Source organism: Pedobacter jaeyakensis, assembly GCF_054461315.1.
Map to the genome: position 1 here is coordinate 633,723 of NZ_CM136921.1, position 57,671 is coordinate 691,393.

Below are 57,671 nucleotides of genomic sequence, written 5' to 3' on the forward strand. Positions count from 1 at the left end.
CAGCAGTAGCATTAATTCTATCATCCGATAAATCTGGTGATGTAAAAGATAAAGTGGCAGATTGGTTCTGCGATTTATTAGATTCTTCAAAAGACAAGTTGGCTGATGTAACTGATAGAGTTAAAGACAGTATTTCAAACATTAGGGCATAACTTACTGAATGAAAATTGCATTTCATGGTGCAGCACGTGCTGTAACGGGAAGTAAACACCTGATTACTTTAAAAAACAACGACCAAATATTATTAGACTGCGGAATGTTCCAGGGCATGGGCGAAGTAACCGATAAATTAAACGGTTACTTCGGCTTTAAGCCTTCGGAAATTACTTATGTGATCTTGTCTCATGCACACATAGATCACTGTGGACTGTTGCCGAAATTAGTAGCAAACGGCTTCAACGGCAATATTTATGCTACTCCTCCTACAATGGATTTAGCCAGAATTCTTTTAATGGATTCTGCAAAGATCCAGACGCAGGATGCAGAATTTATGAATAAGCATAAAAAGGAGCATGAGGAAATAGAAGAGCCACTTTACACTGAGGATGATGTGATTAAAACGCTCAGCCAATTTAAATTAGTGGAATACAACGAAGATTTTAAAATTGATGATCAGATTACCCTTTATTTTACCGATGCAGGGCACATTATCGGTAGTGCGGCTGTTCACTTAACCATTACTGAAGAAAGTGAGACAGCAAAGATTACTTTTAGTGGTGATGTAGGCCGGTACGGCGACTTACTCCTTAAGAGTCCGCAGCGATTTGAGCAGGCAGACTATATTTTAATGGAGTCCACCTATGGAGATTCTTTGCATAAGGATCTCGACCCAATAGAGGACATGTTACTTGAAATCATTCGTAAAACTTGTGAAGTCAAAAAAGGCAAAGTGATTATCCCTGCTTTTAGTGTTGGTCGTACACAGGAACTTCTTTATGCACTAAATGGTCTTGAGTTAAAGAACAAATTGCCTGATGTTCCCATTTACGTAGATAGTCCTTTGTCTATGCAAGCTACAGAAGTACTAAAAAATCATCCTGAAGTTTATAACAGTGGGGTTAAAAAGGTACTTAAGGTTGATGATGATATTTTCAATTTCAAGGGCCTTAAGTTTATTGAAAGTGTTGCAGAATCTAAGGCTTTAAATGATGACTCAAGGCCTTGCGTGATCATTTCTGCTTCAGGTATGGCAGAAGGCGGACGGATAAGACATCATATTAAAAACAACATTGGCAATAGTAAGAATACCATTCTAATGGTAGGATACGCCGATCCTCACTCCTTAGCCGGCAGATTAATGTCTGGTCAGAAATCAGTAAATATATTTCGGGACGACTATGATGTGGTTGCAGAAATAAAATCTATCAAGTCTATGAGTGCCCATGGCGATTATGAAGATCTTTTGCATTTCCTTTCTTGCCAGGATCCTGATAAAGTGAAGCAACTATTCCTGGTACATGGCGAGTATGATGTACAGCAAAATTTTGCAACAAGGTTAAAAGAAACAGGTTTTAAACACGTTGCTATTCCTGAGTACCATCAGGAATATGAGCTGTAATTTAGTCTGCTCAGTAGCACAAGATCCTGAAATGAATCAGGATGACGACAGTTTTCTAAATTTCGCTAATTTCGCGGCATGGATGTTTTTGGTGAAGCATTAAAGGATCAGTTTTTAAAACCGCCTGCAGAAACTCTTTGGGTACACAATTCTTATGATGATCCGGAGGAGATGCCGGTTGACATTTATTTTAGGGATGAGGATGAAATGCCTGAACTAGAATTGAAAGCTTTGGATCTTTGCAAGGGCAAAATACTGGATGTTGGTGCAGGCGTTGGAAGTCATGCGCTTGTTTTACAAAAGCGCGGCCTTAACGTTACAGCTATGGATATTTCTGCGGTTGCAGTAGGCATTATGAAACAGCGCGGCATTAAAAAAGCTATCGAGGCAGATATCCTAAAATACGATGGTGAGAGCTACGATACCTTACTTTTCATGATGAACGGCATTGGTTTAACCGGTACTATTCCCGCCCTAACAGCATTTTTAGAGAAGGTGAAGAGCCTGCTTAATCCAGGCGGACAGCTGGTATTTGACAGTTCAGACCTTTCATACCTGTATCAGGAAGTTGCATTTCCCATAAATGGGTACTATGGTGAAGTCAGCTTCAGGTATGAGTATAAGGGCCATAAAGGCAACTGGTTTGAATGGATATATGTTGATCAGCAAACGCTGAAAAACATAGCTGTAAAAAAGGGCTGGAAGGTAGAAATCATTTTTGAAGACGATAACGACCAATACCTGGCTAGGCTTTCTCTTCCCAAATAACAGCAATGTTAATAATGGTTTGAACCGCTTTTTCCATATCCTGTACAGAAGCCCATTCCTGTTTACCGTGAAAAGCATGTTCACCAGCAAATACATTTGGACAGGGCAATCCCATAAATGATAACCTGGACCCATCGGTTCCACCTCTTATACTTTGTCGCTTCGGTATTACTCCAGTTCTTTTAATCGCCTCAATACCAATCTCAATCACTTGAGGAAATTGGTCCAGCACTTTTTTCATATTTCGGTACTGCTCAGTAATCTTTAAGGTATAGGTAGAGTTGGGGTAGTCTTCAATAATATTTTGTACAGTAGCATCCAGAAACTCGCCGTTAGCTTGTAACTGCTCATCATCAAAAGCCCTGATGATGAATCTCGCTTCTGCCTGCTCTACGCTTCCGCTGATGCTTACCGGATGGATAAATCCTTCTTTATCTTCAGTTGATTCAGGCGACAAACAATCCGTAGGCAGTGCGGTGATGACATCTGAGAGTATCTTTATAGCACTTTCCATCTTATCTTTTGCAAAGCCAGGATGCGTACTTACACCGTTGATGGTAAGGACAGCCCCGTCTGCAGAAAAGGTTTCGTCTTCTATGGAACCTAATGTCTCCCCGTCAACGGTATAACCAAAATCAGCACCAAGCTTTTTAAGGTCCGCTTTATCAACGCCCCGTCCAATTTCCTCATCTGGTGTAAACAAGATGCGTATGATACCATGTTTAATTTCAGGATTTGCCATTAAGAATGTTGCAGCCTCCATGATTTCTGTTACACCAGCTTTATTGTCTGCTCCTAGAAGAGTAGTTCCGCTTGCGGTGATGATGTCATTGCCAATCTGATCTTTAAGATCTGGGTGTTCAGTCATTTTCAAAACAATGCTGTTGTCATCAGGCAGCACAAGATCCTGCCCCTGGTAATCTTGATGAACAATAGGCTTTACATTTTTACCGCTGCAGTCCGGTGAAGTATCCATATGCGAGCAGAAGCAAATCACCGGCACTTTTTTATCTGAAGTTGCAGGAATAGTTGCATAAACATAGCCGTGTTCATCCAGATGCGCATCATCAATTCCAATTTCCAACAACTCTTCCACTAACACCCTGCCAAGATCCTTTTGCTTTTCAGTAGAAGGTATGGTAGCCGATAGCGGATCTGATTGTGTATCTATCTGTACATACTTTATGAAGCGGGATTCGAGTGATCTGGTTTTATTTTGATAATTTAGCATGGCTGTTTTAAAAACACAAAGTTATAGAAAGATTCATGAAAAGAGTGTGTCCGTCAATATTCGCAGTGATGATAAGCTTAACGGCTTTTAGTCAGTCGAACTTTCAAAAGCTAAGTCTAGGTGCCGGGTTCGGGAGTACACATTCGTTTACCGACTTGCGTAAGCACGATTTTGGATGGGCTGGTTATGGCGCACTGGATTATTATTTTACCCCCTTTTTTAGCATTGGTGGCGAGATACAAAAAGGTGAAATAGTGGGGGGAGATCTTCATTCTGACCCAAATGAGCGGCAGTTCATCAATAGCTATACTGCTGCTACGGTTAATGCTAAAATTGCACTTGGGGCATTTGTTGACTATGATCGCAACTCTTTCAGCAACTTTATAAAAGATCTTTACGTTGGAGGCGGAGCCGGTCTTATACGCAACAAAATGAAAAGTGTGGTGCGCTACCAACCGAGTACCGGGTATAAGTTTCCCGGACTGGATGCATCCAATGATATTGCCTTTCCGATTAACCTGGGCATCAATTTCTATTTTAGAAGCAATAGTGGTATACCAAAAGTGGCATTAAATATAAATTTGCAAAGCAACTTAACAATTGGAGAAGGCCTGGATGGCTATGATGACTCATCCGTTAAATTTAAGAACGCCAACCCTGATATCTACAATTTTTACAGCGTTGGTATCAAATATCATTTTGGACCAATAGGTATTTCAAAAAGAAATCTTTATTAAACCCGGCAAATGAGACTATTATTCCTTTTCTTTATTCTTTTCTCAGTTATGGAATCTTCAGCACAGCTCACGCCATATGAAATCAGCGGCAAAACAGAAACCGCAACTTATGAACAGGCAATTAAATACTATGAGGGGTTAGCTAAAACCTTTTCGCAGGCCAGACTGCTAACTTATGGTAGTACAGATTTCGGAAAGCCCCTGCATGTATTGGTTTTATCGAAGGACAAAGTCTTTACTCCCGCTGAAATTAAGAAACTGAATAAACGCGTATTGCTGATTAATAATGGCATTCATCCTGGTGAACCTGAAGGAATTGACGCCAGCATGATGTTGGCGAAGGATTTACTGAAAACTGAAAGAATTCCAAAAAATGTGGTCATCTGTATTGTTCCTATTTATAATATTGACGGCAGTTTTAACCGAACCAGCACCTCCAGAGCTAATCAAAATGGTCCGCTTGCTTACGGCTTCAGGGGCAATAGCAAGAATTATGATCTAAACAGGGATTTCATCAAATCGGATTCAAAGAATTCTTTGGCATTTCAGGAGCTATTCAACATCTGGCAGCCAGAGATTTTTGTAGATACGCATACCAGCAATGGTGCCGACTATCAGTATACCATGACGCTAATCCCTACACATAAGGATAAACTCAACACAATTTTGTCGGATTATATGACTGGCCAAATGCTGCCATCCTTGTATGCGGAAATGAAAAAGGTAGGTTATGAGATGACGCCTTATGTAAATTCTGTTGAAGAAACGCCAGATGCCGGCATCACGGGATTTCTTGAATCACCCAGGTATTCAACAGGCTATACCACGCTGCATAATACCATTGGCTTTATGCCCGAAACGCACATGTTAAAGGCATACGACAAGCGGGTTGATGCTACTTATAAATTGTTGCAAATCTATATCGACATTGTTGCCAGGGATGCGCAATTGATTGGGGATAATAAAAAGAAAGCAGATGCTGCAGTAGCTAACCAACAAGAATTTGCAATAGATTGGAAGTTGGACGAGACTAAAATGGAAATGCTGGATTTCAAAGGGTTTGCCGCAAAGCAAAAGCCAAGCGAGGTAAGTGGCTTTGATCGATTGTATTACGACAGGAATGAACCTTATACAAAGCCTATAAAATATTGGAATTCTTTTAAAGCATCAACAACGGTTAATAAGCCTATCGCCTATATTATCCCAAAAGGCTGGACAAAAGTTATTGAGTTGTTGAAGCTGAATAAAGTGGAGATGAAGCAATTAGCGTCTGACAAAAAACTGGATGTAGAATTGTATTATATCGAAGATTATAAGACAGGAACTAAACCGTTTGAAGGTCACTATGTGCATTCTGGCGTAAAGGTTAAGCCGGTACAGCAATCATTACAATTTTATGCGGGCGACTACGTTGTGTATGTAAATCAGTCAACAAACCGCTATATAATTGAAACTTTAGAGCCACAGGCGATGGATTCCTTCTTTAACTGGAATTTTTTTGATTCCATATTAAGTATGAAGGAACATTTCTCCGCCTATGTTTTTGAAGACACCGCTGCAGAACTAATGAAGAAAGATCCCAGTTTGAAAAAGCGCCTGGAAGAAGAAAAAAAGAAAAACCCAGAGCTGGCAAAAAGCGGAGAGGCCCAATTGGACCTTATTTATAAAAACTCTGATTATTTCGAGAAAACCTATACCCGCTACCCCATTGCCCGACTACTTAAGGATACCCTAACCAACTAACAATAAATGGATTTCATCAACAATACACCAGTAGCCTCTTTCATTTTTATTTTCACCATTGTAACAAGTATTTATGCATTCAATGACCATAATTTGATGGCCAAGTTTATACTAAGTCCTTATAATGTTGCCAGAAGAAACAGGATTTATACTTTAATAACAAGCGGCTTCATACATGCTGATTGGATGCACCTTATATTTAACATGCTAACCTTTTTCTCATTTGGTTTTGCACTTGAGAGCATGATTGGCTCTGTTAATTTTGCCATTCTATATTTCGTGAGCTTAGTTGCCAGTGATCTGCCAACGGTGTTTAGGCACAAAAATGACACATGGTACCATAGCTTGGGTGCTTCTGGAGCAATCAGCGCAGTATTGTTCAGTTATATCTTATTTCAGCCATTCTCAAAGATGTACATCATGCCCATTCCATTCGGAATTTGGTCTATCGTTTTTGGCCCTTTATATCTTTTTTATTGTGTGTATGCCGCCAAGCAACAAAGAGATAACATTAACCACGACGCCCATTTTTTTGGAGCATTATCTGGCATCATCTTAACAATAATATTAAAACAGGGCATTATTGCTAGTTTTATTGAACAACTTATCGTTAAATTTGGTTAAGCCCTACTATCCTTCTGGCAGAGATGGAGGATTAAAGTAGCTGATTGGGTTGGTGGGGTCTTTGATGATCTCAAATAAAGTATGTCCCCATGGCTTCCAAAAATCTTGAAGCACCTGGGCATAGATTTTATGCTGCCAGTGGTCAAACAATGCCTTATTAAGTGTACCTCGCAAAGGCATAGCATCGATATAAATTGAACCTTCTACTGGTAAAATGGCATATTCCGGCAGGCGATTAAATAAGTAGGCGCTGTAATAAAAACGCGCAGTGAGCTCTTCAATCTGTTGCGCGCTCAAAGGTTCAACACCAATTTGATCTAAAATTTCCTGATGATACCGTTTGTTTGTGCCATTATCCTGGAGTATTGCAATGATGGCAAAATCTTTAAGCTTTAAGGAGAAGGTTAGGGTATTGATCTCATCTCTAAAACTGAAAGGGGTATTATGCTGATCCAAAGGGAGTATAATGATGGACCAGGGAGTGAAATCTTCAAATACCACGCTAGTGTAAATCCCTTGTATCATGGTATGCAGGTTGCCAAATTTATGCATCAGTCCCTGAGACATGTTGATACCGTCTTCACTAATTTGCTGCTGTTTAACTGCAGCGTGCATTTCGATATATAAGAGGCCATACATGAACTTGCCAATCCAACGGAAAAGATCTACTTCATCCAGTTTAGAAACCGCAGCATAACCGAGTGCAAATGCAGAAGCAATCTTCTCTTCAAGAGGTTCGATAAAATGTTGAAGTACCTCTTCATTTACGGGCACCTTTAATGAGTTATAGCTCCTAATGCTTTCGTCCAGCAGTTTAATCTGCTCTTCACCACTGAAGTTCGCCACATCAAGCAACCATTGTGGTAAGATGGGCATCTCAACAATAGGCGTAGAAAAAGTATCCCCACTTAAAAAGCAGTTCTTGTATTTGAAGTCGAAGTTTTTGAATGGCTGATATATGGTACTGTTCATTACAGGAGCAATATTAAATCTATTTGCCTGCAAAGCTATGATAAATGATCGTTAACTTTAGCATTACGGAACAAAGCGAATGACCATGAAAGCAGTTTACAAGCCCTACCTCTTAGAATTAAAACATGCGTTTTCCATCGCTAAATTCTCCAGGAACAATACGCCGGTTATGCTGCTTAAATTAACTTATGAAGGTATAGAAGGCTACGGCGAAGCATCCATGGTGCCGTATATGGGGGAGAGTTTCGAAACTGCAGTGAGATTTTTAAAGCAAGTTGACTGGAACAAATTAAGCTATCCATTTGATTTTAAAACCATTATTTCCTACCTGGATGATTTAGAACGTGGACATCCAGCTATTAAGGCGGCTATAGACATCGCTTTAAATGATATCAATGGTAAAATACAAGATAAGCCCTGTTACGAAATCTATGGCGCTGATCCTTACAAAATGCCGGCAACTTGCTTTACCATTGGTATAGATACTCCTGAAATCATTCGTAAAAAGGTGGATGATGCAAAAGATTTTAAAGTTTTAAAAATCAAATTAGGTAGGGATAATGACAGAGAACTGATCAACACCATCCGATCAGTAAGTGACCTTCCGCTCTATGTAGACGCAAATCAGGGTTGGACTGATAAAGCACAGGCCATTGACCTCATATATTGGCTACATGACAAGGGGGTACGGCTAATTGAGCAACCAATGGACAAATTGAACCGCGACGGAAATGCCTGGTTAACCGAACGAAGCCCGATACCAATCCTGGCAGATGAAGCAGTGCAAAGGTTATCAGATCTGGACCAACTAAAGGGCGCATACCATGGCATTAACATGAAATTAATGAAAAGTACCGGCATGTATGAAGGCCATCAAATGATATTGAAGGCCAGGTCATTTGGCATGAAGGTATTGATAGGTTGCATGAGCGAGACATCCTGCGCTACATTGGCCGGCATTGCCCTTGCGCCATTGTGCGACTGGGCAGATCTGGATGGCCCCTGGTTAACGACAAATAATCCCTTTGAAAACCCTGTAATTAAAAATGGAAAGTACGAAATGAGTACCCTTCCTGGGTTAGGGTTGCGGGGAATTCCTACTGACCTTTTTCCTTATTCTTGAGCGTGGCTTTAAGCGTTGTACGAACATCCTTTATCAGTTGTATTTTAAGGTATAAAAACAATGCTGATGCGGCTATGAATAAAGCCATGATCAGGTAGTTGTTGTTTTTAAATGCCCAAAATAACCCGCAGACTGAAACAATCAGTCCGAGGTTATAAAATACATTTAATGCAATTTGCTTTTTCATCGATTAATAAACCTGCATATCAGGATCAAATGCTTCTTGCCAGGCAAGGATTCCTCCCTGAAGGTTGTATAAATTTGTTAATCCCAATTGTTGCTCCAATTGCATAATAGCAGCAGCACTTCTCTTGCCACTCCTGCACTGTACGATAACAGGCTTATCAGTTGCAATCTTATCTGATTCTATCAAAATACCTCCCAAAGGAATATTTTCACCATTGATGTTAGACGTTTCATATTCGAACGTTTCCCTGACATCGATCAGCTGAAAATCTTCGTTATTGTCTATTTTATCTTTTAGCTCTTGAACAGTTATTTCCTTAATCATAACATTTGGATTTTTTTCAAAGATACGAAGTAGTATTTAGTAGTTAGATATTAGTATTTAGAAATATCGGCAGAGAGCGGGGCAATCTGTCTAAATACTAATATCTAACTACTAAATACTAGTAACTAACTACTGATCTTGTAACAACTAGGTTGTCTGAGCGTTTAATAGTTAGCTCTTCACTAACTTTGGGCTACACTCATGAATTCTATATCAAGGTTCTTTTGGTTTTGTTCAGGCGCACATATTGCTACTCTGGAGAAACATCCTACCGAGCATAATAAATATATCGGTATCGGTGCTACCATTTTCTTCACCGGTTTGTTTGCAGCCCTTTCTGGTGGCTATGCCATGTATTTTGTTTTTAAGGGCGATCCCGCTGCATTTCTGTTTGCTTTGTTCTTTGGGCTGATCTGGGGCCTTGCCATCTTTAATATGGACCGATATATTGTTTCGAGTATTAACAAAAGTGCAAGTAGCGGAAAGCAGATTTTACAGGCAACACCCAGGATTCTTCTTGCAATTATGATTGGCTTAGTTATCTCCCGTCCTCTTGAGTTGAAGATCTTTGATAAAGAGATTAGAGAGCGACTAAAAGTTAGTTACCTGAACAATCAACGTTCTAAAATCGATACACTTAACTTGGCGTTCGACAATAAATATAAAATTGAGATTGGCAAGCTAAATGAAACCAAGGCCCAACGCGATTCTTTGGAAAGCGCAATTAAGGCCGACCGCCAAAAATTGAATTTTGAAATCTTCGGGAACAAGACGACCGAAACATCGGGCGTTATGGGCTATGGCCCTTATGCTAAAAGAAAAGAACTGGAACTTCAGCAGCGACAAAAAGAATTAGATACACTTTCTTCTTCAGTAAGGAGACTGGAAGGTTTTGTGCTTGACCGGAAGCAGTTTGACGGGCTGATGAATGAAAAGTTATTTACAGGTAAACAGCTGGATAGCCTGGCTGGGATTGCAGGATTTGCAGATCGAAATTGGGCGCTTGGCCAGCTTAGTTTTAACCCGAACGGGACAAGAGATACGGACACCTCGCTCGCAGTAACTTTTATCGGCTTGTTATTTATTTTTTTTGAATGTCTACCAGTGTTTGTGAAACTGATGAGTTCGAGTGGGCCATATGACAATTCAATAAACAACATCGAGAATTCCCAAATTCATGAGTCTGACAAGGACAAAGATTATGAGGTAACCGTTATCGACGGTGTACACGACACGAGAGTCTCTTCAGAAATCAATCAAAGAAAAAACAAACTGAACTCCATATACTAACATCAAAGCATGAGAAAATTAATTTACCTGTTAACGGCATTATTTATTGGCCACCAAAGTTACGCTCAGAAAATAGACAACATCATTACAAAGGCCTATGTAGAAAAGTTGATAAAAACTTTGAGTAGTGATGAAATGCAGGGTCGTGCAACCTTTTCCCCAGGGATTGATAAAGCGGCAACATTTATAGAGTCCGAATTTAAAACAATTGGATTAAAGCCACTTACCGGTGAGACTGGATTTAGACAATCATTCTTTAAATATACCGTGAAGCCCCAGTCTACAAATGTGGTAATTGATGGAAAAACGATAGCAGCTGAAAACATAATGGTTTACGGGGGCACATCTGCCAGTTTAACATTCGACAATACAAACAGTGATGGCGTGGTTAAAATGGATGCAGATAAAGCCTTTATGGACCAGTTTAGGCAATTGATACGCAGTGAGAAAAAACAATTGGTTTTGGTAGATGCGAAATTTGTTGACGCCTTTAAGCGAATCAGAGAAAGGTTACAACAAGGCAATATTGTAGACGCTGATGATTTGAAGGCGAATCAGGCAGTGACTGTATTTGTACTTGCTGAAGAAGCCGCTAGTACATTCAAAGTGGAAATAGCCAATACGTTAACTAAAATGCCCCTGTTCAACGTAGCTGGCATGATCCCCGGTAAATCCAAATCAAAAGAAATTGTTGTTTTCTCAGGGCATTACGACCATCTTGGAATTATCAAGGGCGATGCACAAGACAGCATTGCCAATGGTGCAGACGACGACGCTTCTGGAACCACCGCAATGATCGCGCTTGCTAAATATTATAAAAAACTAAATAATAACGAGCGCACGTTGATCTTTGTGGCATTTACTGCTGAAGAGATTGGCGGCTTCGGCGCGAGGTATTTCTCATCTAAACTTAACCCTGATGATGTTGTAGCGATGTTCAACATCGAAATGATCGGTAAAGACAGTAAATTCGGAAAAAATACAGCTTTTATCACCGGATATGATAAATCAGATTTCGGAAAAATCTTACAAAAAAATCTGGAAGGAACAGAATTTACCTTTCATCCCGATCCTTACCCTCAGCAGAATCTATTTTACCGCAGCGATAATGCTACTCTTGCAGCACTTGGTGTGCCCGCACATACCATAAGTACAGACCAAATCGATACAGATAAATTGTACCATACGGTAAAAGATGAATTCAGCTCATTAGATGTTGAAAATATCTTGTCGACAATCAAAGGCATTGCAAAGAGCGCCATAACGATTGTTAAAGGCATAGATACACCAACAAGAATCCCTAAGTTAAAACAATAGAGCAACGGGCTTAAGAACCGGTTATATGGATTTCTCCATCACATAGTCATTCATAAAGAAACCGTCGCCGATATCCAGGTCGACGGTTTCTTTTATTACGAAACCGGCCGACTGATAAAAATCAGCTGCTTTATTATTTCTATTTACGTTGAGTTGTACTGCAACGCCACCTTCTTTTTTCACAAGATTAAAAACTTCGTTGATCAGCAACTTGCCAACCCCCCTTCCATGAGCAGAGGGCAGCACATATAATTTGTGAAGCTTGTAAGTCTTCAGTTCAGCATCAGCAACAGAAAAGCCAGCGTAACCCAGATCTTTATCATTCTCTTCTGCAATCAGAAAAGTATGGCCGCCCTGTAGTTGAGACAGCAGCTCACCTTTATTATACATCTTGTTGAGCATGTATTTGATCTGCTCATCTGTGATGAAACTTGCGTACGTATCGTACCAGGTATTGTTGGCAATATCCTGAATTACCTCAATATCTTCTTCTTTTGCTTTTCTTAAAACGATCATAACGGTTCGCTGATTAACAAATATGGGGTGTTAAATATAAATTCTACAAATCCATCAGCTATAACTTGATGCTGACCGTTTTGTGAAGGGATTAAATTACTGCCTTTAAAATCTGTGTTTGGCTGTATACTAAAAAGATTTCCGGCAGGTTTCCATACTTTAAATCCTGTACGTATTGCGTAAGCCTTTTCGGATTCTGTAAATACTACGATATCAATCTTAGAAAGTGCATCAATAAGATCTGGTAAAGAATTTTGAATATCAATGATATTGACTGCCGGATACTTTTCAGAAATCAGATGATCAACAACCTCATTAAGGTTGTTAGACACCGCATTAATAATCCTGGTATTTTCCTGAAATAAAAGTGGGTCGGAAATTCCAGCAACCCCATCTACCTTTAAACCGAGGCTGATTACCTTTTCATATTCAGCAGCGTTTACGATTAATGTAGGGCTCCACTCTAATAGCTGACCAAGGTATTCCTCGTCAAAGTTACCCAGATGGTGGATGTACAATGCAGGTTCCTGCTTCTCTCTAACGATATGATGTGAAGACATATCAGCGAAGATAATTAGAATTTAACGGTCTTACCACCACGCCCGGATTTATTAAACACCCGGAATGACAGATTTTTAATCTCCGATAGCGGCTCTGTATATAACTTACTGTTCTTTGTTGGAACAGAGCCATCAGTAGTATACCTAATTTCAAAGCCCGGCAATTGTAAATTAGCACTTACTTTGCCTTCTGCGACTGCTACACCTGGCGATGGAATCCGGTAGCTAAAGCCACCGGCGTAATAATCCAGTCTTGGAAGTTCTTTCTTGGCTACAACATTGACAAATTCAGACCATGCATAATTATAAGATGAAGCCGCCTTTTTTACATCCTTTTCAATTGCCCAATCTGGATTTGGCGCCCAACTTCGCTCTGCCAGGCCAAATAATTTTGGCAGCATCAGGTATTCCAATTGCGATTCGGTGCTGATGATTTCACTCCAAAGCGGGGCCTGTAATCCAACAATATTGAGCTTACCCTGTTCCGTCAAACTGCTCTTTCTACCAAAGGGAATAAACGCAAAAAGTTTATTCATATCTACAAAACCACCCCAATACTGCCCTGGCTCATCAAAGCTCTTGTTGTAGGCCAAGTCAACATACATATTGGTAACGTTTGTTAAAACCACCTTGTATCCTGCATTCGCCAAGTTATAGGCAAGGTCCTCATTAGGCGCAAGATTATTCCAAACATCCGTGTGAAAGTTTTCATTGGCAAAGCGAGCATCCAATACCATTTGCTTTTGACCATTTATTGCAACCTTCTTTAAGCCAATCTCTTCCCAGCCAGACAAATAAAGTTTTCTTGATTTTAGCAGCTCATTGAGCTTTTTAAAATAATAATACCACATTTCATCAACAGATTTAAGCGAGGTATCTGCTTTTAGCAGCGCTTTTACAGCAGGGGATTGTTCCCATACACCGTTTGGCACCTCATCTCCACCAAAGTGTATGGTTGCCAATGGTGCATCAGCTTCTTTATACATGGATAACATTTCATCGATCAGTTTTTCCATAAAAATATATACTGATGGCAATGCCGGATTGATCACGTTATCGTTCCACCCCTGTACAGAGCGGTATACTGACTGGTCATCCAAATCCCTTAACAAATATTTTTTAGCACCTTCACTGTCGCCTGCCTTCATCAGTTTATCGTATCTGGCATCCATTGATTTTATGGCAGCCCGTGCATGACCCGGAGTTTCAAATTCGGGTATCACATCCACGTGTCTGATCGCAGCATACCTTAAAATTTCAATGTAGTCAGCTCTAGACAAATACCCGCTGCCAGAATTTGAGTTGACAATAGGCCCTGATCCGAAGGAAGGTATCAGGTTATCTTTCTCTGTTAAAGTATGACCTCTTTTAGCCCCTACATCTGTGAGTTCCGGTAGACCAGGTATCTCAATTCTCCATCCTTCATCGTCATTAAGATGTAAATGCAGCACATTGAGCTTATAAAGGGAGATCATATCAATCACCTTTAGAATCTCCGCTTTAGGTTGGAAGTTCCGGGCTAAGTCCATCATAAAAGCACGGTGCGGAAAACGCGGGGCATCACTAACAAGTAAACCCGGAATACTAGCAGATTCTTGCTTCACTGACCATGCAGCGGGTGAAATTAAATTTTTTAAAGACTGGATTCCATAAAATATGCCTTCATTTCCTGAAGCTCCTATAATGATTTCATTAGAAGTGATCTGCAATTTATAGGCTTGCCTGGAATTTAGCGAAAGCTTTTGCAAAATGATGACATTCTGCTTTTCTATAGTACCCATTACTGGTCGAAAATCAAAAATCTTCTCAATTTCGTCAGATAAATAACTTGCTTCCTTATCAAAAGAAGGGTCGGTAATAATTTTTGTTAGCTTCCCAAGACTAAAAATATCCTTGGTTTTTTTTGTGCTTAACGGCGTTGGAAATATTGCTGGCAATAAGTTTAACGGAATGTCTTCAATAATGGCATTATCTGCAAATGTTTGCTCTGCCAGCTCCTTTTGCTGATCCTTATAATCAATAGCAGTAACTGCCTCATAAATTAGCGATTTTGGATCCGCCGGCTTGCTGTTAAAGACGATGTAGAATCCTTTAGGCAAATCGGTCCTTTTGATGAGATTTCTCGATAACAACTGGAGCACTTCCGATTTGCCGGAACTTAAGCCTTTAAAAGACTTGCCTGGAGTGACTTTAAAGAAATCGCCATTGATCTGTTCAATCTTAAGTGCAGTATTTTCATCAGACAAGCTTCTCAGATTAGGAGCGTTAAAATAAATTGTCCAACCATATGCAGGAAAAGCTTCTTTACCAAAATTTGTTATGGTTAACTTAGAATAGGTCTCGGCTGTACCTTTGTAATTGTTCTCAACGGTTTCCCAGGTAACCTTTAATCCTTTCGAATCAAAGAGGGGCTTCTTTTGAGCATAAGAAAAATGGAATACAAATAGAAGAATTAGGGAGAGGGATAACTTCATAATTTATTATTCTAATGCTAAGTTATTAAATTTAAGCGAATGCTTCTTGAACCGTTATCAATTTAAACATTAATTTTGTGGTCTACCTTTAAGACATTATCGTGTTTAATACCAATAAAAAGAACTCGAAGCTTTACGCCCAAATTATCCAGCAGCTCTATTATGGGAAGATCATGTCTTGCGCAGAGCTGAGCTTGAAAACAGCAAAAAGTATTCCGTTAGTTACCAAGTCGCTCAACCATTTGATGGAACTGGGTTTGGTTATTGAAAAGGGTCATGCCCCTTCCAGCGGAGGTAGGCGGCCCTTGATGTACGCGGTAAAATCAGATCGGCTTTTTGTTGTTGCAGTAGCGATGGATCAACTCTCAACCAAGATAGTGACGGTAGATTTGCTGAACAACTATACCTCTCCTGTATCAATATTTGATCTTGACTTAAGGAACAATGCCGATGCTTTAAACGCCTTGATAACCATCATAAAAGATCATGTTGACCATCAGAACATCGACAAAAAAAAACTGGTAGGCATAGGGATTGGGATGCCTGGTTTCATTAACGTTAATGAAGGGATAAACTATACCTATCTCAGCTCTGGAAAAAAAAGTATCCCCGATTCCATTTCTGAAGCAACGGGTTTGCCCGTGTTTATCGACAATGATAGCAGTTTGATCGCGTTATCTGAATTGAAATTTGGTATCGCAAGATCTATCAAAGATGTGATGGTCGTAAACCTGAGTTGGGGAATTGGATTGGGAATGATCATTAATGGTGAATTATTTAGAGGTCATGCTGGTTTTGCAGGTGAAGTGAGCCATATCCCTATTGCAGAAGATGGCGCATTATGTTCTTGCGGCAAGCAAGGTTGCCTTGAAGCTGAAGCGTCCTTGCTTGCTGTTTCTGAAATAGCCAGAAATGGTGTTAGAAGCGGAAGAATTTCCAGCTTTCAGCATTACACTGAAAAATCAGATTTAGATGCAGGAAACGCACTGATGGAACTTGCTTTGAAGGGCGATCCATTTGCAGTTGAACTACTCTCTGAAGCCGGTTATAAGATTGGAAGAGCCCTTTCTATATTGATCCACCTGATGAATCCAAAAGTGATTGTAATAAGCGGACGTGGAGTTAAGGTAGGGAAATTAATACTTGCTCCGATTCAACAAGCGCTAAACAAGTATTGCATTCCACGTTTGGCAAGTGAAACTGAAATCCTGATCTCCGAGATCGGGTTGGATGCAGAACTGGTCGGCGCAGCAATTCTGGTAATCGAAAATTTCCCTACCGGCAAATAGCTATCGCTTCTTTTTTTGCGGCTTTGCCAGATTTTGCTCTACCCTAAATCTGGTGATCTCCGTAATGATGTCAAGCGGCATGGGTTTATCGATTGGGAATTGCACAGAACCCTTAGCCCCTTTATAGACGGAGAGTTTTTCCTTAAACGCGGCAATCCCAGCAGCTCCCGGATAAAATCCAATGTGATTTTTATAAGCTGCAAAATGCACCAAATTACCATTAAGCGTAAAAGTAGGTATGGCATAACTTATGCGTTCTTGTGCATCAGGAGCTGCCTTTCTGATTGCTTCCCTCACTTCCTTCATTTGTGTTTGCGCATCTTGAGGAAAAGAAGCAATGTACTCCTCAATGGTTTCAATTTTTGTAGTCATAGCTTAAAGTATTGGCTCATTGAAATATACTCATTCTCCAAAATATTTAAACGATCAATTAATCAAGTCAAATCTACATGACAGTACATGATGGATAATTTGTAAAAAGAAAATAGATTTGATTAGCATACTTGCTGTCCTAACCAAATATCCCGAAATGAGATCAAGACCTATACTCCAAATATCGCTAAACTTTACGCTTATTTTGCTCGGGTTGATTACTTGCATATCAACCTTTGCACAAAATAAGCAAGTACAGAAAAAGCAAAAATATGATGTTGCAGCATTTCTATATCCGGCGTATGTAAGTGATGATCCGCGCTTGCGCCCATTTTGGCCAGCAGGTAATGGAGAATGGGAAACCGTTACTTCAATGCAGCAAAGATTTCCGGGACACTATTGGAACCGCATACCATTGTGGGGACCAGTAAATGAGTCGGATCCTTCAGTAATGTCTATGGAAATTAATCAGGCGGTAAAGCATGGTGTGAACGTGTTCATCTTTGATTGGTATTGGTATGATGGTCGGCCGTTTATGGAGACTACGCTTGACAATGGTTTTCTTAAAGCAGATAACTCCAGCGATATGAAGTTTTACCTGATGTGGGCCAATCATGACGTAGTTAATACCTGGGACACCCGGTTGAATAAATACAATGAGAACAATGTGATATGGACAGGAAAAGTTAGTCGCCCAGAATTTGAAAAAATCTGCAAACGTAACATCAGCAAGTACTTTAAGCTTCCACAATATTACAAGATCAATGGTAAGCCAGTATTTATGATCTACGATCTTCCACAGTTAATTGAGGGATTAGGGGGTGTAGATCAAGCTGCTGATGCATTAAACTGGTTTAAAGAAGAAACGAAAAAGGCGGGCTTCCCTGGGCTTGATCTACAGTTAACCATGTGGTCAATCAACACCAACTACAGTGGATTCGATGGCAGCAAAACTAAAAATCCTGAAAATGCATTTGTAAAGAAATTAGGCTTTACCAGCGCAACGCATTATCAGTTTGTACATTTTACGAATGTTAACGACGATTATGTAAATGTTCTTGAGAACGTAAAAAAAGAATGGGCAAGAATAGATACTGCGTTCCAATTTACTTACTATCCACACATCAGCGTAGGCTGGGATAATAGTCCTCGAACGGGCCACAGCGCTGTAGTTAAAAACAACACACCTGAAAACTTTGAAAAAGGATTAAGAATGGCAAAAGCCTTTGCGGATGCTCATCCTAAACAAGTTCCGCTTATCACAATTAACAGTTGGAACGAATGGACTGAAACCAGCTACTTGCAGCCAGATAACGTATTTGGCTATGGATACTTAAATGCCGTAAAAAGGGTGTTTGTAGATCCCAATTAAAATCTAACGGTATTTAGCTTCTTGTCTACTAAAAAGCCGTCTGCCATTTTAAGATCGAATTTTAACTTTCGTTTCGCCTTAAGCTTTATAACAAACAGATCCACTGTGCCATCAATTAATGGTTTTTCACCAACATTAACAAAGGTTGGATACAGCGTTTTAACGCCGCTGGTATGTAACCTGTCATTAGTCAGGTTTTCCAGGTTTTTAACTGCCAGACTTTCCACTCCTTCAAATTCATAATCACTTTGATTATAAGGCAGTGCAAAACTTAAGGCATTTACTGATTTAAGGTTTGTGCCCTTCACCCTAATCGCTATTGTTTCCCCTTGATTATAGCCTTGTTTCGTTGTACTCAGTTCAATCTTACCCGAAACTTTCTCAGCACTATCGCTAGTTACTCCGCCATCCAATTGGGTGGCGACTATTGAAACATCATAAGCGTCTATAAGATTGTTTTTGTTGATGTCGCCATTACTTACATAACCTTCAAAGTCGGCATCCCCTTTTTGTAAACCAGTATAATTCGTATAAGAGACTAAGTCATTTCTATCAATTAAATGGTCATTATTAATATCCCCGGGAATAACGCTCTCCGTACCCGGTACTTTGAACACATACAATTCCCTACCTGATCCAAAATTACCTACGCCTTCCGTAATGCTTAGCTTAAGAAAACGGGCAGCTGGGTGCTTGTCAAAACTAAATACTTTAACAGCATCGTTGTTTACCCATTCGAAACTGCCAGCGGGATTCCAGTCTTCCTTGTTATTGCTATAATAAACCGTTCCTTTTAACAATACGCCATTACCTCGTCCGGTACGTGGCAAATAATTAAATTTATCCAGTTGGTTTATAGATTTTAGGTCAATTACCAAATCAAATGGAACCGCTTTTGTCCCCCATTTGGTGTGCCACATATTACCCTCATCAAAATCAAAAAGCTTATCTACCTCTGCATTTTCCTCGTCTGGTACTGAAGCTTTGCCAACTATTCCTGCGATCGCAAACTCCAGCGGATTATTTTTAGTGGTTGCTTTGAATTCTGTCCATTCAGAACGGCCTTGTTTATTTACTGCGCGAATTTTAAAGGAATAACTAGTTTCAGCTTGTAGGCCATCAAACAAAAGCGTGGTATCTTTAATGGTGCTGTAAAGCACGCTATTAAATTCTATCTCATAGAAATCGGCATTTTGCACTTTGTTCCACGTAGGTTTGAGCGCATACGCTTCTCTATTTTCATTTACAACTTCGGGATTGGATGGTGCGGTAAGTGGGCCGGCTAAAACAAGATTCCTTTCAACCGGAGTAAACTGGAACCCGCCGACTGTTGCCGATACGGCATTCTTGCTCACATCGGTTGCTTCTAACTTAACTAATAGCTGAGGGTTTTTACTCAGCACTTGTTTTTCAAAATCGCTACCTTTTGTAGCAAAAGCATTAAAGTTTGGCGCAGCATCATAATAGTAAACGTTATATTGACTATTGTAGTCTGTCATACTTTGAACCTCCTTTAGCTTAATACCCCGAGTTCCTATCTTTGCCGAGATACGCTTTTGCTTTTGAGTAACATTAATCTTAAACTCTGTTGATTTTTGCTTTACAAATCCATTAAAATCCCCTCTAGTTGGTTGAACAAGTAGTTGTAGTGTACTTTGTTTATTCAGAGTTGAAGTGATAACTGTGGTTGAACCCTTACCCAATTTATATGCCTCTGTTGTACCATCGTCGTCATATTCAATAAATGAGCTCTTCACCTGAGGATAAAACTCGTAAATGCGATTTCCTTTATTTATTTCTGACACATTATTATTCGGATTTGTCATCGGAATAATAGCTCCGCCTCTAACAAACACGGGCAGCTTCCATAAAGGGGCATCGAAATTATTGATGATGCGATTGCCTTCATATTTTTCTCCTGAAAAATAATCTATCCATATCCCTTCAGGCAAATAAATACCATTTCTAATATCGTTCCCTTCGGCATCAGATCTGGTAGCCTGATAAATTGGTGCAATTAAAAAATCGGATCCATAGAGATACTGATATTGAGTAGCCTGACCCATAGTGTACGTATTGGGATATTCTAAAAAAATTGCCCTTATAATAGGCAGACCTGTCACCGCAGCTTTGGCAATACTATAAGTGTAAGGCATCAATGCCGACTTCAACTTTAAATAATTACGGTTTATAGACGCGGCCGGCTCGCCCAAAGCATGCGGATACTTAGGATCAGACCCCCAGCCATCCATATTCAATTGCATAGGACTAAAGGTTTTCCATTGAAAATCGCGGATATTAACAATTGGGGTTTTGCCACCAAAAATGCCATCCATATCAGAAGTGATATTAGGTTGCCCTGATAACCCTGAACCAATATAAGTAGGAATGTGGAACCTAATGTATTCCCAAACACCGCCTGTTTGATCGCCAGACCAAATGGCGGCATACCTTTGTGTTCCTGCCCAACCGTCTAACGAGATGGTGAATGGGCGACTATCGTTGCCATATTTAGGCATAATTTGCGCTACATCAGCCACGCCATTTAAACCAAAAGAATATCCGGCACCCACCCAGGCTACATCTGTTTTTAATACCCGTACTCCAGCATCACGTACTTCTTTGAGAATATCTCTTTGCAGCAAAGCGCCAACTTCAGGTTTAGGGTGCAAGTCTGACTGGGTCCACAAACCAATTTCTACACCGTTCTTATGGGCATAATCTCCAAATGCTTTTAGGTTATCTATGTTACCATTTAAAGTAGGCGTTTGTCCATAACCTGCCCCATACCCATCATTAGGTAATATCCAGCCTAGTGGCATATCATTTTTCTTATATCGGTCTATCACGGCGCGGGCAGAAAACTGATAGTTATTTTTTTCGCCATTCAGTGACTCTTTAATTCCGTCGTTATCTTTCTGACTCTCCTTATAGCTTTTCCCGTCTTCAAACAAAATTCCTTTTGGGTCTTCCTTCCAATAGTCTCTATTATAAGCATTGAGATGGCCCTCATAAAATCCAAACTTAGGCAACAGCACTGGGTTTCCTGTTAGCTGGTAGAAATCATTCAACAAAGATTCAGGATCTTGATCGATCATGAAAAACACGTCCAAATAGGGGCTATCATGGGATAATTTAACCACTCCCTTTTCCTTGGCGCCGAAATCATATCTGCCTTTTTCAAAAGTGTACCACATCAAGCCATAGCCTTTTGTAGACCAGTAATATGGTGTCGGAGAAGCAACACCCCCGTCAGTCCAGCTGTTTTGATTTTCAATGGAAATGACTCTTCCTTTATGCGAAAAGCGCCCATTCTGTACACCACCACCATAAAAATATTCGTTATCGTTTTCTTTTAAAGTCAGGAGTACTTGTTTGGGATCGAAACTGATGGGCCTAATTAGTTCTAACACTACATTTTGTGTTGCGGTATTCAGTACTTTAAATTGAGCTGTTTGCTTATCAAATACTAAAGTGATTTGTTTATTTTTAACGGCAATTTGATTGTTTAAATCACTTAAGATTAATGATGAGATAGGTTTTCGAGGGTTATCCACTAAAATCCTCGCTTCAGGCTTTGCTTCCGGATCACGGAAAGTTCCACCCATCGTGTCCTGAAATAGCCTGAATATGTTATCTCCATAAAAATCAATCAGCATTCGCTTTTTGTGTGAAAGCACCAGTTCAATAGTGTGGGTGTTAAGCTTAGTTGCGCTTAAAATAGTTGGATTCTGCCGAAAAAAATTTTGTAGGTTCTCCTGATTTACGGCCTTTACTGAATTAACAATAAAAAATGTTATGGCCAGGGCCATTAACATATTCTTAGTTTTTTTAAACATACAAATCGCTATTTCGTAATAAGCTTTTAAGATAATTATTATCTACATTAATGTGGCTCGCCTGCTTAAAACAGGTTAAAATACGGGTGCACTTAGACCATTTTTTTTCAATGGCTGAAAAAATGGTGCTGCTTTGTTTTGAAAAAGACGCTACGGTGATTTTCCTGCCCCTTATTTGCAAACGCCAATTGGCAAAATTATGCCATCTTAAGTGATGTTGTACTTGCAGGTGGCGATGTTGAAATAAGCGTATGGTACATTGATTGCAACCGTGATTTTTATAACATTTTCTGATCAGTCAACAGGATATTTTGCCTCGAACTGTTTGTAAATCTCACTATTACCTTTGAACCAAAAATAATAGTATCGTAGAATTGTGCTAGACATGAAATCTGGGTCTTTAAATCCACGTTGCCTCATGTAAACAGACAATCTGGAACCTCCCCAAAGCCCCCAATTATTTCGCATCCACATACCCATTCCAAAATCGAGATTGTCCATTTCACCTGCTGATTTTAAGGCATTTAAATTCGAAATCGCTTCTGGTGTTAGTTTTTTATCCAGTTCTATAAAACAGGACCTGATGTTTGACGGAATGTATATGTGATTAATGGAATCTAGCGTTAATCTACGGTTAAGCTCTTGTCTTTTAGCCATAATCTCCTTTTCAGCTGCCTCATCAATAGGTTTTCCGAATATGCCATAGAAAAAGAAGGCTTGTTTATCCAATTTTGCCGAAATCATTTCTGCCTCAAATTTGGTTGTGTTAAAGAATTTCTCGATCAGCGTTCTGTCAAGTATTGAATCCAACCTGAACTCATCAATTGTAAACTTGCCATCCCGGCTCAGATAACCTTGAAGCCCGAAATTGTACAATTTATATTTATTCAAGTCTGGATCGTCAGGCAGTAAATACTGAATTCCCAGCAATTTCTCTAACGTATCTGAAACTTTAGTCGATTTGCCTTTAACTTTAAAATCATTAATACGTTTATTAGCCATTAGCGCAAAATCATAATCAGGGGCTATTCGCTTATAATTTTTTATCCGGCTATAAATCCCGTCAAAAGGGACCTTTTCAACAATCTGTGCACGCCGCAAGTCAAAAATTGTGACCATTTCCTGAGGATCCGTAGAGTAGATCGTATCATTGTGGCTAAACACGGAATTTTTAGACAGGAATAAGTCCCGTTCGCTGACATTCTTTTTGTAAAACCAACGTAAACCAGAATCGGGTACCACAACATAATCCATAACCTTATCGCTATTGGCGTAAAAAAGCTGTGAATTGTACCGTATTGTGTCGATGCTACTGTAGGCTGTCAAGGTGTAAGACTTTAAAAATTTCCCATTTTTATAAATTACCACATTTTCATAGTCGGGGTATTGGTCTGCCATCTGAGCTAAATAAGCAACAGTGGAACCATCATTAGAAATCGCTAAAAAAGCATTTTCAATATCCCCGTTTCTTTCGAACAAATGAAATGATCTATCAATTTTGTACAATACCTTGCTCCCTTTATAAACAGTAGACAAACCTTTAGGATTGTACCTGCCCCAATTGTAGGAAACGGACTTAATCGAAAATTTTCCATTCTCTGAATGAGTAACCGTAATCGGCAGGTGAAGTTGTGCAAAACCCGACTGGTAAAACAGGAAGAAGATAACACCGAAAATAACAACTTTTTTCATGATCGCGCTTTTCCTAAACTAATCATTTTATTCTGAAGTTTACGATCATGACACCCATCGAAGCATGTAATTGATACAGAAATAGCATCTAAATAAAAAGAGAGAACAACAATGCTCTCTCTTTTTAGTGGTCCCGACGAGAATCGAACTCATATCTAAAGTTTAGGAAACTTCTATTCTATCCGTTGAACTACGGGACCAAGTTGCAACACTCTCATTAAATCCAATTGCAGGCGCAAATATAGTAATAAAACTTACCTCTTCAACAAGGTAATCTCGTAAAATTAAAAGGTGTTGAGTTCGCGAAAAAAGTAAGAGAGATCGGAAAAGCATACTAATGAGTCCATGATAAAAACGTGATACAGCTATAATGAATCTGTAATATCCCTCAAAATCACAGAGGATCTAGAGCTTGCCGCGCAGATCACCCTTACTTGATGATGCTTCCGTTATGGTGTTTCTGGATAGGTGAAACGAACGCTAACTTTCCATCTGCATCCTCCGACATCAATATCATTCCCTGGGACAGTATGCCCTTAATTTCTCTTGGAGCAAGATTTACGATTAAGCTTACCTGCTGACCAACAACATCTTCTGGGCTATAATACTCTGCAATGCCCGAAACTACGGTTCGCTGATCTATTCCTGTATCTAAAGTTAACTTGAGCAATTTCTTGGTTTTCTCTACTTTCTCCGCAGCAATAATTGTAGCAACACGGATATCGATCGCCGTAAACTGATCAAACTGTATGTTCTCTTTTGCAGATTCAGTAGCCGCTGGGACAGCATTATCTGCTTTGCTCTGATTGAGCTTATCAATTTGCGCCTGAACTGCCTCGTCCTCTATTTTCTCAAACAATAAAGTTGGCTCATTCAATTGGTGGCCGCGATGTAGTAGGTTAATACTACCCGCATCTTCCCATAGGTGACCGCCATAATTGAGCATTTTCATCAGCTTATCTGCCGTGAATGGCAAGAATGGCTCTATTAGGATCTCAATGTTGGCAGCAATTTGAAGACTAATGTTTAAGATGGTTCTTACCCGGTCTTCATCTGTTTTGATCACCTTCCAAGGCTCTGTGTCTGCCAGGTATTTGTTACCCAAGCGGGCAACATTCATCACTTCCGACAAGGCCTCTCTAAAGCGATAATTTTCAATAGAAGCACTGATCTTGGCAGGATAAGCAGCAAGCTCATCAATTACTTGTTGATCTATGTCTGTTATTTCCATTAGCATAGGCACTTTGCCAGCAAAATACTTATGCGTTAAAACCGTAACCCTATTGATAAAATTACCCAATATGGCAACCAGTTCATTGTTATTTCTGGCCTGAAAATCTTTCCAGGTAAAATCGTTGTCTTTCGTTTCTGGTGCAGTAGCAGTTAACACATAACGAAGTACGTCCTGCTTGTCTTTAAACTCAAGCAAATATTCATTTAACCAGACCGCCCAATTTTTAGAGGTAGAAATTTTCTGCCCTTCCAGGTTTAGGAATTCATTGGCCGGGACATTATCTGCAAGGATGTAATCGCCATGCGCCATGAGCATAGCAGGGAATATAATGCAGTGAAATACGATGTTATCTTTACCTATAAAGTGTACCAGTTTAGTGCTTTCATCTTTCCAATATTCTTCCCAGTTACCTTTTTCTACTTCGTTTTGGTTGATGTAATATTCTTCTGCCTTTGGATTCCAAACGTCTAACCGTGCATATTCAAAGAGCTCTTTAGTAGCAGAAATATAGCCAATAGGTGCGTCGAACCATACATAAAGCACTTTCCCATCGGCGCCTTTTACCGGCACTTTTACACCCCAATCTAAGTCTCTGGTCATTGCCCTTGGTTGTAAACCTGCGTTTAACCAGCTTTGGCACTGTCCATAAACATTTGGTCGCCATTCTTTATGACTTTCTATATATGTTCTTAAACGATCCTCGTATTGGTCCAGGGGAAGGAACCAGTTTTTGGTTTCTTTTCTAACGGGCTTTTCGCCTGATAAGGTTGATTTCGGATTGATAAGATCAGTTGCGTTTAGCGTACTTCCGCAGTTTTCGCACTGGTCACCGTAAGCATTCTCGTTTCCGCACTTAGGACAGGTACCAGTAATGTACCTATCGGCCAAAAAGGTTTGTGCCTTTTCATCGTAATATTGCTCTGTTACTTCTTCTGTAAAAACACCATTTTCATAAAGTGTTTCGAAGAAATCTGAGGCTGTATGGTGGTGTGTTAAAGAGGAAGTACGGTGGTAAATATCGAATGATACGCCAAATTCCCTAAAAGAATCGCCAATAATTTTGTGATATTTATCTACAATCACTTGTGGTGTAACCCCTTCTTTTTTGGCCTTTAATGTAATGGGAACACCATTTTCATCAGAGCCACAAATAAATTTTACATCACGCTTGTTAGACCTTAAATACCGCACATAGGTATCTGCAGGCAGGTAAACGCCGGCTAAATGACCAATATGGACAGGGCCGTTGGTGTATGGCAATGCTGCTGTTACGGTATATCTCTTTATTTTACTGTTATCCAAAACTATTTTTATTATTTTGGCAAAGATAAGTGTTTTACCAATGATTAAACAGCCAGCATATTTAAAAAAGGGCGACAAAGTCGCGATCGTTTGTCCGGCTAAGAAATTACCGCGCAGTATTGACGATGCTGTCGCTGTTTTAGAAGATTGGGGACTGGAGGTTATAATTGGCGAAACAGTAACCGCAAGTTACCATCAATTTGCAGGTGACGATGCCCTAAGAGCTAAAGATTTACAAACCTATTTGGATGACCCATCAATAAAAGCAATTATAGCCGGAAGGGGTGGATACGGCACCCTTAGGATTATAGATGAACTTGATTTTACCGCATTTGTGGCGAACCCAAAATGGATTGTTGGCTTCAGCGATATAACGGTATTACTTTCCCACATTTTTGCTCGCTATAGTGTACAATGTATTCATGCGCAAATGCCTTATACATTTCATGATTCCAGTACAGAGGCACTTCTATCGCTTAAAACAGCACTTTTTGGCGGAGATTTGGTTTATAATTATGAGTCTAAATGCAAGATAAAAAACCGCTCAGGAGAAGCTGACGGTATATTGATTGGTGGAAATCTTACTTTATTGGTAATGCTTCAAGGATCTTCCTCTGAAATAGATTATACTGATAAAATTCTCTTCCTGGAAGATGTAGGGGAACATGAATATTCCATAGACCGCATGATGCGGATGTTAAAGCGCAGTGGAAAATTGGCGAAGTTAAAAGGGCTGATTGTCGGTGCGTTTAATGAGATATCAATAGAAGATATACCCTTTGGCTCATCACCCGAAGAAGTTATATGGGAATTAGTTAAGGACTATGATTACCCTGTATGTTTTGATTTCCCCTTTGGGCATATTGAAGATAACAGGGCGATGGTAGTTGGGAGGAAAATAAGGGCAGATGTTAAAAGTACATCTATGTCTGTTCTCTTCTGATATATATATATATATATATATATGTAACAAATAAAAAGGCGTCTAACTGAATCAGTTAGACGCCTTTCCATCGAAATAGCCTTACTATTTGTCTACGTAAACTCTAGCGTAAGTTGGAACAATTACCTGACCATTGTCTAATGTGATCATAAAGTAAAAGTTTCTAGTTAACAAACTAGTTGCTGTGCCTGAAGTTGCGGCTGTTAATTGCGATGCAACAGGCGTAGCTGTTTTAGTATAATATTCTGCCAATGTTGTGCTGAAAGTAACGGTTGTCCCATTTCCTGCAATAGGCGCGGTGTTGTACAATCCGGTTGTTACCTGAACACTGCCATAAGTTGTGGCAGCCGCTACTCTGGTAATTTCCTTTATGGTTCTTCCAGATGATGCTGGAATACTTAAAACAATACTTATTGGTGCCCCGGCAGCAAATGAAGTACTGACAGTAGGCGCAGTAAACGTAGCTACCTTATTGGCAACTGTTACTGGTATTTCAGGATAATTATTTTTCAGCGATATATTCTCTTTTTTACAAGATCCAAATGCCACAGAAAGTATTACTCCTAAAAATAGAATTGGTTTTATATTTAATTTCATGATTCGTATTTAAAAGTATTAATGATCATATTAATTCTACAAAGCCCACCAAACTTTTTGATCCGTTTTCGGTCTCGGAGCTGGTTGGTTAGGGTTTGAATTTGCTTCTTTTGATGTATAGGCAAGACGTTTCGGGATAACAGAAGGATTGTCACCACCAGTAACGTTTAACGCAAGAGCCAATACAGGGTAACCTGTTCTCCTATAGTCATTATACGCCTCTATACCGTTACCTACCCATGCCAAATACTTTTGAGTAATGATCTGCTTAACCATATTTGCTGGGGTACCACTTAATGTTACTACTGTTGGGTTAGTTGTAAAATAATTAGTGATTTCTGCTGTAGTCATACCTACCTTAGTCATTGACGCCCTAATACCATCTTGATATAGCGTATTGGCGTTTGCTGCATTAATCCCCAATGTAACAGCAGCTTCTGCTAAGATAAATTTCATTTGGAAGTTGGTTAACAATCTAGCCGGTGCCTCACCTGCTGCTCCAACGACATACGTGTTGTATTGTGATCTGCTTGCTAGAGCAGGAGCGGCTCCTGTTTGACCGTTTTCAAATGCAACAAACCTTGTTCCCAATGGCTTAGTATACATTTTTGATAATCTTACAGTATCATTTAAGCTTTTAGATAGAGCCAATAATCTTGAGCTTAACATTTCACCATTTTTAAAACTTCCAGATATGTCCTGAACATACATTGGATTCTGATTACCTGCTGCTGTAGAAAATGGCACCTGAAGATCAAGTGTATTATCATTAATATAACCATCAGCACTTGCAAGGACATCGTTGATCGTTGAAGTAGCCAATGCTTTGTTCACATTAGAAACAGTCATAGCAAATTTTAAAAGCAGTGAATTACCCGCTCTTTTCCATTTCGCAATGTTCGTCGTTGGTGTTGCTGATGAGTAATAAATTATATCATCAGTTGTAGGCTTTAACACCGAAGTCTTATTCAGATCAGCTATTCCACTTTTCACCAAATCAAATAATGAAACGATTCCTAAAGCAGTGTTTCCTTGATAGATATCTTCTTGCTTATCATAACGCGGCTGAGGAAATTCTAGTCCAAAGCCCGCTTGAGAGTAAGGAACATCACCCCAAAGATCTGTTGCAACGGATATGATATAAGCCAACTGAATTTTTGCAATTCCAGAGTATGCTGGATCATTTGCCTCACTTTGTTTAATAATTATCCGAAGGTTATTTACAACTGCCGCATAGATCTCAAAATCCCACTGGTTGTCAAAAAGGCCAGCGATGTTGTAAGAATCGTATGTTAGTGCAGAATTGGCTAACCCTGTATTATATTGCATTAAAACGGAGGATACCCTACCAAGCTCGTTAGTATTTGCCCATCCAATTCCAATGCTAGTGTTCGGTAATAAAACTTTAGATGGAACAGCCGTTGGGTTATTGGGGTTGTTGTTTACATCTAAAAACTTTTTGCAGGATGCGAATGATAAAGCAACTGCTGCAAGTATTATAAATTTTTTCATATGTCTTTATAATTATAATATTAGAAAGTTACTCTTAAACTAGCGCCGAAATTCCTGGTATTAGGAGCGCTTTGCAACTCCAATCCACGAATATTTCCTGCTCCTTGAGTGTTAACTTCAGGGTCAATAGGACTATTAGGTGCGTAGTAATAAAGGTTTCTTCCGTAAACAGTTAAACGAATGTTTTTGATTGCGCCGGTTTTAAGTACACTACCAGGAAGATCGTATCCTAGTGTAATTTCTCTTAATCTGAATGTCGTTGCATCAAACACAGTGAATTCTCCACCGCCGATTCCACCAAACCCAGAGTTCCAATAAGTCTGACCAGGAATTTGGATATTATTAGGGCTGTAAGAGCCATCAGCATTTTGGATAACACCAGGTAGAATATGAGGCTCTTCGCGGTTTTCAGCTGTCACGGCTAAAGATCCATTAGCTCTAAATGTAGCAGCTGTCCAAGAGATGATGTCTCCACCTTTTTTGAAATCAACCAATCCACTAAATGTAAATCTTTTGTATCTAACTGTGTTAGTCAAACCTGCAGTCCATTCTTTATTTGGATCCGCAACGATTTGATTTGGAATTGTTGAAGTGTTGTACAAGCCAGTGTTTTTATCAACAACTAATTGTCCGTCCGGACTTCTCAATTGCTTGCTTCCAACAATCACACCATAAGCCTGTCCTTCATAGATCGAAGGAATAACTCCACCAAACACGTTTCCAGCAACTTGGAATGAAGTAATACCCGGAGCGATCGATATAACTTTGTTGATGTTTCTTGAGAAATTGGCAGAGATATCCCAGCTCACAGCGCTAGATCTCACAGCGGTAGCTGTTAATAACAATTCAACACCCTTATTTTTAATCTGTCCAATATTTGTTAGCCTTGAGTTAAACCCGGTTGAAGTTGGCAAGGCCACGCTAACAATCTGGTTTTTACTCCCTTGATTGTAGTAAGTCGCATCCAATGATAACCTATTTTTTAACAAGCCCAAACTCAAACCAAACTCATAAGATGTAGTAAACTCGGGTTTTAAATCTGGGTTTCCTATTGTTCCTGAAGCTCCAAATCCGGCAATTGATCCATAAGGGAATGTGAAGCTAGCAGTGTTGTTTCCGTAACCACCTGTTGAATAAGTACTTTCTAAACTATAAGGAGAAGCGTCTTTACCGACTTTTGCATATGAAGCACGAATTTTTCCAATAGAAAGGATGTCAGACTGAATCTTAAATGCATCAGTGAATACAAAACTTGTAGAGGCAGACGGGTAGAAATAAGTATTATTTTTCGAAGACAAAGTAGAAGATTTATCTACACGACCAGTCAAGTCTAAAAATATGTAGTTATTATATCCTAAGGTTACCTGACTGTAGTAACCCAATAACCTTCTTTTTGTATTTGATTCACCTGATCCTGTGAAGACAGCACCGTTACTTACATTCGTAAAGTTAGGGATGGTAAGACCTACTCCAGAAACATATTGATTCTGGAATACTCTTTGGTTTACGTTCTGGCCTAATAACGCAGTTGCATTTAAACCTGGAACGAAAATATCATTTTTCTTAGCAGTGATTAGGAGATCTCCATTTATTTCACTTCTAAAAAAGTTATCTTCAAGAATACTTCCGGCTGAACTTGTAGCCTGTGTTGAACCAACAGCAACGTAGCGTTTACGTCTGTCAGTATATGTATCTAACCCTAAACGGTAACTTACATTCAACCAATTCGTAACATCATAACCAATATTCACATTTCCTAAGAAACGGCCGAGGTTACTTTTGAATGAGTTTTCATAAGCTGCGAAATAAGGGTTATCTCTACCTGTAACAAACCAATTGTTCGTTCCATCTGGATTTTTGTAGTTTTCCCTGTAGTAGTCGAGGTTTGTACTTCTCGTTACACCAAAAATACCAAAAATACTACTGTTAGCACCATTACCTTGAGTAGTAGCGCCATTTTGAAGCGTATTGAAGTAGTTAATGCTACCAGTCATGTTCAATTTTTCAGTAAGTTGCTTACCAGCACTGAACTGAATAGTTGTTTTCTTGAATTCAGAGGAAGGCAGAATACCTTTAGTGCTCGAATTTCCTGCGCTGAACGAGTAGTTGTTTTTCGCATCACCACTATTGATCAGCAAGTTATTATCCCAAGCAGTTCCTTGATTGAAATAATTGGCAAAGTTATCCTTGTAAGGTGCGTAAGGAATGATATCTCCTGGCGCATAAACAATACCATTAACATTTGGCGCAGTGTTTGGAGCTACAATCAATCCGTTAGCTAAAGATGGGGTAGTTCCAAACCTTAAGCCAAGCGAGTTTGTAGAGGTTGAGTTGAAAACACCACTAGCACCCTGCCCAAATTCATTTTGAAGCTTTGGAAAACCATATACGTTTTGTACACCATAAGATGAATTCAAAGTAACATCAGTTTTGCCTGCCATACCGCTTCCTTTTTTGGTTGTGATAATGATCGCACCGGCAGATGCTCTTGATCCATATAAAGCTGCGGCAGCAGGACCTTGAAGAATGTTCATAGACTCAATGTTATTTGCATTCAAATCCAGAGCCCTATTTGCTGGTTGGTTTGTAAATAAGGTGTTAGTCGTGTTATCCAGATCATTACTAATTGGAATACCATCAACCACAAATAATGGCTGATTTGTTCCAGACATTGATGACATACCACGAAGAATGATATTTGTAGATGAACCGGCGCTACCGCTGGCTCCTGTGATCTCCACACCAGCGATTTTACCTTGTAGGAGGTTTAGGATGTTACCATCACCTTTATCTTGAAGCTGATCTGCTTTTACAGTTTGAGTAGAATAACCAAGATCTCTTTTAACCCTTGTAATACCCAGAGCAGTTACCACAACTTCTCCAAGTTCTTTGGAGTCAGCAGCCAATGATACATTGACAACGTTTGACTCTCCTACAGGCAAAACTTGAGAGGTGTAACCAAGGTAGGAAAATTCAAGTGACGCAGAACCAGCTGGTACGTTGATCACGTATTTACCGTCACTTGCTGTTTGAGTTCCAACTTTTGAATTTTGAATTCTTACAGTCACACCTGGTAGTGGCAAGCCATCGTCCTTTCCTGTAACTGTACCAGTAATTGTTCTTTGTTGCGCCATCGCAGTCCCTGCGATAAACAGCAATATGAACAAACTTTGTAGAAGTTTTTTCATAAAATATAAATTTAGGTTAGTTAATAATGCCTAAATATATATCCAATATTATATGCAAGCATAATTTTTATTATAAACTGAATAGTTTATGACATAACAATGACTAAATATTGAGCTTAGAAAACGTCTAAAATGCTGCATTAAAAGAATTAAATTTTCCCAAAACAGATTTCAATAAAATAATAAGTTGATCATGTTCATTTATGAGAAAAAAACAGAACTTTTAACTTTTTTTAACAATTATTGGCCGAGCAGTCAAAATCAAAACAAACTGAATATCGAGTTATTAGAAAACTCAACATTAAAATCAAAAATTGAGAAAACCGTAACAGTAAGTAAAACTTTGCCCTAAAATATATCAAAAAAAGCCATTCTTAAGTTAAGAATGGCTTTTTTAATGATATTAAACTTCAATTTATGCGAAAGACTTTAATAAACCTAAGTTTCGGACAAAATGCGATTTACAAATCGTCTTTTCGGCAACAACAGGCTACTTCCTCTTTAAAGTAATTACATAATCTCCGTAACCGCCACCGCTAGAATCTGTATGCGTTAATTTAACGCCTACTTTAACTTCACATGGTGCAACTACATTACTTGGGCTATTTGCTACAGAAACTGCTGAGAAGGTTGGGCCTGGCCCGTAGTTTCCATAAGTTACTTTAGCAACAGAAGTAGTATTGTCCGCCGGATTTACGGTAATTACAATAGGCTTTGCATCATTGGCACCGTACATGAAAGATAAATGCGTGGCATCAATAATGGTAACAGGGATAGTTTGTCCAACAGCATAATCTAACCAGCCGTCTTCTACAACGGTGTAAGGAACTGATGCCCCTACCGCTCCATAATCTGACATTTTAAACTGACAAACAGCAGAAAATGTAATTTGAGGAGTTGAACCTGCCAATGAAGAAACACCTCCTTTAGTAGTACCACCCAATGTTGAAAACGCAGGGTAAGTTTTGCCATTTACAGTTACATCCGCACCGATTGTGTAACTATCTCCCAGTACAGACGAAACTCCAAATAGGGATTTTATCATCGTTCCGGTCAACGTCAATGTAGTAGGATAGGTCGTAACATTTGCCTGGATGGTTTTTACAACTGCGGCATTCCCGTTCTTTATAACAACGATGTCAAACTTAGTTGGTTTGGTATCGTTAGGGTAATAAAGATCTACAACAAATTTTCCTGAAAAGGCATCAGGGGCCAATGCAGATATTGTCGCGTCGCCAGTTTTATCTACTGACAATTTAGCCAGTGGAACTCTTTCCAATACAGGAATTTTCGGGTTATCCTCTTTGCGGCAGGCCGCAATTACAATAGAGAAGATAAACATGTATATAACTAATTTTTTCATGTCGATTGATTTATGTTTAAATATTATGGTAACCAAAATGGTTTGTATGTAGACGGATCCACTTTCTGTCCGGGTGCGTTAGCATTGGTTGATAACTCTGGGTTGGACCAAGGTAATGTCAAAGGATATTTTTTAGAAACCTGAACAGTGACCGCCGGTTGTGGACTTTGCGCAGGATCTCCATTAACTGGTGGCTGAACTTTACCTCCAGGTGCCATTGCCGTATTAGAAGGATCAAAAATTGTAGGATATTTCGTCCTTCTATAATCAGTATAGGCATCTACGGCGCTACCAAAACTTGATATCCATTTCTGCGTCATGATAATCTCCAATTGTTTAGCATCAACAGTAGTAGCACCATAACCCGTAACAAAATGCGGCGCTGCATATTCTGCCATAACTTTTGTAATATAATTTGTTACCGCAGTAGAACCTACTAAAGCAGGAACAGTTTGTGTTGGCTTTACAAAATTTGTTACTACATAGTCAACCTGTTTGAAAGATTCCTGAATTGCAGACTGAAGCATTGTAGCAGCGTTACCAGTAATTACACCTGTTTTGATAAGTTCTGCCTTCATATACAGTACATCTGCATAGGTTATAAATCTATATGGCGCAGCACCTGTGCCGCTTGATGCCGATACGGGCCCGCCGCTGCCATCATCATACTTTCCGCCTACAGGATAAATTCCTGGCTCTGTCATGAAATTTTGTTGCGACTGTGCAGCGTTCGGTCCCGTAGATCCAAAATAAATGGAAAGAAATCCGCCATCTCTATATTCTGTTGGGTTTGTACTTGCTCCCGTTGGCTTTAACTGATTGAAGAAATAGTAAGGTACACGTGGATCAGGAGTTCCTGTAAAAATACTCGGATTATAGCCTTTTAACACCTCATAGAACCAAGGACTTTGGTATTGGCTTCTTTGAGCAGCAAAATAGTCAGCAAATCCTGGATTACGATCATCTGTTGCGCCATTTGGTCCAAACGGAAGCACAAAGCTTTCTGCAGTTGTGCTGATCAATTTATCTGCTGTAATTAAAGCATTTACTTCAGCGGTTACACTCTTGGTTAGCCTTTGTTGAAGATAAAGCTTCAATTTGATAGTATTTGCGGCTTTAGTCCATTTCGCAATATCTCCTTTGTAGATTACGTCATCAGTACCTGGTGTAAGCGCATTAGTCGCCGTTGCAGCCATGTCAGCAATACCTTTATCCAACAATGTAATAAGTTGAGGATAGATATCTGCTCCCTTATCAAATTTAGGACTAATGATCTTATCAGAAACAAGCTTATTGACCTCTGAAAAAGGAACATCACCAAAGACATCAACGAGTTGACTATAAGTATAAGCTTTAAGAACCTCAGCAATGCCTGCATATTTTAGGTTGCCTTTTGCAGTTCCTTCAGCAATAATTACATCTAAATTTGTCAATGTACTGGTGTAAAGACCAGACCAGGCATTGATAATATTAAAATCATCACCAGTAGCACCGTATTGATTTGGATCTTCCCTTACTACGTAACGGTGCATGTATACTTCCAGAACTTGTGATAACCCTGATGATGTAGCTAAGTTAACACCTAAGTTTAACTCCACAGCAGGAAGTAGCTTAGGCACGCTAACGGTGGCCGGACTATATGGATCTGAATTAATATCCAGGCTTTTCTTGCATGACATGATCATCAGCACAGCCGGAATTAAATATTTTATTTTACTTGTCATATCAAATATTTTTATAGTTAGAAAGTAACATTAAGGTTAAAACCGTAACGTTTAACATTTGGAGCAGTGGAAAGTTCAATACCTTGAATGTTTGTCGCTCCGAAACTATTAGTTTCAGGGTCAAAATTAGTTCCCTTTGGAATGTTAGGAGCATAGAACCAAAGGTTTCTACCGGTTGCACTTACACGAATCGAACCTATTGGCGCTTTCTTGAACAATGATTTTGGAATAGTATAACCAATGCTGATCTCCCTTAACTTATATACAGTAGCGTCATAAACACTCCATTCGTTAGCTCCATTTGTAGCAAAGGTAGATGCACCACCGCCGTTAAAATATAAATCGTTGGTTGTGATTCTAGTGATGTTTGGTATTTTGTTTCCACTTGCATCTAATAATGCTTTACCAGTATTTGGATCACCGTACACACCAGGTATAACCCAAGTGGTTTCTCTGTCTGCAGTTAAAGAGGAAGTACCGCGACCTAACTCGTTTTGAATTGTTGTCGAATAAACACTTCCCCCTCTGGTATAATCTAGTAAAGCAGAAAAAGTAATCCCTTTAACTGTAACTGTATTGGTCAACCCAAACTTATATTTTGGATTTGGATCACCAATGAATCCTTGTTCAACATCATCAATTAACGCTCCTGTAGCAGGATCAATTAAAAGGTTTCCAACTTCATCTCTGTAACTTCTTGAACCGCGAAGATAGCCGTAAGGCATTCCTGCTTCTGCATATGCTGAATAACCTGTAGAGGCTGCGAAACCAGCAAGGTCAACTCTTGTAACGCCTTCTTTAAGCTTTTCAACCATGTTCTTGTTTTTGGTTAATGCTCCTGTTAAAGACCAGGTAACAGAACGAGAACGAACTGGTGTAGCTGATAGCTGTATTTCGAGACCTTTATTGCTTATCTCACCAAGATTGGTGTAGTAAGCCACAAAACCTGAGCTGGAAGGGGTAGGTATTGGCACGATTAGGTTTGTCGAAATTTTATTATAGTAAGCCACGTCTAGATTCAGTCGCTGGGTAAAGAAACTTAACTCAGTTCCAACCTCGAATTCCTTTGTAAACTCTGGTTTTAAATTAGGATCATTTGCCGTTGAACTGATACCTGCATTTGGTATACCAAGAAAGTTGCTATTAAATACAAAAACGTTATCGATTCCATAAGGATCTGCATCACGACCAACTTTTGCATAACTAGCTCTAATTTTTCCATAGTCTAGCACAGAACTTTCAACTTTCAACGCATCAGTAAATATAAATGTTCCTTGAATTGCTGGATAGAAGTAGCTTCTGTTGTCAACTGGAAGTGTTGAAGACCAGTCGTTACGGGCTGTTGCAGTAACGAATGCATAGTTTTTGTATCCTACAGTTGCCTCACCAAATAACCCAAAAATCCTTCTTCTTGAATAAGAATCTGCAGCAAAACTTTGTTGAGAAGTATTTCTTAAACTATGTACTCCGCGTTCAATAAATTGATTTCCAATCTCCGCATTACGAGTTGAACCACGTTGATTAAAGTTAAATCCTAGCAAACCAGTTAATGAGAAATCTCCTTCAAATTTAGGCGTTAGATTTAATAGGGTAGTTGACTCAATTTCTTGCTTACGGTAGTTATCTAGAGTTAATCGTCCTTTACCTTCAGCCGCCCTTGAGCTTACTTCAATAACTTCGCGACGGTTAAGTGTATTTACGTTTGTTCCTAGCGCAAATGAAAGATTTGCCCATTTGGTCAAATTTAAGTCGGCTTTCATATTAGCAATCATCCGCTCTTCAGCAGTATTTGTGGTATTGTATTTTGCCGACCATAATGGATTATCAAATTGTCCCGCTCCAGCATATATGATACTGTTGCCATTTTTATCTTCAAAAGGAAGACTTAAATCCCAGTTACGTCCCAAGAATAAACTTCTTGAAAACAATGAAGGAGCTCCGTTTTGAGTCTCTCCAAAATAACCTCCCGTTTGAGTAGAGCGGCTGTAACTTAAATTCCCTTTAATTGTCAGTCCCATAGCTAGCTTAGAGCTACCACCCACAGCGATATTAGAACGGTTATAGTCAGAATTTGTCACATACCCTTTTTGATTTAGCTGAGATGCGGTTACCACAATTGCATTTTTATCGTCACCACCGTTTAAACTCACAGAGTTTTCCAACACATATCCATCTTTAAACAGACTGGCAACATTGTCAGGATAAGCTTTATATGGCACAGTGCCATCAGGAAACAATTCTGGATAGGCAGCTAAGTAAGCTGACCATGCAGGAATGGTAGACCTCGAAGTGAAAGCCGGCCCCCACGAACCATTTGAAGCAGAATAATTGCCATAAGAACCTGTACCATAAAGGTTTTGTAGTTCCGGCAACTTTGCTATTTGCTCCAGTGAAGCAGAACTTTTTACATTTACTTCGAAACCTCGCTTGCTTGATCCAGCACTTCCTGTTTTGGTTGTAATTAAAAGTACCCCATTAGATGCACGAGAGCCATAAAGCGCTGCAGCACCTGAACCTTTTAGGGGAACAATACTCAAGATGTCATTCGGATCAATGTTAGCAATTCCGCTACCATAAGCACCACCTCCACCTAACTGACTCGAAGTTGTTACCTGATCATTGCTATAAGGCACCCCATCAACAACAATTAGCGGTTGTGAATCTCCAGAGAATGATGTATTACCCCTCATTTGTATCCTCGTCGCGGCGCCAGGAGTACCTTGCGAAGTACGAATATCCACACCAGCAACTTTTCCTTGAAGTGTTTTTAAAACATCTGGCTCTGAAACTTGGGTAATTTGTTCGTTAGTAACTTTGACCACACTGTTTGCCACAGATCGTGATTGTCTAACCACCCCATAGGAAGATACAACTACTTCACTAAGTTGTTTTGTATCGGATACGAGAACCGCATCTACAACATCCCCCGAGATTGTAATTTCCTGGGTTACATAACCAACATAGGCAAATTGAATTTTGGTAGCACTAGCAGGAACGCTTAATGCATATTTACCTGCGGCACTGGTTAACGTTCCATTTTTTGTTCCTGGGACTAAGATGCTAACGCCAGGGATAGGGAGACCGTCCTCCTTAGCTGTTACCGTACCAGTAATTGTTCGATTTTGTGCAACCGCCGAAACAGCGAATAGCATCAAAATGAACAAACTTTGTAGAAGTTTTTTCATAAAGAATAAAATTTAGGTTAATTAATAGTTAGTACAATATAAAGCTTTTTGAAGCCTGATAGATTAAAGTTAGAATTAAGCATCTTTGAAATGACAATTTAATGACATTAAAACTGGCGGGAGTATTCGTTTAAAACAGAACAATATTCTGATTAATAGAAGATATTTTGATTTTTAGAAGTTTTATTAAACCATCAATTGATAAACACCAAATTTTTTAGAGGTTTTTATACAAAAGCTACCTTTTTACACAGAAACACAGAATTTAACAATTTAAATTGGACAATAACCCATCCCAAAGGGAACGACAAGACTACCTCAATTCAATAAAAACACAGAATTTGCAAAAATCTGTTTGCCACTTTCCCAAAATGACCGGAAAAGCACATCACTCGCAAAATAAATGACAGATCCTTTCCCCAAACTTTGAACCCCGAACAACATTCCATTATCTAGCTTCTTCAACACTGATTTTCCGGCAATTCCAGCAACATAACTATTGGATTTTAAAACCCCGGCATTAAATGTTGATCCGTTCGACTCATAAATCATATCGTCAGTCTTCAAAGCGTAATAGTAATCACCTAATCCAGCCGCCAAAGGATGACTGTTGTCCAGATTAACCCTAAAAATTGCTCCGGGAATAGCGTTCGATTGATCGTCCTGATGCCGATCAGCATATTTCTTTGAATTGACGGGTTTCGACTCCTCTTTGGCTTGTTCTTTCAGCTTAATATTAAAAGGCTTTTTGCCAATGAGGCTCGAAATCGCATCCTGGATAAGTATCAATTTTCCACCGCTGTTTACCCAACCGTCCAATTTTTCATTCAGGTTATCCCCGTAATTCCCATCAGGAAGAATCAGCACATTAATCTTATTGATGTTCAGATTTACTAAATTCTGCATACCTATTAGTGTTAACGGATATTTTAATTCCTGCTCAAATAAATGCCAGACTTCCCCAACCCCTTGAGAGGAGATGCCTGTTCCTGAAACTACCGCAACCTTTGGCATCACAAGAGGACTATAAACAGAGGAGCCGAAGTCTTTACCCTTATCCACAAAACCCGTAGCTACCGGATAGAAATTAATTCTAACGTCTCTTTGGATCGCAGCTATTCGTGCCGCTAAGCCTTTTACATTTCTTTCGTTCTCAGTCCTGTATACCAGCAAAGTTCCTGAACTATAAGTCCTTCCACCAGCTGTAAAGCCTTCTTCTGCGATGCGTACTTTGATATTTGCTTGCTGTAAAGCAATTAGTGCCTGCGCATCGTCAATAGAATTCCATGGAAGGATCCATGCGTACGGCCTATTTATACTTTCAGGTTGATCATTCTTTTCTTCTAATGTCTTAAAACTTCCTTTTATAGACTCTTTGACTGCATAAGCCTTCAGACCATAGGCATATGGTAAGGCCCATGCAGTTATATCATAAGTATTGGAATCTGAAATAGACGTTTGCGGTTCAAACAACACATTTGCCAATACGGCCTTCGGCTGAGATAAATTAACTACTAAGTCGTTCCGCTCTGCCTTAAAACCTTCTATTTTTTTGGTTTCATAACTATAGCCTCTTAAAGCCTTATCAGCACCGAAAGAATATTCAATGCCATTCCTGTCCAGCAATGCGGCCATCCGTTTAATTCTACCCATATTTTGCGCCTTCACAATGTAAGTCTTGTACACACCCGGAGGCGATGCTACTGCTTTTTCAAAATAATTCTTAAACTCTGTAACCAGTTGGCTAGCATTATTGGCGACAGTTTCCACCGTAGCCATCCCTGTAGTATAATGATGATCTATCCTGTCTTTGAGCGTAAGGGTGTCCCCATCAATAGTGACTACTGCCAGTCCAGCACCAATACCACCTTGCTCGTACGTCATTCCAATTGCACCATTATATAATGGGTAGGTATCGCCATAGGATGGGTAAAGCAGATCAAAACGTTCTTTAGTAAAATACTGCCATCCGTTTTCATCAAAATATTTTGCATTGTTCTTACCTACTGTAACCTGGAAAGCCCGTTGCCAGGGCGTAATGTCAACATGGATGGGTTCTGCCGCAGGAGCGAAATAATAGGGCTCATTATAGCTTTGTTCATGAAAATCTACATGCACTTCCGGCATCCATTCGTTATACAATTTTAACCGTTGCTGTGTTTCTACTTGAGATTGCCATGCCCAATCCCTGTTTAGATCAAAATAATAGTGGTTAGGTCTTCCATTTGGCCACAACTCAAAATGCTCCCTGGCCATTGGGTCTGGGTTAGGTTGCTGACCAACAACTTCACCAAAATAGGTAACATATCGCTCCCTCCCATCTGGGTTAAGACAGGGATCCAGGATCACCACAACATTCTTTAACCACTCTTTAACGTTACCATCCTTTTGCTCTGCAAGATTATAGAGCGTCCTCATCGAAGTTTCCGTAGAACTTGCCTCATTCCCATGCACATTATAACTCAACCACAATATGGCTGGCTGCTTTCCTGTCTTCACATCAACTTTTTCCGCGCGACTAATACTTAGGTTAGTTTTTCTAATCTGCTCCAGGTTATCCATGTTCTGTCTGGAAGATACAATAGCCACCAGAAGTTCTCTTCCTTCATAAGTTTTCCCATAGCTTATCAGCCTCATATCTTTTTCATGCTGGCCTGCAACGTACCTAAAGTAGTCGACAACCTTTTGATGTGGCGTAAAGCGACTGCCTAAAGGATATCCCAAAAAAGCATCTGGCGATTTTACCTGGGCGCCAGCTATAGTAAAGCAGAAAAATAATAGTAGGAACGGAAGCCGGAAATATCTCATTAGTAGTAATTATACTCCAAAATAGTAAAGATTATTTTGTGTTTGTATTACATAGTGTAATTTTACCTATCTTTTTATTTTTTTAATGATGAGCACTGAATCCTTATACGAGCTATATACTAAGCATCCAATAATTTGTACTGACACTCGGAACATAATAGCCGGATGCCTTTTCTTTGCATTGAAAGGAGATAATTTTGACGCGAATACTTTTGCAGATAATGCACTTGAAGCCGGGGCGGCATATGCCATCATAGACAATCCTACTCTAAAAACTGGCGAAAAGCATTTTCTGGTTGAAAATGTGCTAGCTGCGATGCAGGACTTGGCAAAATACCACCGTGCTCATTTGAACATTCCTGTAATCGGGCTAACCGGAAGCAACGGCAAAACGACCACGAAGGAATTGATCAATGCGGTACTTTCAGAGAAATACCGCTCGTTTGCTACAAAAGGCAACCTCAATAATCACATCGGTGTTCCTTTATCTGTATTATCAATCACCTCGGAGCATGAGATCGCAGTTATCGAAATGGGCGCCAACCACCAGAAGGAGATTGAATTTCTCTGCACAATTGCTCAGCCTACACATGGCCTTGTCAGTAATGTAGGAATGGCACATCTTGATGGATTCGGTGGATTTGAAGGGGTAAAGAAAGGAAAGGCAGAACTTTACACTTATCTCAAAGCAAATCAAGGCACTGCTTTCATTTACCGAAATAACCCATACTTGTTGGAAATGAGCGCTGCAGCAGGATTAAATATAGTAGTCTACTATGGTTCTGAAAAAGAAGATGCGGTTTCAGGAAAACTGCTCAGCACTGATCCATATATAAAATTACAATGGCAAAATAAGGAAAGCGAACATCAGTTGGCAGTTAACCTTACCGGCACTTATAATTTTGAAAACATCCTGGCAGCCATTTGTATTGGGCAATTCTTTGAGTTGAGTGCTGCACAAATCAATGCCGGGTTGGCGGGTTATCTCCCAAAAAATAACAGGTCGCAAATCACCGAAACAGCAAGCAATACAGTCATATGCGATTTTTATAACGCAAACCCGAGCAGTATGGCTGCTGCGCTAAACAACTTGAAGCAGCTTAATGCCCCGAATAAAGTAATTATTATAGGTGACATGTTTGAGCTTGGAGAAGAATCTGAGGAACAGCACGGAATTATTGCCAAACATGCAGAAAGCCTACAGGCTAACACGCTCATTTTAATTGGACAACACTTTTTTGAAAGTAAGGGCCAGGTCAAAGGCTTGTTTTTTAAAACTCCTAAAGAAGCATCGGATTACCTATCCGCATCCCCTGTTAAAAATAGTGTGGTACTTCTAAAAGGGTCGCGGGGAATGGCGTTAGAACAACTACTCCCCCTGTTGTGATATTTTTATACCGGCGTCGCTAATCTCCCTAAGCGGGTTATCGCGCATGTTTTGCTCCACTTCAAACTGGTATGTCCCGGCTTTAGGAAACTTATAGTTGGTCAGTAACGGTAATGTGTAAGTAAATAAATTTCCAGAACCAGCTCCAATCCATTGTCCATCTTGATGTGCCAATCGGTACTCATACCTTTTCGTTAACTTTTTTTCTCCAGCCCCGTTGATATTCAGCAAGACAAAAAGATTAGCATAACGGTAATCTGAAGTATGTCTTAATTTTAAATAGATGTCATAAACCTTAGCAGGGTCTTTAACCTCCACTACAGCGCTTACTTTGTTGGCATAACTCCAATTTCTAGAAGGCATAGCCACATTACTATCTACAATATTATTCGTATCACATCCGCAAAAAAACAAGATCATTAAAGCTGAAAGTGATAACAAAACTTTCAAACTATTCATCTTTAGGCTTATCCTTATTTTTATTCCTCCGGTTTTTATTTCTGTTCTTATTTCTATTGGCAGATGGCTGTGTAGTAACTACAGCATCTCCAGATATAGGTCCGGCTGGTCTCGGCTGAGGATTTGCGCCATCTTTTTTCTGCTCCGGACGGTTCCTGATATGCTGAGGCGGCTTTACCGCTTGTGTTGGTTTTGCTCCTGGAGTAGATTTAACACCTTGTGCTGGTTTTGCGCCCTGTCCTGGCTTAGTACCTTGTGCTGGCTTATTTCTATTGTTATTGTTTCTATTATTCTTATTTCTCGGCTTGTCGTCAAGACGCGTTAGGCTATCCTGCCCAACCACATTTTCGTAGTCCGGAGTTTTCTCAACTACTGCTACAGGAGTTAACTGAATGGCTTCTTCTTTTAGATTTACAGGCTTTTGTCCCCGCTTATTCATGGCCATGATTTCCTTAACCCTATCTACCTTCAAAGGAATCCAATCCTCAGTATTTGGATAAGCAAACCACATTACTTTCTTGAAGATATCTGTCTTCTGATGCCTTGCAACGCCAATTTCCGTTTGAAGGCTCTCAATACGATCTGGAATATCTTTCAATGCATCCAGGTACGTATCCAACTCATAATTTAAGCAGCACTTCAATTTGCCGCATTGCCCGGCAAGCTTTAATGTATTTAAAGATAAGTTCTGATAGCGTGCTGCAGCCGTTGACACTGTTTTAAAATTGGTTAACCAGGTAGAGCAGCATAGCTCTCTTCCGCAAGAGCCAATTCCGCCCAACCTTCCGGCTTCTTGCCGCATTCCGATCTGTCTCATTTCGATCCTGATCCTGAAGGTTTCGGCCATCTTTTTAATCAGTTCTCTAAAATCTACGCGACCTTCTGCAGTATAAAAGAAGGTAGCTTTGGTTTTATCCCCCTGGTAATCCACATCGCTTATTTTCATGGAAAGGCGCAAGTCAAGCGCCAGGGTGCGCGCTTTATGCATGGTCTCCCATTCTAAACCTTTGGCTAGTTTCCATTTTTCCACATCAGCTTCTGAAGCCTTCCTGTATACTTTCCTGGTAACTTGTTCAAGAGTTGTCTTACGGCGTTTCATCTGTGTCCTTACCAGTTCTCCGGTTAAAGAAACATGCCCGATATCATAACCACCAGTTGGTCCTTCAACAGCAATTAACTCACCTATTTCCAGATAAATATTGTCTGTATTAACGAAGAATTCCTTTCTGGCACCCTTAAATTTAACTTCTATAACGGGAAAAGGTTTATAATTAGATGGTGCATCCAAGTTGGATAACCAATCGTAAACTTCCATTTTTCCGCAACCGCCAGTAAGGCAAGAGCCATTACTTTTGCAGCCCGAGGGAGCGCAACCGCCTCCTGTAGAACAACTTCCACATCCCATATTAATTGTATATATATTGAGTCCCTTGCGGGAACGTTTTAAACTTAATTATTTTGACTAGCTGTAAAGATACATCTAAAAACAGAATTTTAGGATTTGCATTTCGCTCTACATGATAATGCGCTTTTTCAAGCTCAGTAATAATGGAATCCGCCATGTTCAGGTCCAGCACGTGGGCCGATAATTTTTTGGCTGTTTGCAAGGCCATTGGTGGCAGTTTAACCAATTCATCCGCACCGCTCAGCAACAAGCTGCATTCTCGCATAAAACTGATGCCGTATTTTAAAAAATTCTTTTGATTTTCTCTACCCCAGGCGGCTATCTGGTCTACAAATGCGGTAAGTTCCAATACACGATTTCCGTAGCCCATCCTAAGCCATTCTGCAAATTTCTCAGAGTTTTCGTTTTGCGTATTTGCCACCAATTGTTTGGCTTCTATCAAGTTCCCATCTGAGAGAAACGCATATTCGGTTGCTTGGTTTTCAGACAAGCCGTGTTTTTCTATCAGGTAGCTTTCCACTATGGCAAATGGCAACTTAGGTATTTTTACAATCTGCGTTCTAGAGAGCAGGGTTGATAAGATTTGCTCCTGGTTATTTGCCACTAAAATAAATAACGTATTGGCAGGTGGTTCTTCTATAATTTTTAAAAGCGAGTTGCCTTCTTTTTCCAAATACTCCGGCAACCACATGATCAGTACCTTGGTGTCTCCTTCAAAAGCTTTATAGCTTAGCTTTTTAATGATGTCGTGGCATTCAGCAATGTTGATATTTGCTTGCTTATTATCTGCATTCAACTTAGAACGCCAGATGTCCAGATCCAGGTACGGGTCTTCTAAAAGCAAACTTCTCCACTCTTCTAATACATCAACTGCAATCTTTACGTCCTTTGAAGCAAAGAATGGATACGAGAAATGCAGGTCCGGATGGATGTACCTTTCGTATTTTCTACAAGATGAGCAAACCCCGCAACTATCGTCCACTTCTTTGTCTAAGCAATTAATGTACTGTGCGTAGGCAATAGCTAAAGGAAGTGCGCCACTGCCATCACATGAAAGAAACAATTGCGCGTGACTGATCCTGTTATCTGTTACCGATTGAACCAATTGTTGCTTAATATGCTCCTGCCCTATGATGTTCTTAAATTGCATTTGGTGCAAAATAGTAATTTTTTAACATATTTGACGCGGCTTTAATCATGCCATACTTAGTATATGCCATAGCGTGGGCTTTTACTTCTTCCATACTTCTGCTGCATTTCTCCCATGCTTATCTCACGAAAGAGCCTCCTAAGGGAGATATATGGGAGAAATGCAGCAGAAATATGGGACAAGCCCGGAGGATAATATCAATTTATTACCTTTGACTTGTATGGCAAGAATAATGGCCTTTGATTACGGAACAAAAAGAATTGGGATTGCAATCACAGATCCCCTGCAGATCATAGCAACAGGGCTGGACACCATCCACCCTAAAGACATCATGGCTTATTTGAAACAATATCTCATAACTGAACCAGTTGAAGCGTTCGTTTTCGGAGATCCTAAACAAATGGACGGCAGCCCGTCAGATTCTGCACAGCATGTTAAGGGTTTCGCTAGAACGCTAAGAAAAACATATCCTGAAATCGCGCAGCATTGGGTTGATGAACGGTTTACATCCCGATTGGCACAACAAACGATTATGCAAAGCGGCTTGAAAAAACAAGACAGACAAAACAAGGAGCGGGTAGATACCATTGCCGCAACCATTATCCTGCAATATTTTATGGAACAGGCCCGTTAATTTAGGGTGCCCACATCAAACCAATATGATTGAAGAAAATCTACAAAAACTGCTGCTTGATTATTGTGAACCAGAAAGTGAGCTATTGAAAAAGATAGACAGGGAGACTCAGCTTAAGGTTTTAATGCCGAGGATGCTATCTGGCCATTATCAGGGTAGAGTACTTAGCATGATTAGCAAGATGGTAAATCCATCAAGAATTCTGGAGATTGGCACTTTTACTGGTTACGCAACATTGTGTCTTGCTGAAGGATTAAATAGCGATGGTATTATCTACACATTAGACATCAACGAAGAATTGGAAGATATGGTTCGCGAGAATTTTGCAGCTTCGGGTTACCAGGATAAAATAAAGTATAGGATTGGTGATGCGACATTAAGTATTGCGTCTTTGGAAGAAACCTATGACCTGGTATTTATTGATGCTGATAAAAAAAACAACGGTAACTATTACGATATGGTCTTTAACAGCGTAAGACCAGGTGGGATTATCATCGTTGATAATGTACTCTGGAGCGGCAAAGTACTCAGTAACTCACAAGACAAAGACACCAGGAATATTACTACATTTAACGATAAGATTGCCGCAGACAACCGTGTTGAAAAGTTGATCCTCCCTGTTAGGGACGGCCTTTTTATCATCAGAAAAAAATAACCTAATGAACAAAAGCACCCTATATTTACTCCTGATTGCAATCACTTTCTCCGCTTGTAAAACAAGGAAATACAGTCGCAATAACAAACAGATAGAAAAAGCGGCCACTAAAGCCAATCCAGATTATAAGTCGCGCACCACCCTATCTTACATTGAAGAATTTAAAACGGTAGCTATCGAAGAAATGAACACCTACGGCATTCCGGCAAGCATTACCCTGGCACAAGGCATATTGGAATCCGGAAGTGGAAACAGCAGTCTGGCCAGGTTTGCGAATAATCATTTTGGCATCAAATGCACTTCCGAATGGAAAGGGAGAGGATATTATAAGGACGATGATCAGGCAAATGATTGTTTCCGTGTTTATAAAGATGCCAGGGAATCTTACAAAGACCATTCTGAGTTTTTAAAGCGTAAGCGTTATAGCTTTCTATTTGAGCTGGACAAAAATGACTACAAAAACTGGGCGCTCGGACTAAAGCAAGCTGGTTATGCAACCAATCCTAAATATCCAGATATGCTCATTGGCATTATTGAAAAATACCAACTGGCTCAATATGATAGGTCTGAGTCTGAAACCGAAAAGCTTAAACGCGAAGACAGGGTTTTTACAGAGATCAATGCGAACATTCCAAAAGAATCCAAAAAGTTTACGCCTGTGGAAACTCCCCCTTCGAAACAGGTACTCAAAGTTCCTGATACTACCCAGATCAGTCCGGTAAAGATCATAACCACATTACCTACAACCAGTACGACGGTTTCTGGCGCAACATCATTATCTGCAGATAAAACGTACATAGTTAAAAAGGGTGATACGCTTTACAACATCTCCAATCGTTTCAACATTAGCATAGATGAACTCAAAAGCATCAACAACTTAAGTGCCGACGGCATTAAGATTGGACAAAAGCTAATAATAGTTAAATAATGTTAACGTAGGTATGTCTCATTTGGTTAACTTGTAGCTTTGTAATCTTATGAGACTTTTTTTGTTGTTACTGCTTTTTTTCAGTTTCAGTGCCCGTCTGTTCGCACAATCCGGAACTGTACAAGGATTTGTGGTAGACAAGGACTCAAAGCTCAGACTGGCTAAAGTTTATATCTACAACTCCCATACCAATGAGGGGATTTATAACACGCCCAAGGGTGAATTCAGAATAAATGGCCTACCAGGGGATACCTTATTCGCTATTTTGCAGGGGTACGCTGTTGATACTGTAGTGCTTAAAAGCCCTTCTTCCATTTATTTTCAGTTAAAATCACTCGGTATCAATTTGCAGGAAGTGTCTATTAATGGAAAAAAACTGAGTCCGAAAGAGCAATACGATAAACGCCTTAAAGAATATAAATACCAGCTGGACAAAGGCAGTTCCAAAGATTTGCTCAATTTAGGCCCGGGTGGTGTAGGATTGGGAATTGATGCCATTTACAACCTGGTAAGCAGGGAAGGTAAAAATGCACGGCACTTACAAAAAATATTGGAACGGGACTATAAGGAATCGATTATAGATTTTAGATTTAATCCCAACTATGTTAAAAGTATTTTGCAGCTAAATGATTCAGTTGCAACAGACTTCATGGAACAATACCGTCCAAGTTACGATTTCGTGCTCAGCGCATCTGATTACGCCTTTGTGGTATTTTTAAGGAACAGTTATGCCAGTTACAAACGCAACCCTTCGGCCTTCAGGTTGCAGCCGCTACCTAAGGTGATCGTTAAAGAGTTTTAATAAAAACCTTAATTAAACTTTTAAAAAGTCACTTTTTTGTTTTTCTTTGTAATGATGAAGCGTTTTAATATCTGCCTATTGTTATTACTTCTCGTGTCTTCAGGCCTGATGGCCCAGGAAATCGATACCATTCCAATTAATACCAACGGATTGGAAATCAAGCTAAAACGCAGCCCACTTCCAACGCGTACGGGAACAATTCCTTATAAGCCCACACCAATAGCCCCACTTGTGCTTTCAGAAAAGATCAATTACTGGAAAACCAGTACGCAGATTGGTATTGATGTAAATCAGGGTGCCTTTTCTAAAAACTGGAAGGCTGGGGGTGTAAACTCTCTTGCTTTGGGCGGTCTTATTAACTACCGGGCAGCTTACAGCAAAGAAAGCTATAGCTACACCAGTGAATTAAGGTTAGAATACGGAAAGATTAAAAACAAAGATCAGCTTCAAAAGAAGACCAGAGATAGGATATTTTGGGACAATAAAGCCAACTTCCAGTTTTCAAAGAGCTGGTTCTTCTTCGGATCTGTAACGCTGGAAACACAATTTGACCGTGGATACGCATATTATAGGGATAATAACGGGCCTGAGCAACAAAGCTTACTCTCTAAATTCATGTCGCCAGGATACCTTACAGAGTCTATCGGTTTCGAGTACAAGCCTGTACCTTATTTCTCTACAAGAATTGGTACTGGAACAGCTAAGCAAACATTTATGTTAGATACAGCTGTTATCAATCCGAGATTTAATGGTGGTAACTTTGGTTTAAGACAACGCCAGGGAGCCAGGCCTCCGCAGACTTTTAGAAACGAGCTCGCTTTCCAGATTACTAGTGAGTTGCGCGATAAAGAAATCTTTAAAAATGTTTTTCTATACGCCAGGTATAACATGTTTATTCCTTACGACAGGAAACTAGAGCATGTAGATCACAGGTTGGATATGACTTTAAGATCCAGGATTAATAAGTTTATGGAAGTAAAGATCAATGCGGTTGGTTTATTTGATAAAGATTCTGATAAAGAAATTCAAGCCAGTCAGAATTTATCGCTTGGTTTTGGCTTTACATTTCCAAGGTAATGACCTGTTAATATTCCCTTAATTCTTTCTCATTTTTCTTAGGTCAAGATAGTTTTCATGTTAACAGTGCTGGATAGCCCCTTTGTAACAGTGCGACTTTATTTCCTTGTTATCCAGAATTGTGCAACTATTTTTGCAAGGTGTATAACGCTCTTTAATAAACATTAAACGGCTTCAAGCATTTACAACCAAAAATTAATAACTTTGCAGCTTATACATTTAACACTAAGCATTAAAACAGATGTTTGATAATTTACAGGACAAACTAGACCGCGCATTTAAAGTTTTAAAAGGACAAGGCAGCATTACAGAGATTAACGTGGCAGAAACCATGAAAGAAATCCGTAAAGCGCTTTTGGATGCCGACGTAAATTATAAGACCGCCAAGACTTTTACTGATGAGGTAAAAGAAAAAGCTTTAGGCGCAAATGTATTGACAACCGTATCGCCTGGGCAGTTGCTTACCAAGATCATGAATGATGAACTTACTGCTTTAATGGGTGGTGAGGTTACAGAACTTGATTTGAAAAGCAATCCTACCATTATTCTGATTGCGGGATTAAACGGTGCGGGTAAAACAACATTTACCGGTAAACTAGCTTTACATCTTAAGAACAAAGGCAAAAAACCAATCTTAGTTGCTGGAGACGTTTATCGCCCTGCGGCAGTAGATCAGCTGCAGATTCTTGGTGAACAGGTGGGTGTTCCAGTTTATGCTAATAAAGACTCTAAAGATCCTGTAGCGATTGCGCTTGAAGGTATAGCTGAAGGTAAAAAGAACAATAACAACGTTATTATAATTGATACAGCAGGCCGATTATCAATTGATGAGAGCCTGATGAATGAGATTTCTGAGGTTAAAGCTAAAACTAAACCACATGAGATCCTGTTTGTAGTTGATTCGATGACGGGACAAGATGCTGTAAATACTGCTAAGGTATTTAACGACAGGCTTGACTTTACTGGTGTGGTCCTAACCAAATTAGACGGTGATACCAGAGGTGGTGCTGCGCTTTCCATTAAATCTGTTGTAAATAAACCTATCAAATTTATTGGTACCGGCGAAAAGATGGAGGCGCTTGATGTGTTCTATCCTGAGCGTATGGCATCCCGTATCCTGGGCATGGGTGATGTGGTTTCCCTCGTTGAGCGTGCGCAAATGCAATTTGATGAGAAAGAGGCTGCAGAACTTCAAAAGAAAATCCGCAAGAACAAATTCGATTTCAACGATTTCTATAGCCAGATCCAACAGATTAAAAAGATGGGTAACATGAAGGACCTGATGGGCATGATTCCTGGTGTTGGCAAAATGATGAAGAATGTTGACATAGAAGATGACGCATTCAAAAGCGTAGAAGCGGTTATCCAGTCGATGACTAAATATGAGCGTGAAAATCCAGATAGTATACAACAAAGCAGACGCATACGGATTGCTAAAGGATCTGGCACCAAGGTAGAAGAGGTAACCAAGCTTATTAAACAATTTGAAGATATGCGTAAGGTAATGAAGCAATTCTCAAATCCTGCTGCTGCAGCGAAGATGATGCGCAACATGCCTAAGATGCCACAAGGAAAAATGTAAAAAACTTCATTTCTTTTTACCACTTTATCAAATATTCCACAGTGTTTAGCGGGTATAATTATACCAACTAAATATGCTTGTAAAAACTTATGGGAGTGCTGTGTTTGGCGTTAACGCCTTAACCATTACTATAGAAGTGAGTATCGGCAGCGGTAATCGCTATCACATCGTAGGCCTGCCGGATAACGCCATCAAAGAAAGTCTTAGGCGAATTGAAAGCGCAATACAATCTGCCGGGTTAAAAATGCCGCGACAGAAGATTGTCATTAACCTTGCCCCCGCAGATATCAGGAAAGAAGGTTCTTCATATGATCTGGCAATCGCTATTGCGATTCTTGCGGCATCCGGACAAATAGAAACGGACGAGATTGAACATTATTTTATCATGGGCGAACTCTCCCTGGATGGGGGATTACAAGCTATAAAAGGGGCTTTGCCAATTGCTATTCAAGCCAAAACAGCCGGTTTCAAAGGCTTTATTCTTCCTAAAGACAATTCAAGGGAAGCTGCAATTGTTAGCGGTCTCATTGTTTATGGCATGAAGAACTTAAAAGACGTAATCGCACTTTTCAGCAAGACAGCGCAATACGAACCTGTTATTGTCAAGACAAGAGATGAGTTTTTCAACAAAGTTAACTCCTATGATCACGACTTCTCCGACGTAAAAGGGCAGGAAAATATCAAACGCGCCCTAGAGATTGCCGCCGCAGGCGGTCACAACCTGATCTTGATTGGCCCGCCTGGCTCCGGGAAAACCATGCTCGCCAAGCGGTTGCCCGGCATACTACCGCCCCTTAGCCTTCAAGAGGCGCTGGAAACAACCAAGATTCATTCTGTTGCCGGCAAACTTGGCGCAGCTGCGACACTCATGACAGAGCGTCCTTACCGCAGTCCGCACCATACCATATCTGATATGGCTTTAGTTGGAGGCGGGGCAAACCCTCAGCCCGGCGAAATTTCCCTCGCCCATAATGGGGTCCTATTTTTAGATGAGCTTCCTGAATTTAAACGAAGTGTTTTAGAGGTAATGCGACAACCGTTGGAAGACCGGCACGTCACCATATCCCGCTCCCGGCAAAGTGTAGATTACCCTAGCAGCTTTATGCTCATCGCTTCTATGAATCCTTGTCCCTGTGGTTTTTATAATCATCCAGAAAAGGAATGTACTTGCGCCCCGGGTGTTGTTCAGAAATATCTGGGTAGGATATCAGGCCCCTTGCTGGACCGTATCGACTTGCACGTTGAAGTCACGCCTGTAGATTTTAATGAGTTGACATCCATTGCCTCCGGTGAAAAAAGTGAGGTCATCAGAAACAGGGTGATTAACGCAAGAGAAATCCAGCAGCAGCGTTTCATCACAGATGCAAACCTGCATTACAATGCGCAAATGAGTCCAAATATGGTTCGTCAGCTATGCCAAATAGACATGGCGGGTCAAAACCTCATTAAAAAGGCAATGGAAAAATTAGGGCTGTCAGCAAGGGCATATGACAGGATATTAAAGGTGTCCCGTACCATTTCAGACCTTGCAGGCAGTGAAACCATCAAATTGGAACACCTCGCAGAGGCCATCCACTACAGAAGTCTGGACAGGGACAGCTGGTCTGGTTAATCTTCTTCTTGCTCGTCCAGCTCTTCGTCTTCTTCCTCAGGTACATGTGCTAGTATTTCCCGGCCAATACTATTAATTTCTTCGTCTGTCTCAAAGATTGGAGTTCCCGTCTCTGCATCTAGTTTTATCCACTGCAGGTCGGTATCTTTTTGTATAGATACATACTCCTTGCCATCTTTAAAAATGACATACGTATCATTTCCCTCTGGAAAAACGGCGTAATCAATATTTCCTATTTGAACGTCAAAAGGTTGCTGCATAATTTAATTCTTTAATAATGTGCAGATTATGAGGTATAAATTTTATTTTGCATGGTATAACTTCTTAATCCGCAGACATGAAGAAAATCCTATCAGGGGTATTGATGCTAAACACGGCCATTTCCTGCACAAACAAAGATAATAAAATGGAAACTTATAAATGGCCCAACGCGAAAGCTCCCGTGGCAGAAATTAAACCAACAACGCGTATCCTGCATGGCGATACCGTAGTTGATAATTATTACTGGATGATCGACTATTTTAAAAAAGGACCAGACAGCACAAAGGTAGTCGATTACCTTACTGCAGAAAATAAGTACCTGGATACCATGCTGAGTGGATCAAAGTCTTTACAGGAAAACCTATTTAATGAACTGAAGGGAAGGATAAAAGAAAAAGATGAATCTGTTCCTGTTTTCAAAAACGGCTATTTCTACTATACCAAGACGGAAGACGGGAAGCAGTATTATAAATATTGTCGCAAAAGGGGAAGCCTTGAGGCCAAAGAAGAAGTGCTTCTGGATATCGACGAAATGGCTAAAGGGCATCCATATTATGCGGCCTCAGGTTTTAGCATCAGTCCGGATAATAAACTGCTGGCCTATGGTGTAGACCAGGTATCACGCCGGCAATACACTATACACATCAAGAACCTGGAAACAGGAGTCGTTTTGGAAGATGCAATTACCAACACGGAAGCTGATCCAGTTTGGGCTGCAGATAATAAGACGCTGTTCTATACTTCAAAAAACCCGGTAACTTTACTTAGTGAGAAGATCCAAAAGCACATTATTGGAGCAGATCCAAAAACGGATGCCGTGGTATATGAAGAAAAAGACCATTCCAATTATATTGGCGTAGGGAAATCAAAATCAGGCAAATACATTTTCGTATATTCATCTGCAACCCTATCTGATGAGTTGCGGATGATTGATGCAGATAAACCTGAAAGCCATTTTAAAGTCTTCACACCCAGGGTAAAAGACGTTAAGTATGATGTTGTTCCTTTAGCAGATAAGTTCCTGATCGTAACAAATTGGAATGCCCAAAATTTCAGACTGATGGAAACGCCACTGGATAAACCCGGCCGTGAAAACTGGAAGGAAGTTATCCCGAATCGCAAAGATGTACTTTTGTCGGGCGTTGATGAATACAAAGACTTTATAGTCTTATCAGAACGTAAAAATGGCCTTACTCAACTGCGGATAAAAAGTCTGACTAGCAAGGATGAGCATTACCTGGAGTTTGATGAGCCTGCTTACACCGCAATGAATTCTGGTAACCCAGAATATAATTCCAAGATCTTACGTTACGCTTATACTTCAATGATCACACCTAACTCGGTGTACGATTATAACATGGAAACAAAGGAGAAAACCCTGAAAAAGCAAAGAGAGGTAGTGGGCGGCTACAATAAAGAAGATTATGTTACGGAGCGGCTGTATGCGACAGCGAAGGACGGAACCAAAATACCCATCTCGCTGGTATATAAAAAGGGACTCAATAAAAATGGGACTGCACCGCTGCTGTTATATGGTTATGGTTCCTACGGTGCGTCCATGGATGCCGGATTCTCTGGCAACAACCTAAGCCTGTTAAATCGGGGATTTGTTTATGCCATTGCTCATATCCGCGGGGGACAAGAGATGGGGCGCTATTGGTATGAAGACGGGAAGCTGATGAAAAAGATGAATACTTTTACCGATTTTATTGACTGTGGGCATTACCTGATCGACCAGAAGTTTACAGGCAAAGGTCATCTTTACGCGCAGGGTGGCAGTGCTGGAGGTTTGCTCATGGGAGCAGTGATCAACCTGGCTCCCGACCTATGGCACGGTGTACTGGCGCAGGTGCCATTTGTAGACGTAGTCAACACCATGTTAGATGAAAGCATTCCGTTAACGACTAATGAATTTGACGAATGGGGAAATCCTAAAAACAAGGATGCTTATTTTTACATGAAGAGCTATTCCCCATATGAGAACATTGACAAAAAAGCCTACCCGAATATGTTAGTCACAACTGGATTGCACGATAGTCAGGTACAGTATTTCGAGCCGGCAAAGTGGGTAGCCAAATTAAGGGCAACAAAAACAGATCATAATATCCTCCTGTTAAAAACAGATATGGATTTTGGTCATGGCGGTGCATCTGGCAGATTTGATTACCTAAAGGACGTGGCATTGAATTATAGCTTTCTTTTTGCTTTAGAAGGCATATCAAAATAACTAGAAATCAAACCGGATCTTTAAACCTGTGCCCATAAGGCGCAGGTTTTCTTTTGAAATATCTCGCATAGGCAACTTAATAAAGGGTTCTATTCCAATCGATTTATCTTTGGAAACCTTTTGCTGGTATCCAAAAGAAAAGTTATAAAACCCAATTACACTTCTTTTGCTTACTTCTGTGGCCGGAACATTTTCGGTTACTTTCTGCGTAACTAAATAGGATTCTTGCTTCACATCACCTGCTGGAGAAACGGTAGTGCTTTGTTGAACTGTATTTTGCTGATAAGTGTTGCTTTGCTTCTGGTTAATCACAGCAAAAGCAGAAACACCCGCACTTGCATAAAATCGCTGACTCAGCCGATACTTCATTTCAAGTGGGATATCAATACCTGTAATTTGAGTGTTAACCTCCTCTAAGTTTTTGCTATCACTGGCAAAAGCGTTGGCAGGTGCAGCATCATAATAATTAGAAACAGCGCCAAGATCTTTGGAGACGCCCATCTCGTTATAAGATAGTCCAGAGCTTAGGCTTACTTTCTTAGAAACATTATAGGCCATGCTCATCCCGTAACCCATGTTCAGCTTTTTGGAATTTCCTATTGATGGTGCGACAACAACACCCAGATCCCATTTGTTATTTTTAGGTCTGTCCGCTGGTTTTGACTTAGCCTGACTGTTCAATGCATTTTCCTTAGCCAAGAATTCATCAAGGGTAATAGGTGCTGCTTTTGCTTCAACAGGTTTATCGTTACCAGAAAAGTCGTTTTTTGGAACGGCCACTATTTGTTCAGCCACGACAACAGGAGTATTAACGGGTTCCTGAACTGTAGTAACTATGGGTCTATTTGTCAATATAACATCTGATGGACTAGAAGATCTAGTTGACTGGTCCCGGATAGTGTCTTCTTCGCGGTTGTTGGTTTCTGCAAGCTTAGGTTGGTTACTTTGGCCAGAAACTGAATTGTTTTGTTCCGGCACTGAAGCGGAAACTTGCTTTGTAACAACAGCAATTTCACTGTTTTTGTTAACATACAGGAATAAGCCAAAGGTTAACAATAGCAATGCGGCCACGCCACTTAAGCTAAACATCCAGAAAACCGGGCCGCGCTTCTTTCCCCCTTTCTTCTGGAAATTCTCCCATGCGCCAGGCGCATAATCCTCCTCATAGCCTGCCAGGCCTTCTTTTATCTGAGCGATCAGTTCCCGCTCGTCTGATGGCTTCAAACGCTTAGTTGACATACGATTGAATTAAAGTTTTTGAATACAGTTCTCTCAATTTATTTTTTGCTCGGGTTAGATAGACCCTGCTTGAGCTACCGGAAATATTAAGCAGTTTTGAGATCTCATCGTGTGAATAACCTTCAATCTCATAAAGGTTAAATATTACTTTTTGCGTCTCAGGCAAGCCATTGAGCAGCCTCAAAATATCCTGCACATTAAGGGTTGAGATAACATTTACTTCAGTAATCGGCTGCTGATTCTCTTCAATCTCGTCCACATAAACTCTTACTTTCTTCGTTCTCAAAAAATCAATTGCAGTGCGAGAAGAGATCCTGGCGGCCCAGCCCTTAAAGGCCTTTGGCAATTCCTCTTTATTTTCAGGAATGGTAAACGATGTCATGTGTTTAAATATCTTCACAAAGCAATC

The 57,671-nt window shown here is 40.0% G+C and carries 45 protein-coding genes and 1 tRNA gene (2 of these 46 cut by a window edge); 21 read left to right on the forward strand and 25 right to left on the reverse strand.

Going from position 1 to position 57,671, the window contains the following annotated elements:
• From ACXZ1K_RS02940 to ACXZ1K_RS02950, 3 genes are all read left to right on the forward strand, one after another.
• A protein-coding gene (locus ACXZ1K_RS02940; RefSeq protein WP_458971890.1) for a YtxH domain-containing protein crosses the window boundary here: on the forward strand, window positions 1-152 show its 3' portion. It extends 55 nt beyond the left edge of the window; 152 of the gene's 207 nt are visible here — the last part of the coding sequence; the start codon falls outside the window, past its left edge; it ends in the stop codon at window positions 150-152.
• A gap of 8 nt (window positions 153-160) precedes the next feature.
• Window positions 161-1,558: an MBL fold metallo-hydrolase RNA specificity domain-containing protein gene (locus ACXZ1K_RS02945; RefSeq protein WP_458971891.1), complete on the forward strand. Its 1,398-nt coding sequence runs from the start codon at window positions 161-163 to the stop codon at window positions 1,556-1,558.
• A 78-nt stretch (window positions 1,559-1,636) separates the two neighbouring features.
• Window positions 1,637-2,326 carry a class I SAM-dependent methyltransferase gene (locus ACXZ1K_RS02950; protein ID WP_458971892.1) on the forward strand — a complete coding sequence of 230 codons (690 nt, stop codon included), beginning with the start codon at window positions 1,637-1,639 and terminating at the stop codon, window positions 2,324-2,326.
• Here the strand turns inward: ACXZ1K_RS02950 and pepT are convergent.
• Entirely contained in the window at window positions 2,304-3,557 is a 1,254-nt protein-coding gene (gene pepT, locus ACXZ1K_RS02955) for a peptidase T (protein ID WP_458971893.1), read from the reverse strand. The two genes, ACXZ1K_RS02950 and pepT, sit on opposite strands and share 23 nt — an antisense overlap.
• A gap of 68 nt (window positions 3,558-3,625) precedes the next feature.
• Between pepT and ACXZ1K_RS02960 the strand changes: the two genes are divergently transcribed.
• The 3 genes from ACXZ1K_RS02960 to ACXZ1K_RS02970 are packed head-to-tail and all read left to right on the forward strand — an operon-like array spanning window position 3,626 to window position 6,661.
• Entirely contained in the window at window positions 3,626-4,294 is a 669-nt protein-coding gene (locus ACXZ1K_RS02960; RefSeq protein ID WP_458971894.1) for a hypothetical protein, read from the forward strand.
• Between the two features lie 9 nt (window positions 4,295-4,303).
• A complete protein-coding gene (locus ACXZ1K_RS02965; protein WP_458971895.1) occupies window positions 4,304-6,037 on the forward strand; it encodes a M14 family metallopeptidase in 1,734 nt (577 codons plus the stop codon).
• Window positions 6,038-6,043: 6 nt separating this feature from the next.
• A complete protein-coding gene (locus ACXZ1K_RS02970) occupies window positions 6,044-6,661 on the forward strand; it encodes a rhomboid family intramembrane serine protease (RefSeq protein ID WP_458971896.1) in 618 nt (205 codons plus the stop codon).
• A 6-nt stretch (window positions 6,662-6,667) separates the two neighbouring features.
• Here the strand turns inward: ACXZ1K_RS02970 and ACXZ1K_RS02975 are convergent, their stop codons facing one another.
• Complete coding sequence (locus ACXZ1K_RS02975) at window positions 6,668-7,633, reverse strand: hypothetical protein (RefSeq protein ID WP_458971897.1); 966 nt, start codon at window positions 7,631-7,633, stop codon at window positions 6,668-6,670.
• Window positions 7,634-7,718: 85 nt separating this feature from the next.
• Here ACXZ1K_RS02975 and ACXZ1K_RS02980 point away from each other — a divergent pair, with 85 nt between their 5' ends.
• Complete coding sequence (locus ACXZ1K_RS02980) at window positions 7,719-8,756, forward strand: dipeptide epimerase (RefSeq protein ID WP_458971898.1); 1,038 nt, start codon at window positions 7,719-7,721, stop codon at window positions 8,754-8,756.
• Here ACXZ1K_RS02980 and ACXZ1K_RS02985 read toward each other — a convergent pair.
• Both ACXZ1K_RS02985 and ACXZ1K_RS02990 read right to left on the reverse strand, forming a co-directional pair.
• Window positions 8,731-8,943 carry a DUF6358 family protein gene (locus tag ACXZ1K_RS02985; protein ID WP_458971899.1) on the reverse strand — a complete coding sequence of 71 codons (213 nt, stop codon included), beginning with the start codon at window positions 8,941-8,943 and terminating at the stop codon, window positions 8,731-8,733. The two genes, ACXZ1K_RS02980 and ACXZ1K_RS02985, sit on opposite strands and share 26 nt — an antisense overlap.
• 3 nt (window positions 8,944-8,946) lie before the next feature.
• Window positions 8,947-9,264: a rhodanese-like domain-containing protein gene (locus ACXZ1K_RS02990; protein ID WP_458973226.1), complete on the reverse strand. Its 318-nt coding sequence runs from the start codon at window positions 9,262-9,264 to the stop codon at window positions 8,947-8,949.
• A 204-nt stretch (window positions 9,265-9,468) separates the two neighbouring features.
• Between ACXZ1K_RS02990 and ACXZ1K_RS02995 the strand changes: the two genes are divergently transcribed.
• The gene (locus tag ACXZ1K_RS02995; protein ID WP_458971900.1) at window positions 9,469-10,557 is read left to right on the forward strand and encodes a DUF4407 domain-containing protein; all 1,089 of its coding nucleotides are present in this window, start codon (window positions 9,469-9,471) and stop codon (window positions 10,555-10,557) included.
• Window positions 10,558-10,566: 9 nt separating this feature from the next.
• Window positions 10,567-11,874, forward strand: coding sequence for a M20/M25/M40 family metallo-hydrolase (locus ACXZ1K_RS03000; protein ID WP_458971901.1), 1,308 nt, complete (start codon window positions 10,567-10,569; stop codon window positions 11,872-11,874).
• 21 nt (window positions 11,875-11,895) lie between these two features.
• Here ACXZ1K_RS03000 and ACXZ1K_RS03005 read toward each other — a convergent pair whose 3' ends face one another.
• From ACXZ1K_RS03005 to ACXZ1K_RS03015, 3 genes are read right to left on the reverse strand one after another with little or no spacing between them, the layout of a single operon-like run.
• Entirely contained in the window at window positions 11,896-12,390 is a 495-nt protein-coding gene (locus tag ACXZ1K_RS03005; protein ID WP_458971902.1) for a GNAT family N-acetyltransferase, read from the reverse strand.
• On the reverse strand, window positions 12,387-12,950 hold the full coding sequence (locus ACXZ1K_RS03010; protein WP_458971903.1) for a thiamine pyrophosphokinase: 564 nt from the start codon (window positions 12,948-12,950) through the stop codon (window positions 12,387-12,389). Before ACXZ1K_RS03010 ends, ACXZ1K_RS03005 begins: the two co-directional genes overlap by 4 nt.
• Before the next feature lie 14 nt (window positions 12,951-12,964).
• Window positions 12,965-15,424 (reverse strand): family 20 glycosylhydrolase, encoded by a 2,460-nt coding sequence (locus ACXZ1K_RS03015; RefSeq protein WP_458971904.1) that lies wholly within the window; start codon window positions 15,422-15,424, stop codon window positions 12,965-12,967.
• A gap of 101 nt (window positions 15,425-15,525) precedes the next feature.
• Here ACXZ1K_RS03015 and ACXZ1K_RS03020 point away from each other — a divergent pair, with 101 nt between their 5' ends.
• The gene (locus ACXZ1K_RS03020; protein WP_458971905.1) at window positions 15,526-16,713 is read left to right on the forward strand and encodes an ROK family protein; all 1,188 of its coding nucleotides are present in this window, start codon (window positions 15,526-15,528) and stop codon (window positions 16,711-16,713) included.
• Here ACXZ1K_RS03020 and ACXZ1K_RS03025 read toward each other — a convergent pair whose 3' ends face one another.
• A complete protein-coding gene (locus tag ACXZ1K_RS03025; protein ID WP_458971906.1) occupies window positions 16,714-17,085 on the reverse strand; it encodes an iron chaperone in 372 nt (123 codons plus the stop codon).
• A gap of 157 nt (window positions 17,086-17,242) precedes the next feature.
• On the opposite strand from ACXZ1K_RS03025, the gene ACXZ1K_RS03030 reads away from it, so the two are divergent.
• Window positions 17,243-18,457 carry a glycosyltransferase WbsX family protein gene (locus tag ACXZ1K_RS03030; RefSeq protein WP_458971907.1) on the forward strand — a complete coding sequence of 405 codons (1,215 nt, stop codon included), beginning with the start codon at window positions 17,243-17,245 and terminating at the stop codon, window positions 18,455-18,457.
• Here ACXZ1K_RS03030 and ACXZ1K_RS03035 read toward each other — a convergent pair.
• The 4 genes from ACXZ1K_RS03035 to metG all read right to left on the reverse strand — a co-directional run bounded on the left by ACXZ1K_RS03035 (window position 18,454) and on the right by metG (window position 26,524).
• The gene (locus ACXZ1K_RS03035) at window positions 18,454-22,296 is read right to left on the reverse strand and encodes a TIM-barrel domain-containing protein (RefSeq protein ID WP_458971908.1); all 3,843 of its coding nucleotides are present in this window, start codon (window positions 22,294-22,296) and stop codon (window positions 18,454-18,456) included. The two genes, ACXZ1K_RS03030 and ACXZ1K_RS03035, sit on opposite strands and share 4 nt — an antisense overlap.
• Before the next feature lie 294 nt (window positions 22,297-22,590).
• Window positions 22,591-23,988 carry a DUF6794 domain-containing protein gene (locus tag ACXZ1K_RS03040; RefSeq protein ID WP_458971909.1) on the reverse strand — a complete coding sequence of 466 codons (1,398 nt, stop codon included), beginning with the start codon at window positions 23,986-23,988 and terminating at the stop codon, window positions 22,591-22,593.
• A 128-nt stretch (window positions 23,989-24,116) separates the two neighbouring features.
• Window positions 24,117-24,188, reverse strand: a tRNA-Arg gene (locus ACXZ1K_RS03045).
• A gap of 230 nt (window positions 24,189-24,418) precedes the next feature.
• Complete coding sequence (metG, locus tag ACXZ1K_RS03050) at window positions 24,419-26,524, reverse strand: methionine--tRNA ligase (protein ID WP_458971910.1); 2,106 nt, start codon at window positions 26,522-26,524, stop codon at window positions 24,419-24,421.
• A 40-nt stretch (window positions 26,525-26,564) separates the two neighbouring features.
• On the opposite strand from metG, the gene ACXZ1K_RS03055 reads away from it, so the two are divergent.
• Window positions 26,565-27,467, forward strand: coding sequence for a S66 peptidase family protein (locus ACXZ1K_RS03055; protein ID WP_458971911.1), 903 nt, complete (start codon window positions 26,565-26,567; stop codon window positions 27,465-27,467).
• A gap of 84 nt (window positions 27,468-27,551) precedes the next feature.
• On the opposite strand, the gene ACXZ1K_RS03060 is transcribed toward ACXZ1K_RS03055, so the two are convergent.
• From ACXZ1K_RS03060 to ACXZ1K_RS03090, 7 genes are all read right to left on the reverse strand, one after another.
• Window positions 27,552-28,064, reverse strand: coding sequence for a hypothetical protein (locus tag ACXZ1K_RS03060; protein ID WP_458971912.1), 513 nt, complete (start codon window positions 28,062-28,064; stop codon window positions 27,552-27,554).
• A gap of 36 nt (window positions 28,065-28,100) precedes the next feature.
• Window positions 28,101-29,576 (reverse strand): SusD/RagB family nutrient-binding outer membrane lipoprotein, encoded by a 1,476-nt coding sequence (locus tag ACXZ1K_RS03065; RefSeq protein WP_458971913.1) that lies wholly within the window; start codon window positions 29,574-29,576, stop codon window positions 28,101-28,103.
• Window positions 29,577-29,596: 20 nt separating this feature from the next.
• The gene (locus ACXZ1K_RS03070; protein ID WP_458971914.1) at window positions 29,597-32,764 is read right to left on the reverse strand and encodes a SusC/RagA family TonB-linked outer membrane protein; all 3,168 of its coding nucleotides are present in this window, start codon (window positions 32,762-32,764) and stop codon (window positions 29,597-29,599) included.
• Between the two features lie 490 nt (window positions 32,765-33,254).
• Window positions 33,255-34,127, reverse strand: a complete 873-nt coding sequence (locus tag ACXZ1K_RS03075) for a hypothetical protein (RefSeq protein ID WP_458971915.1) — start codon at window positions 34,125-34,127, stop codon at window positions 33,255-33,257.
• Between the two features lie 23 nt (window positions 34,128-34,150).
• Window positions 34,151-35,851, reverse strand: coding sequence for a SusD/RagB family nutrient-binding outer membrane lipoprotein (locus tag ACXZ1K_RS03080; RefSeq protein WP_458971916.1), 1,701 nt, complete (start codon window positions 35,849-35,851; stop codon window positions 34,151-34,153).
• A gap of 17 nt (window positions 35,852-35,868) precedes the next feature.
• Entirely contained in the window at window positions 35,869-39,036 is a 3,168-nt protein-coding gene (locus ACXZ1K_RS03085) for a SusC/RagA family TonB-linked outer membrane protein (protein WP_458971917.1), read from the reverse strand.
• A 318-nt stretch (window positions 39,037-39,354) separates the two neighbouring features.
• The gene (locus ACXZ1K_RS03090) at window positions 39,355-41,844 is read right to left on the reverse strand and encodes a M14 metallopeptidase family protein (protein WP_458971918.1); all 2,490 of its coding nucleotides are present in this window, start codon (window positions 41,842-41,844) and stop codon (window positions 39,355-39,357) included.
• Window positions 41,845-41,929: 85 nt separating this feature from the next.
• Here ACXZ1K_RS03090 and ACXZ1K_RS03095 point away from each other — a divergent pair, with 85 nt between their 5' ends.
• The gene (locus tag ACXZ1K_RS03095) at window positions 41,930-43,231 is read left to right on the forward strand and encodes a UDP-N-acetylmuramoyl-tripeptide--D-alanyl-D-alanine ligase (protein ID WP_458971919.1); all 1,302 of its coding nucleotides are present in this window, start codon (window positions 41,930-41,932) and stop codon (window positions 43,229-43,231) included.
• Here the strand turns inward: ACXZ1K_RS03095 and ACXZ1K_RS03100 are convergent.
• The 3 genes from ACXZ1K_RS03100 to ACXZ1K_RS03110 are packed head-to-tail and all read right to left on the reverse strand — an operon-like array spanning window position 43,214 to window position 46,245.
• Window positions 43,214-43,690, reverse strand: coding sequence for a gliding motility lipoprotein GldH (locus ACXZ1K_RS03100; protein WP_458971920.1), 477 nt, complete (start codon window positions 43,688-43,690; stop codon window positions 43,214-43,216). The two genes, ACXZ1K_RS03095 and ACXZ1K_RS03100, sit on opposite strands and share 18 nt — an antisense overlap.
• Window positions 43,683-45,095, reverse strand: a complete 1,413-nt coding sequence (locus ACXZ1K_RS03105) for a PSP1 domain-containing protein (protein ID WP_458971921.1) — start codon at window positions 45,093-45,095, stop codon at window positions 43,683-43,685. The genes ACXZ1K_RS03100 and ACXZ1K_RS03105 overlap by 8 nt, the downstream gene beginning before the upstream one ends.
• Window position 45,096: 1 nt before the next feature.
• Window positions 45,097-46,245 (reverse strand): DNA polymerase III subunit, encoded by a 1,149-nt coding sequence (locus tag ACXZ1K_RS03110; RefSeq protein ID WP_458971922.1) that lies wholly within the window; start codon window positions 46,243-46,245, stop codon window positions 45,097-45,099.
• Window positions 46,246-46,465: 220 nt separating this feature from the next.
• On the opposite strand from ACXZ1K_RS03110, the gene ruvX reads away from it, so the two are divergent.
• The 7 genes from ruvX (at window position 46,466) to ACXZ1K_RS03145 (ending at window position 53,535) form a co-directional block, all read left to right on the forward strand.
• Window positions 46,466-46,879 (forward strand): Holliday junction resolvase RuvX, encoded by a 414-nt coding sequence (gene ruvX / locus ACXZ1K_RS03115; RefSeq protein ID WP_458971923.1) that lies wholly within the window; start codon window positions 46,466-46,468, stop codon window positions 46,877-46,879.
• Window positions 46,880-46,904: 25 nt separating this feature from the next.
• Complete coding sequence (locus ACXZ1K_RS03120; protein WP_458971924.1) at window positions 46,905-47,534, forward strand: O-methyltransferase; 630 nt, start codon at window positions 46,905-46,907, stop codon at window positions 47,532-47,534.
• A gap of 4 nt (window positions 47,535-47,538) precedes the next feature.
• Entirely contained in the window at window positions 47,539-48,462 is a 924-nt protein-coding gene (locus ACXZ1K_RS03125) for a glucosaminidase domain-containing protein (protein ID WP_458971925.1), read from the forward strand.
• 49 nt (window positions 48,463-48,511) lie between these two features.
• Window positions 48,512-49,264 carry a peptidase associated/transthyretin-like domain-containing protein gene (locus ACXZ1K_RS03130; RefSeq protein WP_458971926.1) on the forward strand — a complete coding sequence of 251 codons (753 nt, stop codon included), beginning with the start codon at window positions 48,512-48,514 and terminating at the stop codon, window positions 49,262-49,264.
• A 78-nt stretch (window positions 49,265-49,342) separates the two neighbouring features.
• On the forward strand, window positions 49,343-50,341 hold the full coding sequence (locus ACXZ1K_RS03135) for a DUF3078 domain-containing protein (RefSeq protein WP_458971927.1): 999 nt from the start codon (window positions 49,343-49,345) through the stop codon (window positions 50,339-50,341).
• Between the two features lie 241 nt (window positions 50,342-50,582).
• Window positions 50,583-51,923, forward strand: coding sequence for a signal recognition particle protein (gene ffh / locus ACXZ1K_RS03140; RefSeq protein WP_458971928.1), 1,341 nt, complete (start codon window positions 50,583-50,585; stop codon window positions 51,921-51,923).
• A 73-nt stretch (window positions 51,924-51,996) separates the two neighbouring features.
• Window positions 51,997-53,535 (forward strand): YifB family Mg chelatase-like AAA ATPase, encoded by a 1,539-nt coding sequence (locus tag ACXZ1K_RS03145; protein WP_458971929.1) that lies wholly within the window; start codon window positions 51,997-51,999, stop codon window positions 53,533-53,535.
• Here ACXZ1K_RS03145 and ACXZ1K_RS03150 read toward each other — a convergent pair.
• Window positions 53,532-53,795 (reverse strand): hypothetical protein, encoded by a 264-nt coding sequence (locus tag ACXZ1K_RS03150; protein ID WP_458971930.1) that lies wholly within the window; start codon window positions 53,793-53,795, stop codon window positions 53,532-53,534. The two genes, ACXZ1K_RS03145 and ACXZ1K_RS03150, sit on opposite strands and share 4 nt — an antisense overlap.
• 77 nt (window positions 53,796-53,872) lie before the next feature.
• Here ACXZ1K_RS03150 and ACXZ1K_RS03155 point away from each other — a divergent pair, with 77 nt between their 5' ends.
• On the forward strand, window positions 53,873-56,023 hold the full coding sequence (locus ACXZ1K_RS03155; protein ID WP_458971931.1) for a S9 family peptidase: 2,151 nt from the start codon (window positions 53,873-53,875) through the stop codon (window positions 56,021-56,023).
• Here the strand turns inward: ACXZ1K_RS03155 and ACXZ1K_RS03160 are convergent, their stop codons facing one another.
• Together ACXZ1K_RS03160 and ACXZ1K_RS03165 are read right to left on the reverse strand one after the other, a co-directional pair.
• Window positions 56,024-57,262: a hypothetical protein gene (locus tag ACXZ1K_RS03160; protein WP_458971932.1), complete on the reverse strand. Its 1,239-nt coding sequence runs from the start codon at window positions 57,260-57,262 to the stop codon at window positions 56,024-56,026. It lies immediately after the preceding gene.
• Window positions 57,252-57,671: the 3' portion of an RNA polymerase sigma factor gene (locus ACXZ1K_RS03165; protein WP_458971933.1), read on the reverse strand. Its footprint extends 147 nt past the window's final position; the window shows 420 of its 567 coding nt (coding positions 148-567); its start codon lies off the right edge, out of view; its stop codon occupies window positions 57,252-57,254. Before ACXZ1K_RS03165 ends, ACXZ1K_RS03160 begins: the two co-directional genes overlap by 11 nt.

Coding starts and splice junctions, on each gene's coding strand:
- ACXZ1K_RS02945 (WP_458971891.1), top strand. CDS start 161: ATGAAAATTGCATTTCATGGTGCAGCACGTGCTGTAACGGGAAGTAAA.
- ACXZ1K_RS02950 (WP_458971892.1), top strand. CDS start 1,637: ATGGATGTTTTTGGTGAAGCATTAAAGGATCAGTTTTTAAAACCGCCT.
- pepT (WP_458971893.1), bottom strand. CDS start 3,557: ATGCTAAATTATCAAAATAAAACCAGATCACTCGAATCCCGCTTCATA.
- ACXZ1K_RS02960 (WP_458971894.1), top strand. CDS start 3,626: ATGATAAGCTTAACGGCTTTTAGTCAGTCGAACTTTCAAAAGCTAAGT.
- ACXZ1K_RS02965 (WP_458971895.1), top strand. CDS start 4,304: ATGAGACTATTATTCCTTTTCTTTATTCTTTTCTCAGTTATGGAATCT.
- ACXZ1K_RS02970 (WP_458971896.1), top strand. CDS start 6,044: ATGGATTTCATCAACAATACACCAGTAGCCTCTTTCATTTTTATTTTC.
- ACXZ1K_RS02975 (WP_458971897.1), bottom strand. CDS start 7,633: ATGAACAGTACCATATATCAGCCATTCAAAAACTTCGACTTCAAATAC.
- ACXZ1K_RS02980 (WP_458971898.1), top strand. CDS start 7,719: ATGAAAGCAGTTTACAAGCCCTACCTCTTAGAATTAAAACATGCGTTT.
- ACXZ1K_RS02985 (WP_458971899.1), bottom strand. CDS start 8,943: ATGAAAAAGCAAATTGCATTAAATGTATTTTATAACCTCGGACTGATT.
- ACXZ1K_RS02995 (WP_458971900.1), top strand. CDS start 9,469: ATGAATTCTATATCAAGGTTCTTTTGGTTTTGTTCAGGCGCACATATT.
- ACXZ1K_RS03000 (WP_458971901.1), top strand. CDS start 10,567: ATGAGAAAATTAATTTACCTGTTAACGGCATTATTTATTGGCCACCAA.
- ACXZ1K_RS03005 (WP_458971902.1), bottom strand. CDS start 12,390: ATGATCGTTTTAAGAAAAGCAAAAGAAGAAGATATTGAGGTAATTCAG.
- ACXZ1K_RS03010 (WP_458971903.1), bottom strand. CDS start 12,950: ATGTCTTCACATCATATCGTTAGAGAGAAGCAGGAACCTGCATTGTAC.
- ACXZ1K_RS03015 (WP_458971904.1), bottom strand. CDS start 15,424: ATGAAGTTATCCCTCTCCCTAATTCTTCTATTTGTATTCCATTTTTCT.
- ACXZ1K_RS03025 (WP_458971906.1), bottom strand. CDS start 17,085: ATGACTACAAAAATTGAAACCATTGAGGAGTACATTGCTTCTTTTCCT.
- ACXZ1K_RS03030 (WP_458971907.1), top strand. CDS start 17,243: ATGAGATCAAGACCTATACTCCAAATATCGCTAAACTTTACGCTTATT.
- ACXZ1K_RS03035 (WP_458971908.1), bottom strand. CDS start 22,296: ATGTTTAAAAAAACTAAGAATATGTTAATGGCCCTGGCCATAACATTT.
- ACXZ1K_RS03040 (WP_458971909.1), bottom strand. CDS start 23,988: ATGAAAAAAGTTGTTATTTTCGGTGTTATCTTCTTCCTGTTTTACCAG.
- ACXZ1K_RS03055 (WP_458971911.1), top strand. CDS start 26,565: ATGATTAAACAGCCAGCATATTTAAAAAAGGGCGACAAAGTCGCGATC.
- ACXZ1K_RS03060 (WP_458971912.1), bottom strand. CDS start 28,064: ATGAAATTAAATATAAAACCAATTCTATTTTTAGGAGTAATACTTTCT.
- ACXZ1K_RS03065 (WP_458971913.1), bottom strand. CDS start 29,576: ATGAAAAAATTTATAATACTTGCAGCAGTTGCTTTATCATTCGCATCC.
- ACXZ1K_RS03070 (WP_458971914.1), bottom strand. CDS start 32,764: ATGAAAAAACTTCTACAAAGTTTGTTCATATTGCTGTTTATCGCAGGG.
- ACXZ1K_RS03075 (WP_458971915.1), bottom strand. CDS start 34,127: ATGAAAAAATTAGTTATATACATGTTTATCTTCTCTATTGTAATTGCG.
- ACXZ1K_RS03080 (WP_458971916.1), bottom strand. CDS start 35,851: ATGACAAGTAAAATAAAATATTTAATTCCGGCTGTGCTGATGATCATG.
- ACXZ1K_RS03085 (WP_458971917.1), bottom strand. CDS start 39,036: ATGAAAAAACTTCTACAAAGTTTGTTCATTTTGATGCTATTCGCTGTT.
- ACXZ1K_RS03090 (WP_458971918.1), bottom strand. CDS start 41,844: ATGAGATATTTCCGGCTTCCGTTCCTACTATTATTTTTCTGCTTTACT.
- ACXZ1K_RS03095 (WP_458971919.1), top strand. CDS start 41,930: ATGATGAGCACTGAATCCTTATACGAGCTATATACTAAGCATCCAATA.
- ACXZ1K_RS03100 (WP_458971920.1), bottom strand. CDS start 43,690: ATGAATAGTTTGAAAGTTTTGTTATCACTTTCAGCTTTAATGATCTTG.
- ACXZ1K_RS03105 (WP_458971921.1), bottom strand. CDS start 45,095: ATGGGATGTGGAAGTTGTTCTACAGGAGGCGGTTGCGCTCCCTCGGGC.
- ACXZ1K_RS03110 (WP_458971922.1), bottom strand. CDS start 46,245: ATGCAATTTAAGAACATCATAGGGCAGGAGCATATTAAGCAACAATTG.
- ruvX (WP_458971923.1), top strand. CDS start 46,466: ATGGCAAGAATAATGGCCTTTGATTACGGAACAAAAAGAATTGGGATT.
- ACXZ1K_RS03120 (WP_458971924.1), top strand. CDS start 46,905: ATGATTGAAGAAAATCTACAAAAACTGCTGCTTGATTATTGTGAACCA.
- ACXZ1K_RS03125 (WP_458971925.1), top strand. CDS start 47,539: ATGAACAAAAGCACCCTATATTTACTCCTGATTGCAATCACTTTCTCC.
- ACXZ1K_RS03130 (WP_458971926.1), top strand. CDS start 48,512: ATGAGACTTTTTTTGTTGTTACTGCTTTTTTTCAGTTTCAGTGCCCGT.
- ffh (WP_458971928.1), top strand. CDS start 50,583: ATGTTTGATAATTTACAGGACAAACTAGACCGCGCATTTAAAGTTTTA.
- ACXZ1K_RS03145 (WP_458971929.1), top strand. CDS start 51,997: ATGCTTGTAAAAACTTATGGGAGTGCTGTGTTTGGCGTTAACGCCTTA.
- ACXZ1K_RS03150 (WP_458971930.1), bottom strand. CDS start 53,795: ATGCAGCAACCTTTTGACGTTCAAATAGGAAATATTGATTACGCCGTT.
- ACXZ1K_RS03155 (WP_458971931.1), top strand. CDS start 53,873: ATGAAGAAAATCCTATCAGGGGTATTGATGCTAAACACGGCCATTTCC.
- ACXZ1K_RS03160 (WP_458971932.1), bottom strand. CDS start 57,262: ATGTCAACTAAGCGTTTGAAGCCATCAGACGAGCGGGAACTGATCGCT.